Genomic DNA, 57,047 nt, shown 5'->3' with positions numbered 1-57,047 from the left:
GCCCTCCCGGCAGTGGTTGTCGATCAGCGGCCCGCCCACGATGATCGGCACGGTGGCGTTGTGCTGGCGGACGAAGCGGATGATCTCGATCACCGGCGCGGGCATCATGTAGAACGTCGTGGTGATCGCCACCGAGGCGGGGCCGTCGGCCAGCAGCTTGGCCAGCCGCTCCCGCTCGTAGGTGAAGCTGTTCACGAAGTCGGTGGGATGGCCGTGCTCCTCCAGGTAGTTGACCAGGTAGAGGGTGCCCAGGCTGGGCAGCTCGGCCACGGTGTAGCTGCCGGGCACCCCGGTCCGCTCGGTGCGGACCCGGCTGAGCGCGTCCAGGTAGGAGTGGTGGGTGCCGCCCAGGGTGATCTTGGTCCGCAGCATGCTGCGGATCGGGGCGGGCAGGTCGTCGCCGCCCTGCTCCAGGGCGAGGTCGAGTTCCTCCCCGGACATGTCGGTCTCGTGGTAGCCCACCACGACGCAGTGCTTCACAGCTGGCTCCTCACACCGTGCGGGAGGGTGACGGTCTTGGCGACGGTCATCTCGGCGATCGCGTAGCGGATGCCCTCCCGGCCCACGCCGCTGGCCTTGACCCCGCCGAAGGGGATGTGCGGGGAATCGAAGTGCGGTCCCTCGTCGAGGTTGACCGCGCCGACCCGCAGGGCCCCGGCCAGCTCCCAGAAGGCGGTGCCGTCCCGGGTGAGCACGCCGGCCTGCAGCCCGTAGGGGGTGCCGTTGGCGATCTCGACGGCCTCCGCCACCGAGCCGACCCGCAGGACGGGCGCCACCGGGCCGAAGGTCTCCTCGCGGACGAGTCCGGCGTCGGCGGGCACCCGGTCCAGGACGGTCGGACGCATCAGGGCGCCCTCCCGGTCACCGCCGACGAGCAGCCGGGCGCCCGCCGCGACGGCGTCGGCCACCCGGCGCTCGACCTCGGCGGCGGCGGCCTCGGTGACCAGCGGTCCGACCTCGGTGTCGGGCGAGCGGGGGTCGCCGCAGCGCTTGGCGGCGACCGCGTCGGCGAGCAGCCGGGTGAACTCGTCGGCGACCCGCTCCCAGACCAGGATCCGCTTGACGCCCCGGCAGGACTGGCCCGCGGTGGCGCAGGCGCCGTCCGCGGCGAGCCGGGCGGCCCGTTCCAGGTCGGCGTCCGGGAGGACGAACAGCGGGTCGTTGCCGCCGAGTTCGAGCAGCTGGCGCTTGCCCGCCGCGGCGGCGGCGACCAGGCGGCCGGTCGCCACGCTGCCGGTGAAGGTGACCAGGTCGACGGCCGGGTGGCCCGCGACGAGCGGGCCCAGTTCGCCGGGTTCGCCGGTGAGCACCGCCAGGGCGTCCTTCGGCAGCCCGGCGCCGATCAGCAGTTCGGCGAAGGCCAGCGCGGTCAGCGGGGTCTTCTCCGAGGGCTTCAGCAGCAGGGCGCAGCCCGCCGCGACGGCCGGGGCGGCCTTGACCACGACCTGGTTGAGCGGCCGGTTGAACGGGGTGATGCCCGCGACCAGGCCGACGGGCTCGGGCACGGTGAAGGCCAGCCGGGTGCCGTCCGGCAGCGGGATGGACTCCCCCCTGATCCGTTCGGCCTCGGCGGCCGCGACCCGGAGGTTGGCCGCCGCCCGGGCCACCTCGCGGACGGTCTCCCGCCGGCAGACCCCCGACTCGGCGGTGATCAGGCGGGAGAACTCCTCGGTGCGCGCCTCCAGGGCGTCGGCCGCGGCACGGAGCACCGCGGCCCGCTCCGCGGGGGGTTGCGGCCGACGGCGGGCGGTCAGTGCGGCGACCGCGGCCTCCACCTCCGCGGCCCCGTCCCGGGGAACCGCGCCAACGACCTCGCCGGTCCAGCGGTCCAGGACCTCCACGGTCCGGGCGGCGGACTGCAGTGCTCCGTCGATGAACATCCTCGGTCTCCCTCCGGTCAGTCCTGGCCGCGGACGAAGCGCTGCTCGAGCTCGGAGATGCGGCCGTACTCGAAGACCTCGAACAGCTCCGGGAAGGTCATCCCGAGGCCGTACTTGCCCCAGAAGCCCTGGGTGGTGCCGGTGTCGCGCAGCTCGGCGTAGAGCTTCTGCAGCACGGAGGCGGCGGCCATCCAGCCGGAGAGCGGGTAGATGGCGAGGTTGTAGCCGATCGCCTCCAGCTCCTTGGTGGTCAGCCAGGGGGTCTTGCCGCCCTCGACCATGTTGGCGAGCAGCGGGACGTCCAGTTCGTCGCGGACCCGCTTCATCTCGTCGACGGTGAGCATCGCCTCCAGGAAGATGCAGTCGGCCCCGGCCGCGACGTACTCGCGGGAGCGGCGCAGCGCCTCGTCCAGGCCGAACGACTCCCGGGCGTCGGTCCGGGCGATGACGGTGAAGTCCGGGTCGACCCGGGCCTCGACGGCGGCCTCGATCTTGCCGCACATCTCCTCGGTGCTGATCAGGGTCTTGCCCTCCAGGTGGCCGCAGCGCTTGGGGTTGACCTGGTCCTCCAGGTGGCAGCCGACGATGCCCGCCCGTTCGAACTCGCGGATCGCCCGCCAGGTGTTCATGGCGTTGCCGTAGCCCGCGTCGGCGTCCATGATCACCGGGCGGTCGACGGCGAGCACGATGTTCTTGGCGTTGGTGGCCTGCTCCGAGACGCTGGTGAAGCCCAGGTCCGGCAGGCCGAGCATGGAGGCGGAGGTGCCGGAGCCGGTCATGTGGACGGCGGCGAAGCCGGCCTGCTCGATGACCTTGGCCCCCAGTGCGTCGTACGCGCTCGGCACGGTGAGGATCTCGGGGGCGTTCATCAGCTCGCGGAAGGTGCGGGCCTTGGTGGTGGTCATGGTCCTTCTCTCCTTCTCGTGGGTCTCAGTCGGCGCGGATGCCCGACGGACTCGCCCCGGACGGAAGTTCCTCCGCCAGCCGGAGCAGTTGGTTGTACTTGACGAGCCGGTCACCCCGGCGCGGGCCGCCGATCTTGATCAGTTCGGCGCCCACCGCGACGGCCAGGTCGCACATCGCGGTGTCCTCGGTCTCGCCCGAGCGGTGCGAGACGGCCAGCAGCATCCCGGCGTCCCTGGCCGCCGCGGCGGCGGCCAGGGTGCCGGAGACGGTGCCGACCTGACTGGGCTTCAGCAGGACGCCGTCGGCGAGCGAGCGGTCGATCCGGGCCGCGTCGGTGGCGAACAGGTCGTCGCCGACCACCGCCGCGGACGCGGGCAGCCGGCCCCGCAGCCGCCGCCACCACGGCTGGTGGGCCGGGTCGAACGGGTCCTCCAGGAAGGTGATCCGGTGCCGTTCGACGAGCTCGGCCAGCAGCTCGGCGAACGCCCCGGGCTCGTACCGGCCGCCGTCGAAGCGGTACCGGCCGTCGTCCGCCAGCAGGTGCTCGGCCGCCACGTCGACGCCGACCGTGCACCGGTCCCCGCCGGGCGTGTCGGCCACCGCCTTCTCCAGCAGCTCCAGTTGGCCGACGGTGCCGACCGGCGCCAGCAGCCCGCTGGACGCCGAGAGCGCCACCGTCCCGAAGCGCTCGACGGCCAGTTCCTCGGCCCGCCGGTGCACCAGGGCGGCCACCCGGACGTCATCGGTGAGGCAGTCGCCGGCGGGCAGCAGCATCACCTGCTGGAACCCGTCGGCGGCCTCCCGGCGGTGGATGCCGCCGGAGAAGACGTTGACCATCAGCCGGGGCAGCGCGGGCCGGCTGCCCGCCTGGGCGGCGAGCGCCCGGTGCAGCGGTTCGCCGCGGGCGTCGGCCGCCGCCCGGGCGAACGCCAGCGAGACGGCCAGCGTGGTCGCCGCGCCCGCCGCGCCCTCGTCGTGGGCCGCGGTCAGCAGGGCGTCCAGGCCCGGCTGGTCGAGGTCGCGGGCCGCGGTCAGCCGGGCGGCCAGCGCGGGGGACGGGAAGCGGCCGATCCGGTCCGGGTCGCCGAGGCTGCGCTCCAGCCGCCCGGGGGCGATGGCCCGCGGCGCCGAGCCGCGGCCGCGGTGCCCGGAGGACAGCTCCAGTTCGGCCTCCACCGTCGGCTCGCCCCGGGAGTCGAGGATGCCGCGCAGCAGCAGGGCGGTGACCCTCACCCGCGCACCCCCCGCTCCGGCAGCAGGGCGGCCAGCAGCCGGTCGGCCCGGTCGGCGGGCAGCGCGCCGGAGGCCGCCGCGCGCTCGCCGAAGGCGGTGACCCCGTCCGCGGCCACCCCGGCGCCGTACGCCACCGCGGGCACCCGGTCGGGGCTGTGGATGCGCAGCTCGCACGGCGTGGAGTGGTCGCAGGTGACGACCAGCAGGTCGGCGGGGGTGAGCGCGGAGACCAGCGGCCGCAGGAAGTGCGCGTCGATCTCGGCGATCGCCCGGACCTTGTCGGCCGGCCGGCCGTCGTGGCCCGGCTCGTCGGGGCCCTTGAGGTGGACGAAGACCAGGTCGGCCGGGTCGCGGAGCAGTTGCGGCACCAGCTCCCGGTAGTAGTCGGGCTCCGACTGGCCCCGGGCCGGGCGGGAGTGGGTGAACCGGGCCCCGATCAGCCGGGCCAGGCCGCGTTCGGCCGGGACCTGCCCGTACATCGACAGGGTGCGTCCGGTCCGGCCGGTGAACGGGTCCAGCTTGGGCAGGCGGTCCCCGCCGTCCCGCACCAGCAGCAGGTTGGCCGGCCGGCGGCCCTCGGCCCGGCGCCGCGCGTTGACCTCGCTGCGCTCCATCACCCCGGCGCTGAGCGCCACGAAGCGGTCCACCAGGGCGGCGGTGGCGGCCGCCCCCGGGGTGCCGTCCAGCGGCGCGCAGCCCAGCGGGACCCCGGCGGGCCGGTCGACCGGCACCCCGAACGGCCCGCGCGCCTCGAAGCCCGGGTCGGTGTTGCCCACCCGCCCGGACAGCGCGAGCGTGCGGCTGGTGAAGGAGAGGATGCCGCGGTGGCGGCCGAAGCCGGTGAGCCGCAGTTCCAGGTCCTCGCCGAGGTCGACCCCGGCGAGGACCTCGGCGACCAGCTGCTCCTGGTCGTCCTCCGTGAGGTCGCGGGAGGTCCGCCGGTCCAGCCGCCCGGTTCCCGGGTCCCAGCTGGCGAAGTTCACCCGGAACGCGACCGAGAAGCCGTCGGTGCGCCAGAAGTCCATGCCGAGGCCCTCCAGCGGCCCGCGGCCGGTGTAGTGGACCAGCGGGTCGTACCCGAGCAGCGCCATCGCCCCCGAGTCGGACTCCGGCGGCACGTCCGGCGAGATCACCTCCAGCAGGCCGCTGCTGCCCGCCCGGGCCAGCGCGTCCAGCTGCGGCGTGTCGGCCGCCTCGAAGGGGGTCAGCCCGCCCAGCTCGGCGATCGGCCGGTCGCCGCCGCCGCACAGCACCACCAGCAGGACCCGGCCGGCCGGGTCCGGTTCAGCCGCGGATGCGCTCATCGATCCTCCGTTCCTTCACCACGCGGGCCACCCCCGGCGGCACCAGGGACTCCCAGTCGCCTCCGGCGGCCAGGGTGCGGCGCACCAGGCTGCCGCTGACGGGTTTCTCGGTCCGGCGCCACATCACCTCGGTCCGCAGGCCGAGGTCGTGGAAGCGCCGCAGCTTGGCGTCGCCCCAGGCGTCGTAGAGGGTGAGCAGGTAGACCGCCTCCCGCGGCGCGTAGTGCGCCAGGCGCTCGGGGAAGCTGTGCGGGAACGGCACGATCCGCAGGCGCTCCGGGGCCACCCCGGCCTCGGTGAGGGCGGCCTCGACCATCAGGTGGCGCTCGTAGTAGGTGCACGGGTTGGACTCGGGCCGGCCGCGCTCGGGGTCGCTGGGCTCGTCCGCGGTGGTCCACGGGTCGGGGTTGGTGATCCCGACCACGAGGGTCCGGCACCGGTCCGCCCCGGCCAGCAGGTACTCCAGGTGCCCCAGGTGCAGCATCTGGAAGCGGCCGTGGATCACGCCGATCGGGTGCGCGGGTCCGCCGGTCTGCGGCATCGGGATCAGCCCCCCACCGGCGAGGTGACGAACTCCCGGAACCTGCGGGCCACTTCGGCCGGCGTCACGGTCGGACGGCCGAGGCCGGGCAGCGCGCCCGGCGCGGTGCGCAGGTGGATGAGGGCGGGCCCGGGCCCGGGCGCGGCGAGCGCCTGCCGCAGCGCCCGCGCCAGCCCGTCCAGCGAGGAGCAGGCGTGGACCGCGGCGTAGCCGCAGGCGGCGGCCACCGCGGGCAGGTCGGTGGACGCGGACAGCGAGCGCTGGCCGCCGGTGGAGTCGTGGACCCCGTTGTCCAGGACCAGGTGCACCAGGGTGCCGGGCGCGTGGGCGCCCAGGGTGGCGAGGCTGCCCAGCCGCATCAGCAGGGCGCCGTCCCCGTCCACGACCACCACCGGCCGCTGGGTGTGGCGGGCCACGCCGAGGCCGACGGTGGCCGCCGACCCCATCGCGCCGACCAGGTAGAAGTGCTGCTCGCGGTCCTGGAGGGTGTACAGCTCCCGGCTGGTCATGCCGGTCGTGGAGACCACCGCCGCCGTCGCGGGGAGCTCCGCCAGCAGCCGTTCCAGGGCGCGGGCCCGGGTGGGCGGCGGGCCCGCCGCCGGCTCCCGGACCGGCTCGGCGCGGTGCGCGGCGGGCGGCAGCTCGTCGAGCGGTTCGGCGGCGACCGTGCCGTCCGGGATCACCAGCGCGTACGGCAGTTCGGACTTGCGCAGGGCCGCCTCGGCCTCGGCGAGCCGGCCGGCCAGCAGCCCGGGCTCGGGCCCGAGCACGGCGTGGCCGACCTCGCAGAGGTCCAGCAGGCCCCCGGTGATCCGGCCCATCAGCTCGTGCTGCGGTTCGTCCGGGCGGCCGGGGCGGCCGCGCCAGGTGACCAGCAGCAGGGCGGGGATGCGGGCCGGGTGCAGCAGCGAGGTCAGCGGATTGACCATGTTCCCCAGGCCGGAGTTCTGGCCGATCGCGCAGCCGAGTCCGCCGCCGAGCCAGGCGCCCGCCGCGATCGCCGCCGCCTCGCCCTCCTGGGTGACCGTCAGGTAGTCCACCGCGGGGTCGCTGATCACCCGGTTGATCACCGGGGTGAGGTACGAGCACGGGACGCCCGAGACGCTGGTGACGCCCAGCCCGCCCAGCCCCGTGACCAGGTCGTCCGCGGCGATCAACCGGCCACCGCCGCACCGCCGAGGGCACCGGTGTAGGCGGCCTCGTCGGCCTCCAGCGCCTCGTACTCCAGCAGGCCGAAGACCTCCTTGAGCGAGGCGACCTGGCCCTCGACCGCGGAGATGCCGCGGTTCGACCGGATCTGCTGGCAGACGTCGCGCATCGCGGCGAAGGACGCCCGCATGCTGTGGTTGGCCCAGATCACCCCGGAGACCCCGAGCCGGCCGAACTCGTCGACGGTGGGGGTGTGGAAGGTGGTGGGGGCGATCACCACCGGGAGCCGGCCGTCGTAGCGCTCCAGGAACCCGGCGATCTCCACCGGCGTGGGCTTGCGCGAGTGGATGAACAGCGCGTCGGCCCCGGCCTCGGCGTAGGCCTCGGCCCGTTCCAGCGCCTCCTCCACCGGGCGGCCCGCGATCAGGGTCTCGGTCCGCGCCACCACGAGGAAGCCGGGGTCGCGCTGGCCGTCCTTGCAGGCCCGGATCTTCCCGCAGAACTCCGGCACCGGGGCCAGCGCGTGGCCGTCGCCGAAGAAGGAGTTCATCTTGGGGAAGACCTTGTCCTCGAAGCAGACGCCGGCCGCGCCGATCCGCTCGGCCCGCGCGGCGAACCGCCGGGCGGTGTTGAAGTTGCCGTAGCCGGTGTCGCCGTCGATCAGGACGGGCACCCCGGGGGCGGCCTCGATCATGGTCGCCGCCAGGTCCAGCAGCTCGCTCCAGGTCGCCTCGTCGCTGTCCCGCACGCCGCGGGCCGTGGACATGCACAGCCCGGACGCCCAGAGCGCCGGGAACCCCTCGGCGGCGGCGATCCGCGCGCTGAGCCCGTCGTGGGCCCCCATCAGCTGGACCGGCTCGGTCTGCGCCAGCAGGTGTCGCAGCCGCTGCCCGGGGGTGGACGGGGCCGTGCCGCCGTCGGGCAGGGAAGTCGGACTGGTCACACGAACCTCCGGTTGTGCGGGCCCCCGGAGGGGGCGGGTACGGTCATCGATCAGGCCACCCGGCCCTCGGCGGGGGCGGTCCCGTCCAGCAGGACCGCGCGCACCCCGGCCGCGACTCTGCGGCGCAGGCTGAGTTCCGATTCGGTGGACAGGAACGCGCGGTGCGAACTCACGACCACGTCGTCGCGCTCCAGCAGCTTCCGCGTGTCGGGGGAACGGTTGGGGTCCTCGGGCGAGAAGACGTCCGAGGCGAATCCGGCCAGGCGGCCGGACTCCAGCGCGGCCAGCACCGCCGCCGGGTCCACCAGCGCGCCGCGCGCCGTGTTCACCAGCAGCTGGCCGGGGCGGGCGTGCTCCAGCAGGGCCCGGTCGACCATGCCGCGGGTCTCGTCGGTCAGCGCGGTGTGCAGCACCACCGCGTCCGCCTCGGCCAGCAGCCCGGGGAGGTCGGCGACGGCGCGCACGCCGTGCGCGGCCATCACGTCCGGGGGCACGTACGGGTCGTGCGCCAGCACCCGGCCGTAGCAGACCTGGAGCTTGCGGGCGGTGGCCCGGCCGATCCGGCCGAAGCCGACGATGCCGACCGTGGCCGCGGAGGTCCGCCGGGGCACGCCGCCGCGGTGGATGCCCCACCGGTCGGCGCGCACCAGCCGGTCCTGGACGCAGACGCCGCGCTCCAGGGCCAGCAGCAGCGCCAGGGTGTGCGTGCTCACCTCGTCGCCGCAGTAGTCGGGGACGTTGAACCCGATCAGGCCCTCGCGGGCCAGCAGCGGGCCGTTGAGGTTGTCCACGCCCACGCCGCTGCGCGCGACCACCCGGCAGGTCGGCCCGGCGGCGGCGAGCAGGGCCTCGTCCACCTGGCAGCGGTAGACCACCAGGGCGTCGGCGCCGCGGACGGCCTCCAGCAGGCGCGGTCCGCTGACGAGGTAGCCGTCCTCGAAGGGGCCGATCTCGACGTCGATGTCCGGGCCCAGCACCTCGCGCTCCAGGTCGGCGGCGGCCGGATCGGGCCGGCCGGAGGCGTCCAGGGCCCAGGCCGGGTCGGTGTAGACGACGCGCATCGCTTCGCTTCCTCTCAGTCCTCGTACCCCCAGCCGGCCAGGTCGTGGCGGCTGCGGCGCAGGGTGGCGGACGGTTCGTGGGTGTTGCCGAGTTCCAGCCAGTCCTGGGAGCCGGGGTGGGTGCCGGAGCCGAACTTCAGGACGCTGCCGCGGCCGCTCCAGCGGTGCGCGGTGAACGGCCCGACCCAGACCGAGTCGTCGGTGGCGCACTTCACCGACCGCGGGCCGCCCGGCTCGTCCCAGGAGAGGTTGAGCTCGCCCTCCAGCACGAGGTAGTGGCTCTGCCCGTGGTCCGCGAGCTCCGCTCCGGGGGCGTCGGCCTCGTGGTCGATCCGCAGGAAGGCGCCGGTGAGGTCGGGCAGGTGCGGGGCGCAGGCCATCGAGGCGACGGTGTAGGGGCCGAACCGGCGGATGCCGCGCCGGGCCTGGTCGAGCGTCGCCCAGGTCTTGCCGACCGGGTCGAGCCGCCGCTCGGGCGGCAGCAGCACCCGGTAGTCGAAGCCGAGCGCGCGGCCGAGCATGCGCAGCACCGCCGGGGCCTGCGGGGAGTCCGGCTCCTCCACCGCCTCGGCGAGCCGGCGCTCCGTCAGCCCGGCGGCCCGGGCGGCCGTCGCGCGGGTGTGGAGCCGGCGGGTCAGCAGCAGGTCCAGCAGCGGACCGGGGGCCAGGCCGTCGACCTCCCGCACGGCCCGTTCGAAGGCTGCGGCCGGCCAGTCGTCGGCCTCGGCGAGCAGCCCGGCCAGCGGGGACTCGCCGGTGTAGGAGACGATCCGGGCCGGCCGCGTCCCGGCCAGCGAGTAGCTGTGCGGGCAGTAGGACGGCTCGACGTAGGAGTCGCCGGTGATCCACCGGTCGGGCCCGGTGTTGGCCCGGAGCACCTGCCAGGTGTCCGGGCCGAGTTCGGCCCCCCAGCGGCCGTTGATGTCGCCCGGGCCGAGGTTCACCGTGATGGCCGGCTCCAGGTGCCCGTTGTTCAGCGCCGGGATCCGCTCGGGCGGGCACAGGATGTCGAGCACCACCGGCGCGACCCGGCCCTCGGGCGCGGCCAGGCCGTAGTAGTTGTAGAAGTGGATGCCGTCCCGCTGGATCGGGCGCCGGGTGGCGTGCATCGCCTCCGCGCTCTGGTGGACGACCGCCAGGTCCCGGGCCCCGGTGGCGGCGAGCTGGCCGGGGTCCAGCCGGAGCGCCGCGGCGACCGCGGCCAACTCCGCCTCCCCGCCGGTCTCCTGGCGCTCCAGCAGGCCGCGCAGTGTGTCGGCGGGCAGTCCGGCCAGTTCGGCGGTCTGCGCGGGGGTGTACTTGCGGGCGTTCATCCAGTGGGCGAGCTTGAACGGATCTATCCGCACATCTCCTCCGTTGCGGATCGGTCGGCCAGCAGCCGGCTCAGCGAGTCGTGGCTCAGTCGTCGGGGGTTGTCGTGGCAACGCGGGTAGGACAGCGCGTCCGCCGCCACCTCCTCGGCGGAGACGGGCAGTTCGTCCAGGCGGGCCAGGCCGCTTCCGGCGAGGAAGCCCTCCACCCGGGCAGCGGCCTCGGCGGGGCTGCCGCCCAGCGGCGCGGCGAGGTCGGCGATCAGCCGCCGGACGTGGGCGGTGCCCCGCGGGTCGGCGCAGTCGGCCTCGGTGACGGCCGCGTTGTGGCGCAGCAGCGGTCCGAGCGCCACCCCGCAGGCGTGGCCGTGCGACAGGCCCAGGCGCAGGGTCAGCGCGTACGAGACGGCGTGGCACGAGGACGTCTGGGCGAGCGCGATGGCCTGGCCCGAGGCGTGGCCCGCCCGCTGGAGGGCCAGCCGTTCCGCCGCGCCGGGCGTCCCGGCGGCGGCCCGGTCCAGGGCGGGGGCCGCCTGGCCGAGGGCCCGCAGGCCCCAGGCCGTCGACTCCGGGCCGGAGCGGATCGACCAGGCCGCCTCGACGGCCTGGCAGAGCGTGTCCAGGACCCCGGCGGCCAGTGCGTTCCGGTCCAGCCCGGCCAGCAGGTCCGGGTCGAGCACCGCGGCCAGCGGCCGGACGCCGCTCCCGGCCAGCGAGAGCTTGCGCCCGCGGGCGAGGTCCCAGACGGTGGCGAACGGGGTGGCCTCCGCCCCGGTCCCGGCGGTGGTCGGGACGGCGATCACCGGGATGCCCGGCCCCGTGGCCGGGGTGCGGCCGAGGCAGCGGGCCACCACCAGGTCGGCGTCCGGCCGCTCGTGGGCGGCGAGCACCGCCGCGGCCTTGGCCGCGTCCAGCACGCTGCCCCCGCCCAGGGCGACGACCACCTCGGCCCGCTCCGCGCGCAGCCCGGCGGCGAGTTCGGCCACGCTCCGCGGGGTGGTCGTGCCCCGGTGGACCAGGACCGCGAGCCCCGCCGGGCGCAGCGCGGCCCGGACGCCCGGCGCCCAGTCGCGGGAGGCGAAGCCGCCGCCCACCACCAGGACGCCGCGCGGCCGGCGCCCGCGACGGGCCGGCAGGTCCGCGACGGCCGCGGCCACGGCCGCCACCGCCCCCGGTCCTTCGGCGAGCAGCCGGGTCGCGGTCACCGGGCCGGCTCCAGGGCGGCGCGCAGTGCCCAGGGCATGATCCCGCCGTGCCGGACGTACTCCGCCTCGGTCGCGGTGTCGACCCGGACCACCGCCTCGAATTCCACCGAACCGGCCCGGACGGTGACCTTCCCCGGCATTCCGCGGGCGAATTCGGCGATCCCTTCGATGTCGAACTCCTCGTGCCCGGTCAGCCCCAGGGAATCCGCGCTCTCGCCGTCCGGGAATTGCAGCGGGAGGATTCCCATGCCCACCAGGTTGGAGCGGTGGATGCGCTCGAAGGAACGGGCCAGCACCGCCCGGACGCCCATCAGCGCCGGGCCCTTGGCCGCCCAGTCCCGCGAGGAGCCCGTGCCGTACTCGGCCCCGGCGAGGACCACCAGCGGCACCCCGGCGGTCCGGTAGGCCGCCGCCGCCTCGTAGACGGTGGTGGTCCGGCCGGACAGCAGGTCCACGGTGTACCCGCCCTCGACCCCGGGCAGCAGCTGGTTGCGCAGCCGCGGGTTGGCGAACAGCCCCCGCAGCAGCACCTCGTGGTTGGTGCGCCGGGCGCCGTAGGAGTTGAACTCGGCGACCGGCACTCCGAGCGAGGCCAGGTAGGCCCCGGCCGGGGAGTCCGGGGGGATCGACCCGGCCGGGGAGATGTGGTCCGTGGTGACGGAGTCGCCGAGCTTGACCAGCACCCGGGCGCCGCGGACGTCCTGCGGCGCGGGCGCCGCGGCGGCGAGGCCGGCCAGGTACGGCGGGGGCTTGACGTACGTGGAGTCCGCCGACCACGGGAAGCGGTGCCCCCGCGCCGCGGGCAGCGCCCGCCACCGCTCGTCGCCCCCGAGCAGCGCGGCGTAGGTGTCCCGGTGCAGCTCGGGGCCGATGGCGCGGGCCGCGACCTCGGCGACCTCCTCGGGGGAGGGCCACAGGTCGGCCAGGTGGACGGGGCGCCCGTCCGGGTCGTGGCCGAGCGGTTCGGTGGTGAGGTCCAGCGCCATCGTCCCGGCCAGCGCGTAGGCCACCACCAGGGGAGGGGAGGCCAGGTAGTTCATCCGGACGTCGGGGCTGATCCGGCCCTCGAAGTTGCGGTTGCCCGACAGCACGGCGGCGGTGGCCAGCCCGCCCTCCCGGATCGCGGCGGCGACCGGTCCGGGCAGCGGCCCGGCGTTGCCGATGCAGGTCGTGCACCCGTAGGCCACCCGGTGGAAGCCGAGCCGCTCCAGGGGGGCGTCGAGGCCGGCGGCGGCCAGGTAGCCCGTCACCACGGCCGATCCCGGGGCCAGCGTGGTCTTCACCCAGGGCTTGCGGGTCAGGCCGCGTTCGACCGCCCGCTCGGCCAGCAGGCCGGCGGCGATCATCAGCGGGGCGTTGGAGGTGTTGGTGCACGAGGTGATGGCGGCCAGCACCACGGCCCCGTCGGAGAGCCGGTAGTCGGGGCCGTCGGGGTCGGCGACCGCGACGGAGCGCGGGCCGCCGTCGTGCGCGGCGGCGACCGCGGCGCGGCAGGACTCGGGCGCCGCGGCGAGCGCGACCCGGTCCTGCGGGCGGCGCGGGCCGGCCAGGGAGGGCACCACCGCGCCGAGGTCGAAGGCCAGTTCCTCGTCGCGCCGCGGCCGGTCCGCCGGGTCGTACCAGAGCCCCTGGGCCTTGGCGTACGCCTCGACCAGGCCGGTCTGCCGCTCGGAGCGGCCGGTGGTGCGCAGGTAGCGCAGGGTCTCCCCGTCGACCGGGAAGTAGGCGCAGGTGGAGCCGAACTCCGGGGCCATGTTGGCGATGGTGGCCCGGTCGGCGAGCGGCAGGGCCGCCATGCCGGGGCCGTGGAACTCCAGGAAGGCCCCGACCACGCCGTGCCGGCGCAGCCGCTCGGTCAGCGACAGCACCACGTCGGTGGCGGTCACCCCGGGCGCGGGGCGCCCGGTCAGCTCGCAGCCGATCACTCGGGGGACCCGCAGCGAGACCGGCCGTCCGAGCGCCGCGGCGAGCGCCTCGATGCCGCCGACGCCCCAGCCGAGGACGCCGAGGCCGTTCACCATCGGGGTGTGCGAGTCGGTGCCGACCACGGTGTCCGGGAGGAGCACGCCCCCGCGCTCGGTCACCACGGTCGCCAGCCGCTCCAGGTTGACCTGGTGCACGATGCCGGTGTTCGGCGGGATCACCGTCAGCCCCTCGACGGCCCCTTCGGCCCAGCGCAGCAGGCGGTAGCGCTCCTCGTTGCGCCGGTGGTCCAGTTCGGCGTTGAGCAGGAACGACGCGGGGGTGCCGAAGGTGTCGGCCATCACCGAGTGGTCGACCACCAGGTCGACCGGGATCCGCGGACCCAGCCGGGCGGGGTCGCCGCCGAGCCCGGCGGCGGCGTCGCGCATCGCGGCCAGGTCGACCAGGCAGGGGACGCCGCTGTAGTCCTGCATCAGGACCCGGGCCGGGTGGAACAGCACCTCGCGCGGCGGCCCGGCGGGAGTCCAGGACGCCAGCTCCCGGACGTCCCGGTCGGTGACCGCGCCACCGTCCCGGTGCCGCAGCAGGTTCTCCAGCAGGATGCGCAGGGTGTAGGGGAGGGTGTCGCTCCCGTCGATTCCGGCGATCGGGTGGTACTCGAACTCCTCGTCCCCGATCCGGATCTTTCCGCGGTCGAAACGGCCTTCCGTGCTGTGCCCCACGAACTCCCCTTAAGGATTCGGCAGTCGGCTTGGTTGGAATTCTTCGGCAGGAACCCCCGGCGGAACAGGGGCGCTCCTGTTCCGCTAGCGGTAATGACCGCTAGCGGAATCGGCCGCCGCGGCGGCCAGGGCGGCCACGGTCGGGGCCAGGAAGAGGGCGCGCACCCGCAGGGCGGAGCCGACCCGGGCGTTGACCGCGGCCACCACCCTGGTGGCGGTGAGCGAGTTGCCGCCCACCTCGAAGAAGTTGTCGTCGGGGCCCAGCGCCCCGCAGCCGAGCACCTCGTGCCACGCCTCGGCGACCTGCCGCTGCACCGGGTCGGCCGGCCCGGCGGTGTCCGTCCGCGGCCGGTCGGTGACCGGATCGGGCAGCGCCGCGCGGTCGAGTTTGCCGTTGACGGTCAGCGGCAGCCGGTCGAGCAGCCGGAAGGCCGCCGGGACCAGGTGCTCGGGCACCCGCTCCCGCAGGAAGGCCCGCAGCTCGCCCGGGGCCGGTACGGGCAGCCGCGGCTCCGGCACCAGGTAGCCCGCCAACTGCCGCGTCCCGGCGAGCTCCCGGACGTCGGCGGCGGCGGACCGGACCGCCGGGTGCGCCGCGAGGTGGGCCGCCACCTCGCCCAGCTCGATCCGGAACCCCCGGAGTTTGACCTGCTGGTCGCGCCGCCCCTGGAACTCCAGCTCGCCGTCCGGGGTCCACCGGACCAGGTCGCCGGTGCGGTAGAGCCGGCCGCCCGGGGTGCCGGAGTACGGGTCGGGGACGAAGGCGGTGGCGGTGCCGCCCGGCCGGCCCAGGTAGCCGCGGGCCAACCCCGTTCCGCCCAGGTGCAGTTCGCCGGTGCAGCCGAGCGGCACCGGGCGGCCCAGCGGGTCCAGCACGTGGACGGTGCGGCCGCCCAGCGGCCGGCCCAGCACCGGGGGGCGCTCCCCGGTGCAGGGGGCGCCGGTCGCCACGACCGAGCACTCGGTCGGGCCGTAGAGGTTCACCAGCAGCCGCCCGGCGCTCCACCGCCGGGCGGCCGGCCGGTCGATCGCCTCGCCGCCGGTGAACAGGCAGCGCAGGCCCGGGAGTTCGTCGGGGTCCAGGGTGCCCAGCACGGACGGCAGGAGGAGCGCGGCGTCGATCCGGCGGGTCCGCAGCAGCTCCGTCAGGTCGGCGCCGGGCGTCATGGCCCGGCGCGGCTCGTAGACGGCGGTGCCGCCGCTCTCCACGGCCACCAGCAGCTCCAGCACCGAGGCGTCGAAGCCCGGCGAGGCGAACTGCAGGACCCTGGTCCGCTCGTCCAGGCCGCCGAGCGCGACCAGGTCGCGGATCATCCCGTCCAGGCCCCCGTGCGGGACCAGGACGCCCTTGGGGCGGCCGGTGGAGCCCGAGGTGAAGATGACGTAGGCGAGCCGGTCCGGGTCCGCGTCCGGGTCCGCGTCCGGGGCCGGGCGCGCGTCCAGGTCCGGTGCCGGGTCGGGCTCCGGTCCGGGCTCCGGTCCGGGCTCCAGCACCAGGAGGTCCCGGTGCGCCCCGAAGCGTCCGGCCAGCGCGGGCTCGGTGACCAGCAGCGGCGCGTCGGCCTCGGCCAGCACCTGCTCCAGCCGGGCCTGCGGGTGCTCCGGGTCCAGGGGCAGCGCCGCGGCCCCGGCCTTGAGCACCGCGAACAGGGCCACCGCGCAGTCCACCCCGCGGTCCAGCACGATCGGGACGAGCTGCTCGCGGCCGACCCCCCGGGCCCGCAGCCGCTCGGCGAGGCGGTCGGAACGCCCGTCCAGCTCGCGGTAGGACAGGGCCCGCCACGGGTCCTCCACCGCCGTCCGGTCCGGGAAGCGCCGGGCGCTGTCCCGGAGCATCCGGTGGATCGGCCGGGCCGGTCCGGGAGCTCCGGCGGCGGCCGCGGTCCCGACGGCCGCGGTCCCGACGGCCGCGGTCCCGACGGCCGTGGTCCCGACGGCCGCGAACAGCTCCCGCTCCTCCTCGGTGAGCACCGGCAGGTCGCCGACGGCCCGGCCGGGATCGGCCAGCACCGCGTCCAGCAGCAGCTCCCACCGCCGCACCAGCCGGTCGACGGTCACCGGGTCGAACAGCGCGGTGCTGTACTCCAGGTAGCCGCGGTAGTCGGCGCCGTGCTCGGCCAGGCCGAGGGTCAGGTCGAACTTCGAGGTGCCGGGCCGGTGCCGCTCCCCGACCGGCCCCGGCCCGCCGTCCCGCTCCCGCTCCTGGTTCTGCTCCGGCTCCTGGTCCTGCTCCTGGTCCTGGTCCTGGTCCAGTGCGAACGCGACCTGGAACAGCGGGTTGCGGCCGAGGTCCCGGTCGACGGACAGCCGCTCCACCAGCCGGTCCAGCGGGACGTCCTGGTGCGCCAGCGCCGCCGTGGTGGAGGCCGTCACCCCGCGCAGCAGTTCGAGGTAGTCCGCGTCCGGGTCGAGCCGCACCCGCAGCGGCAGCGTGTTGGCGAAGAACCCGATCAGCCCGTGGAGTTCGGGCCGCTCCCGGTTGGCCACCGGGGTGCCGACGACCAGGTCCCGGTCGCCGCCCCAGCGGTGCAGCAGCGCGGCGAAGGCGGCGAGCAGCACGGCGAACGGGGTGGCCCCGGTCCGGCGGGCGAGGGCGCGCACGGCGTCGGCCGTCCCGGGCAGCACGAACTCCCGCCGGGCGCCCGCGAAGTCCGCCGCGGGCGGGTGCGGCCGGTCGTACGGGAGCCGGATGGCGGCGGGCGCGTCCCGCAACCGCCCCAGCCAGTGGGCGAGCAGCGCGTCCTGCCGTCCGGCGGCCAGCCGCTCTCCCTCCCAGTGGGCGAAGTCGCCGAACTGGACCGGGAGTTCGGCCAGGTCGGCGGGGCGTCCGGTGAGTTCGGAGTCGATCAGGGCGGTGAGGTCCGCGCGCAGCACGCCGGTCGACCAGCCGTCGAAGACGATGTGGTGGAAGACCAGGTGGACGGTGGTCCCCCGGTCGGTCCACAGCAGCAGGGCGCGCCAGAGCGGTCCGGCCGCCAGGTCGAAGGGCGGCCGCAGGGCGGCCGCGCGCAGCCGGTCCGCCTCCGCCGCCTGCCCGGCCGGGTCCGTGCCGCGCAGGTCGGCGACGGACAGGGCGGGCCGCAGCCCCGGGCGGACCCGTGCGGCCGGTTCGGCGCCGACCGTCGGGAAGTCGGTGCGCAGCACCTCGTGCCGCTCGGCCAACCCGGCCAGGGCGGCGCGCAGTTGCTCCTCGCCGACGTGGTCGGGGCGGGTCAGCTCCGCCGTGATGTGGTAGACCGGGCTGTCCGGCTGCAGCTGGTGGATGAACCAGAGCCGGCGCTGCCCGACGGACAGCGGTCCGGGCCCGCCGCCGGCCCGGCGGGGGAGCGGGGCGGCCGGGTCCGCGGTCCCGCGGCGCCGCGCGGAGGCGTTCAGCGCCCGCTCCAGCAGGGCCCGGCGCTCCGGGGTGAGTGCGCCGATCCGGCGCTCGTGGTCCGACATGGGGGAAGACCTTTCGACTCGCCGTACGGGAGTGGCAGAGGGCGGGGCGCCTCAGCCGAAGGCGCGGACCGCGACGGCCGCCGTCGACACCAGGCCCTCGCCGATGACCAGGCCGGACGCGACCGTGGTGAGCAGTTCGGTGCGCTCCGGCGCCCACCGGCCGACCGCCCGGGCCACCGCCCCGCCCAGGGCCATCACCAGGACGGTCGCGGGCGGGAGCAGCATGCCGAGGCCGAGCGAGGACGGCGACACCGGCGCGAAGGTCAGCGCGAAGCCGACCGGCAGGGAGAGCAGCAGCGGCGGTCCGGCGGCGCGGGCGCCCGCGCCGCCGCCGTCCGCGGAGTCCGCGACGAACTCGAAGGCGCGGGCCAGCGGCGCGGGGAACGCGTCCGTGCCGACCACGCCGGAACGCAGCAGCACCGCGATCAGCAGCAGGCCGAGCGTCACCCCGATGAGGCCGCCCACCGCCTGGCTGCCGAGCACCAGCCGGGTGCCGCGGCGCGGCGGCGCGGCGAGGTCCGTCCGGGCCATCCGCAGGGCGTAGGTGTAGTAGAGCGCCGAGATCCCGGCCCCGGCGACCGCCGCGCCCAGCACGGTGGCGTCCCCGGCGGACAGGCCCGCGATCCGCAGCAGGATGATGCCCAGGAAGATCACCGGGGAGAGCGGGGCGATCCCGGTCTCCGCCCCGACCTGGGCCAGGAACAGCGCGAACGCGACCACCATGACGCTGGTCAGCGCCCCGAGGAGCAGCCCGTGCGGCACGCCGTAGCGCGCGACCAGCAGCACCGTGCTCAGCGCGGCGAGCAGGCCCAGCCGCCGCAGGGGGCCGCCCAGGCCCTCCGCCGCCTCCGGCCCCGTGCGGGGCAGCCCGCCGCCCACCGTCCGGGCCAGTTTCAGCAGCACCGCGACCGAGTGCCCGACGATGATCCCGATGCCGACGGCGAGCACCCAGGGGTCGGACAGGTGCACCTCGTAGCCGCGGCCGCCGTCGCGGACCCCCCACAGGACGACGGAGTAGAGGGAGCCGACGAGCAGCCAGGCGGTGGCCCGGGCGCCGGCCAGGACGCCCACCCCGAGGAGCATCGGCGAGACGGCCAGGCCCAGGTAGGGCGGCAGGCCGGGCAGGTGCACCGTGGCGTCCCCGCCGAGCGGGAGCGCGGCCAGGGTGACGGCGGCGCCGGCCGCGCCGGAGACCAGCAGCGGCCGGGAGCTGGTGCGCCCGCTGCGGCTGACCGCCTCCATCAGCGCGATGGCCGGCCTGAGCGTCGGGTAGGCCGGATCGGTGCGGCCGAACAGGCGGCCCAGCGGGGCGCCCAGCACCAGGCCGAAGGCGGCCGCCAGCAGGGAGAGCAGCACCAGGGCGGGCCAGGGCGGGACGTGGCCGGTGTGCAGGTGGCGGGCGGCCACGCCGGAGTCGACGGCGGCCGCGGCCAGGTAGCCGCTGGAGGCCACCGAGAAGATCACGAACAGCCGGTGCCAGTTCAGTTCGGACCTGGCCCGCAGCCAGGTCGCCCCGAGCAGCACGACCAGCGCCGAACCGCCGAACGCCACCCCGGTCCGGAAGATCACCAGGATGTTGAAGACGCAGAGCAGCCCGCCGATGGCGAAGCTGCCGAGCGCCGTCCACCAGGTCAGCCCGGACGCCTCCCGGCTCACCGCCCGGGCTCCGGCGGTCCGTCGCCGTCCAGCAGGGCCGGGTCCTCGGCCAGCAGGGCCAGCTCCTCGTCCGACAGCCGTTCCAGCCGGTCCAGCAGCCGGGCGGTCTCCTCCTCCGCCTGGGCGGCCTGCGCGGCGGTGATCCGCAGCGCCAGCCCGGCGACGGTCGGCAGCTCGAAGACGGCGCTGAGCGGCAGGTCGACGCCGAAGGCCGTGCCGACCCTGGCCATCACCCGCGCGGCGAGCAGCGAGTGGCCGCCGAGCTCGAAGAAGCCGTCGTCCACCCCGATCCCGGTGACCCCGAGTTCGGCGGCCCAGATCGCGGCCAACTCCCGTTCCACCGGGGTGCGCGGGGCGGTGCGGCCGGGCGCGGGGGCCGCGCCGGGGCCCGGGTCGGGCAGCGCGGAGCGGTCGGTCTTGCCGCTCGGGGTGAGCGGGAAGCGCTCCAGCACGACCAGGGCGGCCGGGCGCATGTAGTCCGGCAGCCGGGCGGCGGCCAGCGCCCGCACCGACGCGGCCAGGGCGTCGTCGTCCCGCGCCGGGCCGGCCGCCGGGGCGAGGTAGGCCACCAGCCGGGGGTCGCCGCCCGCGCCCGGGCGCAGCACCGCCGCGGCGTCGGCCACCCCGGGGTGCTCGCGCAGGACCGCCTCGATCTCGCCGAGCTCGATCCGGTGCCCGCGCAGCTTCACCTGGTGGTCGGTCCGGCCCAGGTACTCCACCGCCCCGTCGGGCCGCCAGCGGCCCCGGTCGCCGGTGCGGTACATCCGGGCGCCGGGGGCTCCGTACGGGTCCGGCAGGAAGCTGCGGCCGGTCAGTCCGGGGCGGCCGTGGTAGCCGCGGGCCACCGGGACCCCGCCGATGTACAGCTCTCCCGGGACGCCCGGCGGCACCGGGTTGAGCAGCTCGTCCAGGACGTACAGCGCCGCGCCGTCGATCGGCGTGCCGATCGGCACGGTCGGGTCGCCCGGGCGGCAGTGCCAGTGCGAGACCTCGACGGCGGCCTCGGTCGGCCCGTACAGGTTGTGCAGCTCGACCCCGGGCAGTTCGGCGAACAGCCGGTCCCGCAGGGCGGGGGGCAGCGCCTCGCCGCTGCAGTACACCCGGCGCAGCGCGGTGCACCCGGCCGTCTCCGGCCGCTCCAGGAAGGCGGGCAGCATGGACGGCACGAAGTGCAGGTCGGTGACCCCGCGTTCGGCGACCAGGCGGGCCAGGTAGCGGGGGTCGCGGTGCCCGCCGGGCCGGGCCAGCACCACGGTGGCGCCCGAGGCCAGCGGCCAGAAGACCTCCCAGACCGAGATGTCGAAGTGCACGGGCGTCTTCTGCAGCACCACCGAGTCCGGTCCGAGGGGGAAGGCGCGCTGCCCCCAGCGGATCCGGTTGGCCGCCGCCGCGTGCTGGTTGAGCACGCCCTTGGGACGGCCGGTGGAGCCCGAGGTGTAGATCAGGTACGCGGCCTGGCGGGGGTCCACGGCGGGCAGCGGCCCGTCGGCCCCCGGGGGCAGCCGGTCCAGGAGGAGGGGGCGGACACCGGGCGGGACGGGGAGCGCCGCCAGGTGGCGCTCCAGGGTCAGCAGGTGCGCGGTGCCGCTGTCGGCGAGCAGGTACTCCAGCCGGTCGCGCGGGTTCTCCGGGTCCAGCGGCAGGTAGGCGGCGCCCGCCTTGAGGACGGCCAGCAGGGCGACGACCAGCTCCGCGGAGCGCTCGCAGGCGACCGCGACCACGTCCTCCGGGCCGACCCCGCCGGCCCGCAGCGCCCGGGCCGCGGCGTCGGAGCGGCGGTCGAGCGCGGCGTAGGTCAGGTGTTCCCCCGCGGCCTCCACCGCGACCGCGTCCGGGGTCCGGCGGGCCTGGGCCCGGACCATCTCGTGCAGGCAGACCGGTTCGGCGGCCGGGCCGCCCGGCCGCAGGAAGCGGGCCCGCTCCGGCCCGGTCCACAGCGGCAGGGCGGCGACCGGGGCGTCCGGGTCGTCCACCGCGCCGGACAGCAGGAGTTCCAGCTGCCGGCCCAGCCCGGCGATCCGCTCCGCGCCGAACAGGTCCGTGTCGAACTCCCACTCCCCGTGCAGGCCCCCGGCGGCGTGGCTGAGGTACAGCGTCAGGTCGAAGATCGAGCCGCCGGCGCCGGCCCGGGCGGGCTGCGCCGTCCAGGGCCCGCCGCCGGGCCCGGCCGGTGCGCGGTCCGGGGTGTTCTGCAGGACGAGCATCACCTGCACCAGCGGGCCGTGCGCGGCGCTGCGCGGCGGGGCGAGGGCCTCCACCAGCCGCCCGAAGGGCAGCTGCTGGTGGTCGAAGGCGTCCAGGACGCGTTCGCGGCTGCGCCGGAGCAGCTCGCGGAAGCTCGGCGTCCCGGAGAGGTCGCAGCGCAGCGGGAGGGTGTTGACACAGAAGCCGGCCATCTCCTCGGCCGCCGGATCGGTCCGGTTGGCCACCGGGGTGCCGACCACCAGGTCCGACTGCCCGGAGTGCCGGTGGAGCAGCGCGGAGAAACCGGCCAGCAGCGCCATGAACAGCGTGCCGTCCTCCTGCGCGGCGAGCGCGCCGAGCCGCTCGACCAGGCCGGCCGGCAGGTCCGTGCCGATCCGGTCGCCGCGGAAGCGCTGGACCGACGGGCGGGGGGCGTCGGTGGGCAGTTCCAGCAGCGGGGGGACGCCGGCCAGCTCCCGCCGCCACCAGGCGGCCGCCTCGGCGGCCCGCTCCCCGTGCGCCAGCCGCTGCTGCCGGGCCGCCCAGTCCCGGTAGCGGGGGGCGGGCGGGTGCTCGGCCGCGCCGCCGGCCAGGACGTCCCGGTAGCCGGTGTTGAGTTCGCGCAGCAGCAGGTCGTCCGACCAGGCGTCGGTGATGATGTGGTGGGCCGTCAGCAGCAGCTGGTGGTCGTCCTCGGCGAAGCTGACCAGGTGGGCGCGGAGCAGCGGGCCGGCGGCCAGGTCGAACGGCGTCCCGGCCTGCTCGGCGGCGAGCAGGTCGGCCCGCCGGGCGGCCTCCTGCGGCGGCAGCCCGCCGAAGTCGCTGCGGGGCAGGGCGGGCGGCGCGGCGGGCAGCACCCGGGCGACGGGGGCGCCGTCCCGCTCCGGGTAGAGGGTGCGCAGGGCCTCGTGCCGTTCCACCAGCCGGTGGAGGGCGAGTTCCAGTGCCACGGGGTCCAGCGGTTCGCGCAGTCGGAAGGCGAACGGGACGTTGTACGCGGTGCTGTCGGGGTGCAGGCGGGCGAGGAACCACAGCCGTTCCTGCTCCGGCGCCAGGCCGGACCCCGGCCCGTCGGCGGCCTCTCCCGGGTCGGCGGCCTTCCCCCCGGCGGCGTCCTCCTCCCCGTCGGCCAGCAGCGCGGCCAGCGCCGCCGGGGTCGGCGCCTCGAACAGGTTCCGCAGCGGCAGCTCCACCCGGAACTCGGCCCGGATCCGGGCCGCCGCCCGCGTCGCTCCGAGCGAACTCGCGCCCAGCAGGAAGACGTTGTCCTCGACGCCGAGCCCCGGGAGGTCCAGGACCTCGGCCCAGATCCGGGCGATCCGCTCGGCCCGCTCCGCGCGGGCGCTCACCGGGCCTCCCCGGCGGGCGGCGGTCCGGCGAGCCGGTCCCGCAGCCCGGCGGGCCGCAGGTCCTGCCACACCTGCTCGATCCTGGCCACGCACTGCTCCAGGTCGCCGACGGTGCCCTCGCCGGACCAGCCGGGGGGCAGCTCCCGCCACTGCGGCCAGACCGAGTACTGGGCCTCGTCGTTGACGACCACCGTCCACGTCACTGCCTCGCCGAACATCGTCCTCCCACCACGCCGTCGGATGGACCCATCCTGATCCGCCGGTCCTGGGCGAACCAGCGATCCGCCCTTCCAGCAACGGACATGACCTCTTGCGGTCCGGCCGACGGAGGGGTCGCGCACGGCAGAATCGATCGCGCCCCCGCACCCGACCGCCGGTCGTCCGGGAACTGCCGCAAGGAGTGGACGTGAAGGAACTGCTGTTGGTGGGAGTCGGGTCGATGGGCCGCCCCTACCTCGACGCCGCGTTGCGCATGGGCTGCTCGGTCCGGGCGGTGGAGAGCCGGGCCGGCGCCCCGAACCTGCCGGCCGGCACCCGCGCCGAGTTCCACCTCGTCGACCACGCGCTGGACGAGTCGTGGCTGCTCGGCGCCCTGCGGGCGGCGGGACGGGGCGCTCCCGACGGGGTGGTCGGCTTCGCCGAGACGCACGTCACCGCCGCGGCGCTGCTCCAGGACCGGTTCGGCCTGCCCGGGCCCTCCCTGCAGGCGGCGGTCATCTCGCGGAACAAGGGCCTGCAGCGGATGGTCTGCGCGGCGGCGGGCGTGGGCCAGCCCGGTTTCCTGCTGGCGCCCACGCTCGCCGACGCCCGCGAGTGGGCGGCCGAACACCTTCCGGTGGTGGTCAAACCGCTCACCCTGGGCGGCAGCCTGGGCGTCGAGCAGCTCTCCACCGCCGAGGCGCTGGAGGACGCGCTCGGGCGCCGCGGAGGCGACCGGCTGCTGGTCGAACAGGCGGTGGAGGGGCCCGAGTTCAGTTGGGAGGCGGTGGTCCGCGACGGCGCCGTGCTGTTCGAGAACACCACGGCGAAGGAGACCACCGCCCCGCCCTACTTCGTCGAACTGACCCACCGCTGCGGCCACCGCTTCGACGACCCGCGGACGGCGGACGCGGTGAGCGGGTTCACCCGCGGGGTGCTGGCGGCGATCGGGATGCGCACGGGGCTGGTGCACCTGGAGTTCCGGCTCGGTCCGCAGGGCCCGGCCCTCATGGAGGTGGCCGTTCGGACCCCGGGCGACTACCTCGCCGAGGCGATCTGCCTCAGCTACGGCTTCGACCTCTACGAGGCGGTTGTCCGGCTGGCCCTCGACCTGCCGCTGGACGGTCTGCTGCGGCCCGGGCCGTCCCGCTACGCGGCCGTGCACTACCCCCGGTGCCCGCCCGGCCGGATCACCGGGATCAGCGGTCTCGCCGAGATCGCGGCCCACCCCTTCGTGGTCCGGATCTCCGTGGACCGGGGGGTCGGCGACTCGGTGGCACCGATGCGCTCCTCGTCCCAACGGATCGGCCACGCCGTGGTCGTGGCGCCCACGGTCGAGGCCCGTGAGGAGACGCTGGAGTTCGTCCGTTCCCGGCTGAGGATCACCACGGCCGGCTGAGCGGTCGTCCTCCGCCCGCGCCGGACCGCGCGATCTAGCCCCAGGCCAGGTCGTCGTTCTGGACCACCGTGGTCGTCACGTCCTCGACGGCCGTCACGCCGGTGTCGCCGTCGGCCCGCGTCAGGCCGGTGGTGGACGCGGGTGCGGTGGCGCCGAGCGCCAGCACCACGACGGACGCGGCCAACCCGGCCGCTGCCCGGGGCTTGCTGAACAGGTCGGTCAACTTGTGGGAGAACTGCATGTGGCCTCCTCGTCGATGCCTGCGGCGGATCGTTTCGGGGGCTCCGCCGCACCGATTCGTTGAATCATCACGCATGGAGCGGGCGATGGCTCCGACTGGCCTCGTCCGCCACCGGCCATGACTCATGTAGGCCATGCCCCGCGGGGTTGGCCCGGCCCCGGCCGGAGTCGGCGGAAGGCGCCCTCCGGGGAGCGGTTTCCCGCCCGCCCGGAGGAATGGTTGTCAATAACTGGCTTGAAGCGACACCGAGCGGACAGGACCGATCACGTGGTGACCGTTTCGGCCGACCCGTCCCGTCGCGGTGGGAACCGTCCCCGGTCGACCGGTGGAGGGCCCGGAGATCCCGGCGGGCCCGACCGGCCCGTGGCCGTGGACCCGTCCGGCGGTCCGTCCGACGGTCCGTCAGGCCCCGGCGGGGACGCGTTCCTGGGCGGGGGCGCTGCTGGGGGCGGTGCCGGGGCGCCAGCCCTTGCTGACTTCCGCGAGGTACTCGGAGACCGAGTCCCGGTTGCGGATCAGGCAGTTGATGCGTTCGGTCATCCGGTCGCGCTCGCGGCGCAGGGTGTCGAGCATCTCGGGCGTGGCGTCGGGGAAGTGGATGGTTCGGGGCTTGTCCAGGCAGGGCAGAATCTGTTTGATGATCCTGATGGGCAGTCCGGCGTCGAGCAGGCCGCGGATCTGCATCACGCGGTCGACGAAGCGTTCGTCGTACTCCCGGTACCCGTTGGGCATCCGGGTGGAGACGATCAGCATCTGCTCCTCGTAGTAGCGGAGCAGGCGGCGGGAGGTGTTGGTCCGTTCGGACAGCTCCCCGATGCGCATGTGACCCACCTCACATCAGATCCGGTTGACCCTCACATATATGTGAGGGTTCAAACATAGCCGCCATGAGCACACAGTCGCCAGTGGACACCCCGACCGCACCCGACGACGGCGAGCAGGCGGAGAGCCGCAAACTCCCGATCCTGGCTCTGTTGGCCCTGACCACCGCCGTCTTCATCACCTCCCTGACCGAGACCCTCCCGGCGGGCGTGCTGCCCGCGATGAGCGCCGACCTGGGCGTCAGCGAGTCGGCGATGGGGCAGTCGGTGACGATCTACGCGATCGCCACCGCGCTCACCGCGATCCCGCTGACCGTGGCCACCGCGGCGTGGCACCGGAAGCGGCTGCTGCTGACGGCGATGGTGGCGTTCGTGGTGGCCAACACCGTCACCGCCCTCTCCTCCGACTACGTGCTGACCATGGCGGGCCGGTTCGTCGCGGGCGTGGCGGCCGGTCTGGCCTGGGCGCTGCTGGCCGGGTACGCCCGCCGGATGGCGCCGGTGCCGTTGCAGGGCAAGGCGATCGCGATCGTGATGACCGGCATCCCGGTCGCGCTGTCGCTCGGCGTGCCGGCGGGCACCTTCGTGGGCAAGGTGTTCGACTGGTGGGTCGCCTTCCTGGCGATGTCGGTGCTGGCGGTGGTCGTCATCGGGTGGATCGCGGCGACCGTCCCCGACTACCCGGGCCAGCGGCCCGAGGGCCGCACCCGGATCCTCGGCGCGCTCTCGGTGCCCGGCGTGACGCCGGTGCTGTTCGTGACGCTGGTCTTCGTGCTGGCCCACACCATCCTGTACGCGTACGTCGCGACCTTCCTCGACCACCTGGGCATGGGCCGCTCCACCGACCTGGTGCTGCTGGTCTTCGGCGTCACCTCGATGCTGAGCATCTGGATCGTCGGCGCCCGGATCCACCACCAGCTGCGGGCCCTGACGATCGGCAGCGCGCTGCTGGTCGCGGTCGCGGCGGCGGTGCTGGGGCTGCTGTCCGGCACCCACGCGCTGGTGTACGTCGCGGCGGCGCTCTGGGGCCTGGGCTGGGGCGGCGTGCCGACCCTGCTGCAGACCGCGGTGGGCGACGCGGGCGGCGAGCAGGCGGACGCCGCGCAGGCGATGCTGGTCACCCTGTGGAACGTGGCGATGGCGGCGGGCGGCGTCATCGGCGGCCTGCTGCTGGACGGGATCGGCGCCGAGTCCTTCCCGTGGACGGTGCTGATCCTGCTGGTCCCGGTGCTGGGCGTGGTGGTCTCCGCCCGGTCGCACGGCTTCCCGGCCCGGCGCGGGTGACCGTCCGTCAGGCGGCCCGGGGCGCGGGACGGTTGCCGTCCCGCGCCCGCGGGCCGCGCCGCGCCGTGGCCGGGCTGGGCTGTCCCCGGCGGACCGCCGCCGACCCGGACCGAATACCCCGCTGAACCGCCGCACACCGCACCAGGAGACAGTTCGCCGTGCCAGTGAAACAGATCCACCTCGCCGCGCAGTTCCCCAGCGTCCAGCACACCGTCATCTGGTCGGACCCGGCCGCCGGGAGCCAGATCGACTTCGACTCCTTCGCCCACCTCGCGCGGACCGCCGAGCGCGGCAAGTTCGACTTCTTCTTCCTCTCCGAGGGCCTGCGGCTGCGCGAGCACAAGGGCCGCGTCCTGGACCTCGACGTCGCGGGCCGCCCCGAGGCGCTGACCGTGCTCAGCGCGCTGTCCGCCGTCACCACGCACCTCGGACTGGCGGCGACGGTCAACTCGACCTTCAACGAGCCGTACGACGTGGCCCGGCGGCTGGCCACCCTGGACCACCTGAGCGGGGGCCGGGCCGCCTGGAACGTGGTGACCAGCCACGACGCGTTCACCGGCGAGAACTTCCGGCGCGGCAGCTTCCTGGACGAGGCGGACCGCTACACCCGGGCCGCCGAGTTCCTGCACACCGCCCGCGAGCTGTGGGACAGTTGGCGCCCCGGCGACTTCCGGCCGGATGCCGCCTCCGGCGAGTTCATCCGGCCCGGGGCGGGCCGGTTCGCCCACCGCGGCCGGCACTTCGACATATCCGGCCGGTTCAGCACCCCGCCGGGCCCGCAGGGCCATCCGGTGATCTTCCAGGCGGGGGACTCGCCCGAGGGGCGCGAGTTCGCGGCCGCCGACGCCGACGTGATCTTCAGCCGGCACGGTGACCTGGCGGGCGGGCAGGCCGCCTACCGGGACGTCAAGGCCCGGCTGGCCAAGTACGGCCGTTCCCCCGACGACCTGAAGATCATCCCGTCGGTGAGCTACGTGCTGGGCGACACCCCGGCGGAGGCCGCCGAGCGCGCCGAGGAGGTCGCCCGCGCCCAGGTGAGCCCGCAGACCGCGCTGATGCTGATGGAGGCGGCCTGGGGCCGCGACCTGTCCGGCTACGACCCGGACGGCCCGCTGCCGGACATCGACCCGGTGCCGGAGAGCGTCGTCACCAAGGGCCACAACCTGTACCGCAGCCGGGGCCGCGAGGAGACCGTCCGGCACTGGCGAAAGACCGCCGAGGAGCGCGGGCTGAGCATCCGGGAGCTGATCACCGAGGTCACCGCCCGGCCCACCTTCGTCGGCACGCCGCGCCAGGTCGCCGACGCGATGAACGAGTTCGTGCAGAGCGACGCCGCCGACGGCTTCGTCTTCTCCCCGAACGTGGTGCCCGGCGGGCTGGACGAACTGGTCGACCGGGTGGTGCCGCTGCTCCAGGAGATGGGCGTCCACCGCGCCGACTACACCGGCCCCACCCTCCGCGACCACCTCGGGCTGAAGCCCGCCCGCCGCCACTTCGAGGAGACCCCGTGACCCGCCTGCACCTCGCGGTCGCCCTGGACGGCACCGGCTGGCACCCCGCCGCCTGGCGCGAACCGGACGCCCGGCCCGCCGAGATCCTCACCGCCCGCTACTGGGCCGACCTGGTCCTGGAGGCCGAACGCGGCCTGCTCGACTTCGTCACCGTCGAGGACACCCTGGGCCTGCAGACCTCGGCCTTCCACCGGCCCGACGAGCGCACCGACCACGTCCGGGGCCGGCTGGACGCCGTCCTGCTGACGGCCGCGCTCGCCCCGCTGACCTCGCGCATCGGCCTGGTGCCGACCACCAACGTCACCCACACCGAGCCCTTCCACCTCGCCCTCGGCATCGCCTCGCTCGACCACGCCAGCCTGGGCCGGGCCGGCTGGCGCCCGCAGATCACCTCCCGTGCCGCCGACGCCGCCCACTTCGGCCGCCGCACCACCCCGCAGCTCACCGACGCCGACGTCCTCGACTCGGAGCTGATCGCCGCCCGGCTGCGCGGGCTCTTCGGCGAGGCCCACGAGGTGGTCGAGGCCGTCCGGCGGCTCTGGGACAGCTGGGAGGACGACGCGGTGATCCGCGACACCTCCACCGGGCGCTACCTGGACGGCGCCAAGGTGCACCACGTCGACTTCGAGGGCGAGCACTTCTCCGTCCGGGGCCCCTCCATCACCCCCCGCCCGCCGCAGGGCCAGCCGGTGGTGACCGTGCTCGCCCACGCCGGCACCCCGTACGAGCTGGCCGCCGCCGGGGCGGACGTCGTGTTCGTCACCCCGCAGTCCCGCGCGGACGCCGTGGCCAGGCTCGGCGGGTTCGAGCGGGCCAGGCAGCGCTTCCCGCGGCCCGCGGGGGAGCCGATCAGGACCTTCGCCGACCTGGTGGTCTTCCTGGACGACGAGCCGGGCCGGGCCGCCGAGCGCAAGCAGCGCCTCGACGAGGTGGACGGCGCCGTCTTCGGCTCGGACGCCCTGGTCTTCGCCGGCACCCCCGCCGAACTCGCCGACCTGCTGCTGGACTGGCGCACCACCGGCCTGGACGGCTTCCGGCTGCGGCCGGGCGCGCTGCCGCACGACCTCACGGCGATCACCCGCGGCCTGGTGCCGGAACTCCAGCGCCGCGGCGCGTTCCGCACCGGCTACGAGGCGGACACGCTGCGCGGCCTGCTCGGCCTGCCCCGTCCGGTCAGCCGCTACGCCCCGGTCGGCGCCGGGGGCTGACGGGCGCCGGGGAGGCGCAATACGGCGGGATTCAACTTCAAACATTTCCATTGAGACGGCTGGATGAATGATTCCGGGCGCGGTCCCCAGCGGGCCGCGCCCGGAATCATTGCTGCCGTGTGAAATCCGCAGGGGCCGTTCGGTCCGAACCGGTACCAATTTGGACAGATTCCCGTGGGAACCGGTCCTTCCGCCTCCGGCATTGCTTGCCCTCGGCGGCACGTGGTGTCAGGATATGGGCGAATCGCACTCGGAACGACGGAATTCCCACGGGTATCTCCCGTCACAGCAGCCCCGTCCGGTCCGGTGCCGGAACCCGTTGGAATCCTCAGGGGAGCAGGTCCGATGCAGAGCCGCCGCGAACGGGCCGCCGAGCCCACCGCGCGATGTCGCGCCGGTCGATGACCTGATCCCAGCCCCGTCGGCCGCCCGGACCATCCCTCCCGAGCGCGCCGGAACCCCTCCGCGCCGTTTTCGCCCGGGCCCGGACGGTCCGGGGCCGACGCGCCGTGATGCGACCGTTTATGGAGAGGACGAACGACGTGGTACGCGTGCTGTTGGTCGGGGAGCATTCCGCCGTGATCGAATCGGTCCTCTACCGCCTTTTGCGAAAGGGGTACGAGGCCAGGATCGCCGACACCGGCCGGGAGGCCCTGGAAATGATCGGCGACGTCGACCTGGTGCTGCTCGACCTCGATCTCCCCGACGTCGATGGGGTCGAAGCCTGCCGGCTGATGCGGGCGGCCGGGAGCACGCCCGTCATCGCCTTCGCGGCCAGCGGCCGGGAGCCGGACCGGGTGCGCGCCCTGCAGGCCGGTGCGGACGACTGCGTGACGAAGACCTGCCCCCCGCAGGAGATCGTGGCCCGCATCGAGGCGGTGATGCGCCGCACCCGGACGCCCGCCCCCGAGGACGCCGCCGCGCGGGACATCTCGCTGCGCCCGCTGCACATCAACGGCCGCACCCGCGAGGTGCGGGTGGACGGCCGGGTGGTGAACGTCACCGCGAAGGAGTTCGAGCTGCTCTACGTGCTGGCGTCCAACCCCGGCTCGGTGGTCTCCCGCAAGGAGCTGATGGCGAAGGTCTGGGAGAGCGACTGGACGGAGTCCAGCCGGACCATCGACACCCACGTCAGCAGCCTGCGCGGCAAGCTCGGCGCCAACAAGTGGATCATCACCGTGCGCGGGGTCGGCTACCGGATCGGCAGTGGTTGAGCTCCGGGTCCGGCCCGCGGAGGGGCGGCCGGACCCGGGCCGGGCCGGACCCGGCCGCTCTCAGGCCGCGACCGCCCGGCGCGCCAGCCGGCGCAGCAGCGGGTGGTCCTCCGGGCCGCCGGGGTCGGCCCCCGCCGCGCGCAGCGCCCACCAGACGCCGGCGAGGTTCGAGCTCAGCAGCACCCGGTCCGGGTCGGTGCCGAGTTCGGCGAGGGCGTCCAGGGTGAACATCCCGGTGCCGGTGAACAGCAGCGGGGAGTCCTCGGGCACCCGCTGCCGCCGCAGCTCGGCGAGCAGCCCCCCGGTGGTCACGGTGTACGGGTCGTACCGGCCGTCGGCGGACACCTGCACCACCCGCTCGACGGTGATGCCGGCCCGCTCCCAGTAGGAGCGGGAGAGCTCGGTCAGCCACGGCTCGTAGGGGGAGACCAGGGTCAGCGCGGTCAGGTCGAGGGCCCGGCAGGCGTCCAGGGTGGCCAGTGCCGAGGAGCGCACGGGGTAGCCGGTGCGGGCGGTGAGTCGGGCGCAGAACTCCAGGTCGCCGTCGGGCGCGTGCAGGTAGTGCGAGGCGCTGCAGGCCACCACCGCGGCGTCCAGCGGAAGCCGGCCGAACCCGGCCAGCACGTCCGGCAGCACCTCGTTGTAGGTGTCCAGCATTTCCCGCAGGGTGCTGTCGGGGGTGGTCGGGAAACGCGTCGTGTGGAATTTCGGGCCGCGGCCCAGGAGGTGGGTGTACTCCGGTTCGGCGTTGGGGTTCTCCGGAGGAACGACCAGCCCTATCCGGGGTGCGGAAGGAATGCCCATGGCGATGTCACCCGTCGGTCGGAGGTATTCCTCCCAGGCTATTGTCGGCCGACCGCGCGGACACTACGGGAAACCGTAGCAGCGGATGTTCAGGTGCTTTGTGCCGGAAGGGCTCCGGAACTTCCGAGACCGTTCAGCGCGGGGGCCAGCTGGGCCCTCCGGCGAATGTCGAGCTTCCGGTAGATCCGGGTCATCTGGAGTTCCACCGCGCGGGTCGAGACCGACAGCGAAGCGGCGATCGCCCGGTTCGTCATGCCCTCCACCGCCATCGCCGCGACCCGTTCCTCGTGCGGGGTCAGCGGCCCGGCCGGGGCGGCCGGGCGGGCGGCGGGGGCGGCCGGCGCGGGGAGCTCGCCGGTCGGCTGCCAGGCCCGCACCGCGAACCGGGTCACGGTGCGAAGTCGCAGGTAGGGGTCCTGGTCGAGGAGGCGCAGCACGGCCGCCCGGTCCGGGGCGCGGCACAGCAGCAGCTCCCCGGAACCGTCCTGCCAGGGGCCGCCGGCGATCAGCACGCCCTCCTCGGCGAGGCCGTCCCAGTAGGCCCGGTGCTCCCGCAGCCCGCGCGGCGCGCCGTCCGCGCCGTCGCGGAGGACCAGCTCGACAGCGAAGATCACCCGGTTCCCCCTCCCGTATTCCGGCGGGCCGCCCGCCGGACTACGGGAACGTTATCCCGGAATCCCGGCGGATTCTCCACCTCTGACATCCGTCTGACATTCGCCGAGGAACGTTGACAGAGCTCTGACACGGCGGATCTTGACCTCGGATCGGGGAAGCGGAGAGGCTTGGCACCGGCTTCACCGCACCGAGCGGCAAAGGTTCCGAACCATTCCTGACGTGAATGAGGAGTGAATGCAATGGCACCTCCGGAGAACGTCGAAGCACTTCCGGGAGAACTGCCCCGGATATCCGACGCCACCCTGCGCGACTCCGCCCACATGGCGGGCGTCGAGTTCGACGCGAAGGACGCCGCGACCATCGCCGACCTGCTGGTGCGGACCGGCGTGGAACTGGTCGAGGTCGGCATGGTCTCCGGCCCCGATTCGGGCGACGCGGACCTCGTCCTGTCCGTCCACGAGACCGTCGGGCCCGAGCGCTCCCTGACCCTGGTCATGGTCCGCGACCGCCGACAGGTGGTGACGGCGCTGGACGAGGCGCTGCGGCTGGGCGTGAAGTCCGTGATGTTCTCGATCCCCACCTCGGAGGAGCACGCCCGGCTGAAGCTGGCCTCGCCCAGCACCAAGTACCTGATCTCGCTGGCCCGCACCGCCATCGAGGAGGCCAAGGACCGGGGCTTCCACGTCACCTTCAGCGGCGAGGACGGCGCCCGCACGCCCAAGGAGCGCCTCGTCCCCTACGTCGCGGCCGGCTTCGAGGCGGGCGCCGACCGCTTCCGGCTCGCCGAGACCGTCGCCTGCCTGTCGCCCTGGCAGATGGAGTCGCTGATCGGGGAGATCACCGCGATCGACGGCTCCGAGATCGAGATCCACTCGCACAACATGCTGGGCATGGCGGTCGCCAACTCGCTGGCCGCCTACCGGGCGGGCGCGCGCTGGATCTCCGCCACGGCCGGCGGCATCGGCGAACGCGGCGGCAACGCCCCGCTCGCCGAACTGCTCACCTCGCTGCGGGTGGTGTACGGCGACACCCGCTTCGACCTCAGCCACCTCACCGAACTCACCAACGTCGCCCTGCGCGGCGCCCGGCTCGGCCACGCCTTCCAGTCCGGCCCGACCGCCGCGCACGCCTTCGCCTACGAACTGCCCGGCCAGCTGACCCACCCCGAGGCGTACGAGACCCTCCCGCCGGAGGTGGTGGGCAACACCCGGGGCCTGCGGGTGCGCACCAGGCTGAGCACCCCGCTCGTCCGCTGGGCGCTCGGCGACAGCGCGGGCGACCTCGACCTGGCGGCCTTCACCGCCTGGCTCACCGAACGCCAGGCGCACGGCGAGGACCTGCTCGACCGGGACGCGATCCGCGCCGCGGCCGACCGGTACGCCGCCGCCTGAGCCCTCCCGTCCCTTCTCCTGCCCTTCCTGCCTTCCCTGCCCCTGCCGGTCCACCGACCGACCTCGACCGATCGCGGAGAACACACCATGTCCGTAGCCACGCTCACCGGTTCGTGCCCCGAGTGCGAGACCGACCTCACCACCCCGCCGCTGGTGGAGGGCGAGACCATCGCCTGCCCCGAGTGCCTGCTGACCCTGCGGGTCGAGGACATCCAGGAGGGCCGGCTGAGCCTGCAGGCCGTCGAGGTCCAGCTGCGCGACTGGGGGCAGTGAGCCGATGACCCGAACCGTAGCCCTCGTCGCCGACCGGGTCGGCTGGGAAGAACGCCGCCTCATCGACGCCGCCGCCGGGATCGGCCTGCGCATCGAATGGGTCAACGACGAATCGCTGGCCCTGGGCGACCAGGACGCGGCCGCGCTGCGCGACCACGCCGCCGTCCTCGTCCGCAGCCGCAGCTACACCCGGGGCGGACTGATCGCCACCCTCACCGAGGCGGCCCGCATCCGGACCCTGAACACCGCCTCCGCCATCCACGCCTGCGAGAACAAGCTCACCCTGCGCGCCCGGTTGCGGGCCGCCGGGGTGCCGGTGCCCGACTTCCGGCTGGTGCTCTCCCGGCGCGACTTCGAGCGGGCACTGACCGAACTCCCGCCGCCCGTGGTGCTCAAGCCGGTCTTCGGCGGCATGGGCAAGCGGGTCACCCTGCTGCGCGACGCCGACAGCGCGCAGTCCGTCTACGACTACGTCGAGGACCTCGGGCACGGCTTCGAACAGGCCAGCCTGGTCGAGCCCTACCTGGCCTCCGGCACCTCGCTGCGCTGCTTCACGGTCGGCCGCGAGACGGTCGCCATCGCCGAGTTCCGCAGCGCCGGGACCGACTGGCGCAGCAACGCGGCGCTCGGCAACCGCAACCGGGCCGTCGACCCGGACCCGGAGGTCCGCAAGACCGTCGACGGGGTGCTGGACGTGCTCGGCCCCGGCATCTACGGGATCGACCTGTTCGCCACCCCCGACGGCTACGTCGTCAACGAGGTCAACCACGCCCCGGCCTTCCGGGCGGTCGCCTCGGCCACCGGGGTGGACATCGCCACCGCCGTCGCCCGCTACGTCCAGGAGGAGACCGGATGATCCGGGTCGGCATCGTCGGGGCCTCCGGCCTGGCCGGCGGCGAACTGATCAGACTGGTGCTCCAGCACCCCGAACTGGAACTCACCTTCCTCGGCGGCTCCTCCAGCGCCGGCCGGCGCCCGTCCGAGCTCCACCCCGGCCTGCGCCTCGACCTCGGCCTGACCATCGAGGCGCTCCCGGAGAGCCTCGCCGACCGCTGCGACGTGGTCTTCCTGGCCACGCCCGCCCCCGCCTCGGCGGCGCTCGCCGCGAAGCTGGCCGACCAGGTGCCCTGCGTGGTCGACCTCAGCGGCGCCTTCCGGATCCGCGACCCCGAACTGCACCGGCGCTGGTACCCCAAGGTGCAACGGGCGGACGGCCTGGCCGACCGCTTCGTCTACGGCGTCCCCGAGCTGGTCGGCGACCAGCTCGCCGGGGCCGCGCTGATCTCGCTGCCCGGCTGCTTCGCCACCGCGATCACCCTGGGGCTCGCCCCGCTGGTGCTCTCCCTCGGCCTCAACCTGAGGACCGTGGTGGTGGACGGCAAGACCGGCTCCAGCGGCGGCGGCCTCGAACTGCGCACCGCCAACCTGCACCCGCTGCGCAACGGCGCCATCGCGCCCTACGCCCCCTCCGGGCACCGGCACGCCGCCGAGGTCAAGGACTTCCTCGACCGGGGCAAGCCGGGCGGCGTCGAGTCGCTCAGCATGTCCGCGTACGGGGTCTCGCACGTGCGCGGGCTGATGGCCAGCAGCTACGTCTTCACCGACGACGAGGTGGACGCGCGCACCCTGCAGCGGGCCTACCTGCGGTTCTACAAGGACCACCCGTTCGTCCGGGTGCGCCGCTCCAACGAGACGCTGATCCCGGTGCCCGACCCGCAGGCCGTGCTCGGCTCCAACTACTGCGACGTGACCGCCCTGCACGACGAGGAGGGCGGGCGGATCGTGGTGCTCGCCGCCCTGGACAACATGGTCAAGGGCGCGGCCGGCCAGGCGCTGCAGGCGACCAACCTCCGATTCGGCCTGCCGGTGCAGACCGGCCTGACCATGCAGCCGGTGATGCCCGCATGAGCACGACGACACCCGAGACCGCCCCCACCGTGGTCAAGCTCGGCGGCAGCACCGTCGACGACCTGGCCGACGCCTGGTGGGACGACCTCGCCGCGTACGCCGGCCGGCGGCCGCTGGTGCTGGTGCACGGCTGGTCCAAGCCGCTGAAGAACCTCGGCGCCCGCTACCGCGACCCGTCCGCGATCCTGCGCGACCGGTACGGCAACCAGAGCCGCTGGACCACCCCCGAGGTGATCGAGGACATCAAGCAGGTCAGCGCCGAGCTCGCCGCGGACGTCCTGGCCCGCCTGGAGCGGCGCGGCGTCACCGGCGAGCGGCTGCTCGGCAGCGACGGGCTGGTCACCGCCGGCGAGGGCGAACGCTGGTGGTGGAAGGACAAGCAACTGGTCGAGCTGGAGAACCTGGTCGGCCCGATCACCGGCGTCGACCCGACCCCGCTCAAGGGCCTGCGGCCCGGCCACGTCCACCTGGTCACCCCGCTGGCCCGCGACACCGCGGGCCGGGAGGTCAACACCGACGCCGACCGGGCGGCGGCCGCCGTCGCCGGTGGCATCGGGGCCGGGCAGCTGGTCCTGGTCACCGACGTCGCCCACCTGCTGATCGACGACCGGCCGGTGCACCGGATCACCGCCGAGGCCGCCGCGAAGTTCCGCGACAAGGGCGCCACCGGCGGCATGCGCAAGAAGCTCCGGGCCGCCGGCGAGGCCCTGGAGGGCGGCGTGGAGCGCGTCGTCATCGGCAGCGCCCCCGTCACCGACCTGGTCGCCGAGCGCACCGGCACCGTCATCACCCGAACCTGAGCAGCGAGGAGCACCGCACGTGGCGAAATCCCGAGTGCTGGTCGTCAACAACGGGACGCTGTCCCTGAAACAGCTCCGCAGCCGCTTCGAGGAGTTCGGCTCGGAGACCGAGGTGGCCGCCGCCGACGCGCTGCCCGCCCGGCTGGACGGCCGCTACCAGGCCGTGGTGCTCAGCGGCACCAAGGTCCGCGCCTACGACGGAGAGTTCTACAAACCGCTGATCGACCTGGTCAACGAGGCCGACGTTCCCGTCTTCGGGATCTGCGGCGGCATGCAGGTCATCGCCGTCGCGGCCGGCGGCCGGCTCGCCGAGGGCCCGCAGCGGGTCGGCGGCCACCGGGCCCAGGTCGACCGGGAGGAACCGCTCTTCGCGTACGTCGGCCCGGAGGTGACGGTCTTCCACCGGCACACCCTCTACCTCCAGGAGGCGCCCGCGGGCTTCCGCTCGATCGGCCGCTCCGAGCACGCGCCGGTGGAGTTCATCCGCTCCGAGGACGGCCGGATCCTCGGCTCCCAGGCCCACCTGGAGTTCCGCAGCGACGGCCGGGAGATCCTGCGCGGTTTCGCCCGGCTCTACCAGCAGTGACCCGCCCCCCCCGAACCGTCTGTGCACCGGAGGACCCCGCAATGACTTCGACACGACCGCAGCCGCCCGCCTTCACCACCCACCTCAACGGCAGCGGCGGCGCCCTCAAGGGCTGGGTGGTCGTCGACTCCCTGGTCGACGGCCTGGCCATGGGCGGCACCCGGATGACCCCCGGCGTCACCGAGGAGGAGGTCGCCGGACTGGCCCGCGACATGACCGAGAAGTTCACCCTGGCCGGGCTGCGGATCGGCGGCGCCAAGGCCGGCATCGTCTCCGACGGCAGTGACCGCGAACAGACCTTCCGCACCTTCGGACGCACCGTCAAGCCGCTGCTGCACGGCGGCATCCACCTCGGCATCGACATGGGCGTCACCCCCGCCGACCGGGCGGTGTTCTTCGAGGAGGCCGGCTACGACCCGCGCTTCCGCCTCGGCGCCCCCGACATGCCGATCGACTGGCGCACCTACTACGAGCCGCTGATCGACTGCACCGGCCACGGCGTCGGCGTCGCCGCCGTCACCGCCCTGGAGGCGGGCGGGCGCACCGGCCCGGCCCGGGTCGTGGTGCAGGGCTTCGGCGCGGTGGGCCGCGCGGTCGCCCAGTTCCTGGAGGACCGCGGCCACTCGATCGTCGGCGTCGCCGACATCGGCGGCACCATCAGCGCCGACCGGCTGCCGGTCGCCGACCTGGTCGACATCACCGACGAGTTCGGCCGGATCGACCGCACCCGCCTCCCGCAGGGCGTCACCCTCTCCGGCGAGCCCGACGCCTGGCTCGACCTGGACGCCGACCTGCTGATCCTGGCCGCCCAGAAGTACGCGCTCAACGCCGAGAACGCCCACCGGCTGCGGGCCCGCCTGGTGGTCGAGGGCGCGAACCTCGCCTCCACCGACGAGGCCAAGGAGAAGATCGCCGCCGCGGGGTCCGTCCTCGTCCCCGGCGTGATCGCCAACATCGGCGGTGCCGGTTCGGCGGCCCTCGCCGTCACCCGGGCCGTCCCCTTCGAACTGCCCGCGGAGGCCCGCAAGCAGTGGGTCTTCGACTGGGTCGGCGGCCGCGTCCGGCAGAACACCCGCGACCTGCTGGAGATCGCCGCCGGACGGGCCGGGAACCCGCTGCCCGAGCTGCTGGACGTCCGCCGCAAGGAGCGCGGATGACCGCCGCCGCCGAGACCGAGACCGCGACCGGGACCGGGACCGTGACCGAGGGGGCCGCCGCCGGGGCCGCCGCTCCGAGCGCGCCCCCGTCCTCCGGCCCGTCCTCCGTGCCGTCCTTCGCCCCGTCCCCCGAGCGCGCCGCCGAGTACCTGCGGCGCGGCTGGTGGCGCCGGGAGACCTTCCTGGACGACCTGCGCCGGCAGGCCCGGCTGCGGCCGCGCAAGCTCGCCGTCGCCGCCCGGCGGATCGGGGAGTCGCGCACCGACACCCTCGACTACGCCGAACTCGCCCGGCTGACCGACCGGTTCGCCGTCGCCCTGCTCGAACTCGGCGTCCGGCGCGGCGACTTCGTCGCCGTCCAGCTCCCCAACCGGTGGGAGACGGTGCCGCTGCTGTTCGCCGCGATCCGGATCGGCGCCGTGACCTGCCCGATCGACCCGGTCTGCCAGGAGGAGGAGCTGCGCCACCGCCTCGAACTGACCGGCGCCCGGGTCTGCGTCACCGTCCCCGAGTGGAACGGCTACCCGCTGGCCGCGCACCTCACCGCGCTCAAGGCCGACCTGCCGCTGGAGCACGTGGTGGTGGTCGGCGGCCGGAGCCCCGGCACCCTCTCCTTCGAGGACCACTTCGTCGCCACCCCCTGGGAGGAGGGCCGCACCGGCGACCTGGACGGCCTCGAACTCACCCCCGACGAGCCGTTCGTGGTGCTGTTCACCTCCGGCACCACCGGCCTGCCCAAGGGCGTCCTGCACAGCCAGAACACCGTCCACGCGGCCGTCCGCGGCTACGCCGACACCTTCCTGCTCGACGACGGCCTGGTCGCGGCCGTCACCACCCCGCTGGTGCACTACTCCGGCTTCGGCCAGGGCGTGCTGACCGGCGTCATGGTCGGCGGCACCGTCGCCTTCCAGGACCTCCGGCGCAACGACGCCCTGCTCGACCTGGTCGAACGCTACGGCGCCACGCTGATCTACGGCCCGCCGACCACCATCGCCGACGTCGTCCGGGCCCAGCGCGCCGAACCCCGCGACGTCTCCACCCTGCGGCACGCCGTCACCGGCTCCGCGCCCGTCCTCCAGGACCTGGTGGACGACGTCCGCGACACGCTCGGCGCCCGCACCTACTCGGTGTGGGGGATGTCCGAGTTCGGGCCGGTCACCATCACCCGGCTCGACTACGACGCGAACCGGGCCGCGCACAGCAACGGCGGGCCGATCGACGCGATGGAACTGCGCGTCGACGACCCCGACGACCCGACCGTCCGGGCCGCCGTCGGCCGGCTGCGGGTGCGCGGCGCCGCCCAGTCCCTCGGCTACCACAAGCGCGAGGACGCCTTCGCCGCCGAACTCGACGCCGACGGCTGGTTCGACACCGGCGACCTCGCCCGCACCGACGGCCGGGGCGGCGTCCGCATCCTCGGCCGGGCCCGGGACGCCCTGCTGCGCGACGGCGCCGTCGTGCCGATGACGGAACTGGAGGCGATCGTCTCCCGACACCCCGACGTCGCCGAGACCGCACTGGTCGGCACCACCGGGCACCACGACGACCCGATCCTCGCCGTCGTCGTGCCGAGCGGGCCCGCCCGCCCCGACCTGGAGGGCATCCTCGCCCACCTGCGCGCGGCCGGGCAGGAGGAACGCTTCCTCCCCGAGCGCCTGGTCCTCGTCGACGCCCTGCCCAAGACGCTCACCGGCAAGGTCCGCAAGGCCGAACTGCGGCGGCGCCATGGCGGGCAGTGACCCCGGCCGACCCGCCGCCCGCACCGCCGCCCGCATCGCCGCCCGCACCGCCGTCCGACCCGAACCGATCCGTGGAGTCCGCCCATGACCGAGCCCGCCCAGGTGACCCTGTCGGCGACGCTGGCGGCCGACGAGGCACTCGCCCGTCGGCGCGCCGCGGGGGAGCAGGTCCTGATGATGGCCAGCGGGGAGATCGGGCTGCCCGTCCTCCCCGAACTGCGGGCCCGCCTCGCCGCCGCCGTCGGCGAGGCGTCCTACGGCCCGGTGGCGGGCAGCCCCGCGCTGCGCGCCGCCGCCGCCGGCTACTGGCGGCGGCGCGGCCTGGCCGCCGAACCCGACGCGGTGGTCGCCGGGCCGGGCAGCAAGTCCCTGCTGTTCGCGGCGGTCAAGGCGATCGGCGGCGACGTGGTGGTGCCCCGGCCCAGCTGGGTCAGCTACGCGGCGCAGGCCGCGCTGGCCGGGGCCGCCGTCGTGCGGGTGCCCGTCCGGCCCGGGCAGGGCGGCGTGCCGGACCCGGACGCGCTGCGGGAGGCCGTCCGGGCCGCCCGCGCCGCCGGACGGGACCCGCGGTCGGTCGTGGTCACCCTGCCGGACAATCCCACCGGGAACGTCGCCACACCCGACACCGTGCGACAACTAGCGCAAGTCGCACGGGAGTTGGACCTCACCATCATCTCCGACGAGATCTACACCGACCTGGTCCTCGACCCGGACACCCCGGCGCTCTCCCCGGCCCTGTTCGCCCCCGAACGCACCGTCGTCACCGGCGGCCTGACCAAGAACCTGGCGGTCGGCGGCTGGCGCACCGGCATCGCCCTGCTGCCGCAGGGACAGGCCGGACGGCGACTGCGCGAGCGGCTGGTCGCCGTCGCCAGCCAGATCTGGTCCAGCCCCCCGGCCCCCGTCCAGGCCGCCGCCGCCTACGCGCTGGACGAACCGCCGGAGGTCACCGCCCGGGTGGCCGCCGCCACCCGGCTGCACGGACGCGTCGTCCGGGCCGTCGCCGAGCGGTTCACCGCCGCCGGGGCCCTGCTCGACCCCGTCCGCGCGACCTGCTACCTCTACCCGGACTTCGAACCGCTGCGCGACCGGCTCGCCGCCCGCGACGTGCGCACCGGCACCGCGCTGGCCCGGCTGCTCACCGACCGCTACGGCGTCGGGGTGCTGGCCGCCGAGGAGTTCGGCGAGGACCCCGGGCCGCTGCGGCTGCGCGCCGCCACCAGCCGGCTCTACGGCGACACCGCCGAACGGCAGGAGGCCGCGCTGGCCGCCGACGACCCGCTCGGCCTGCCCTGGATCCGGGCGTCCGTCGACCGGATCGAGGAGGTCCTGGCCGACCTCACTGTCGCACCCGCCACCACCCGCTCCACCACCCGCCCCGCCGTTCGGCCCGCTCCGGGCCCGACGCACCGACCAGCACAGGAGGAACCGGAGATGACCGTACTCTTCGAATGCGAGTACCAGGGCGAGCGGTACGCGGGCTTCGAGAAGCCCGTACCCGGCGCCCCGATCACCCTCTACCGGGTCGACGACGGCCGGCTGCAGGCCGAGTTCGTCGCCGCCGAGCGCCCCGAGGACGTCGTCGCCGCGATCAAGGCCGAGGCCGAGCAGGTCGTCGTGGAGGGCGGCGAGGAGCAGATCCGCTACCTGCCCCCGCTGCTGCCCGAGGCCACCGGCAACGCCCTGCTCAGCGGCTTCATGCGGACCCACCGCTCGAAGTTCGAGAAGGAGCCGGTCGAGGGCGAGGAGTTCGTGGCACCGAACTGGTTCTTCAAGGGCTTCGGCTCCTGGCTGCGCCTGCCCGGCGACCCGCTGGTCGCGCCCAAGCGCTCCGTCGCGCTGATCGAGGAGCCCGAGGTGGCCCTGGTCTACGTCAACGACGACGCGGGCAACCCCCGGTACGCCGGGTACACCTTCGGCAACGACCTCTGCGACATCGGCCTGCACATCCAGAACCCCGGCTGGAACCCGTACTGCAAGCTGGTCGACACCTCCATCGCGCCCTGGCTCTTCCTCGGCGAGCCGCCCACCTCGGTCACCGGCCGGGTCACCATCGAACGGGACGGCGCCACCGCCTGGGAGGGCCCGTTCGACTGCGGCGAGGACGCGCTGTACTTCAAGGTGCAGGCCATGGTGGACCACCTCTTCGAGTACCCGGCGCTGCGCCGGCCCGGTCTGGTCCACTACCTCCTGCTCGGCGCCGACCAGGCCAGCTACCACGACGGGTTCCGGATCGCGGACGGCGACCGCATCACCATCGACGTGAGCAGCCACGGCGTGGTGCTGTCCAACCAGGTGGTCTTCGGCCTGCCGGACACCGCCTCCTGACACCCGCCCGCCCCCGACGCCCCGGCCCGCCCCACCGGGCCGGGGCGCTCCCCCGCGCTCCGGCGCCGAGGACCGGGCCGGTCAGAGCTTGTACATCGTGGCGTAGGGCTGGGTGATGCGTTCGCGTCGCGACCCGAAGTCGACGAGCACCGCGATGTCGCTGTCGCCTTCGACCCCGATGGCCCGGCCGAGGCCGTACGTGTCGTGGGTGACGCGGTCGCCGACGGCGAAGTGCTTGCGCGGCGGTTCGATCCGGGCCTTGAAGGGGCTGGTGGGCAGGGGGCGGCGGACTGCTACAGGTCTTGTCATTTCCTGCAGTATGCGCCGAAAGTCGCGGGAGCGGGTCCTTTCCGGCGCACTCGATTTCCGGGAGGCGTCAGGAATTCCGCGCGCGCCGTCCGAAACGATCAAGGGCGGCGCCAACGATCAAGGACGGCGCCGGTGGGCGCGGTGCGGGCCGGAGTCTGCTACAGTGGTCCTAGTTGCAGTAGTGGTTCCCATGAACTTTGTGTGCGCCTGCTGGTGTTCCGCAGGCGCATTTTTGTTTCCCGGATCTTTCCCGGGTGGGTACTCATAGCGGAACATCAACGCCAACGGCTTCCGCGAGCTGCTCGAGGGCCAGAAGGTCGAGTTCGACGTCACGCAGGGCCAGAAGGGCCCGCAGGCCGAGAACATTCGTCCGCTGTAGTTTCCGCCACGGCACCCGCCTGGTAGCGAGGGGCCCGCACCGCGTACACGATGCCCGGTGCGGGCCCTTCGGCATTGCGCCACGACGCACATCCCGGCCGTTCAGGCCCTCTGGCTCCGCCACCGGCAGCCGTCCGCACGCGAGACGCTCGGCGTCGCGTCCGGATCGGCGCCCCGCCGTGACATCCACGGTTCGAGGTTCTCCGCTCCCGCCCTCCGCGGTGAGCGCGGACCTGAGGTGACGTGCCGCACGGTTCCACCGTCCACGCCCCGCTCCACACTTTCGGCCCGTTCCCCGGGACCTCCTGCCGGCGCCCCGCGCTGCGGAGCCGCCTCGCGACGCGCCGCCCCAGGAAGGTTTCCCATGAACCGCTCCAGCCGTTCCCCGTACCAGAACGCCAACTCCCGCTCCTCGGCCTCCGCGCGCTCGGGCAGCTCCTACGGATCCCGCTCCGGCGGCGGTTCCTCCTCCGGCCACCGGCCCGCCGGTGGCCGCCCCGCCCGCCGGGGCCCCTCCGCGCAGGGCGAGTTCGCGATGCCGGTGAGCACCACCCCGGCGCTGCCGGCCGTCGAGACCTTCGGCGAGCTGGACATGCCGAAGGCGCTGCTGGCGACGCTGACCCGCCAGGGCGTCACCTCGCCGTTCCCGATCCAGGCCGCGACGCTGCCGAACTCGCTGGCCGGCCGCGACGTGCTGGGCCGGGGCCGCACCGGCTCCGGCAAGACCATCGCGTTCGGCCTCGCCGTGCTGGCCCGCATCACCGGCCGGACGGCCGAGCCCCGCCGACCGCTGGCGCTCGTCCTGGTGCCCACCCGCGAGCTGGCCCAGCAGGTCACCGACGCCCTCACCCCGTACGCCCACGCGGTGCGCCTGCGGATGGCCACCGTGGTCGGCGGGATGTCGATCAGCCGCCAGGCCCAGGCGCTGAACCGCGGCGCCGAGGTCGTGGTGGCCACCCCCGGGCGGCTCAAGGACCTGATCCAGCGCGGTGACTGCCGGCTGGACGAGGCCGGCATCACGGTGCTGGACGAGGCCGACCAGATGGCCGACCTGGGCTTCCTGCCGCAGGTCACCGAACTCCTCGAGCAGGTCGCCGAGGGCGGCCAGACGATGCTGTTCTCCGCCACCCTGGACCGCAACGTCGACCGCCTGGTGCGGCGCTTCCTGAAGGACCCGGTCACGCACTCGGTGGACCCGTCCGCGGGCGCGGTCAGCACCATGGAGCACCACGTGCTGCACGTGCAGAACACCGACAAGGCCGCCACGATCGCGCACATCGCCTCCCGCGAGGGCGGCGTGATCATGTTCACCGACACCAGGCACGGGGCCGACCGCCTGGTGCTCGACCTGCTCGCGAGCGGGGTGAAGGCCGCGGCCCTGCACGGCGGCAAGTCCCAGCCGCAGCGCACCCGCACGCTGGAGCAGTTCCGCGCCGGCCGGGTCACCGCGCTGATCGCCACCAACGTCGCCGCCCGGGGCATCCACGTCGACGGCCTCGACCTGGTCGTCAACCTGGACCCGCCCACCGACCACAAGGACTACCTGCACCGCGGCGGCCGCACCGCCCGGGCCGGCGAGTCCGGCACCGTCGTCACCCTGGTCCTGCCCAACCAGCGCCGCGAGATGGCCCGGATGATGACCACCGCCGCCATCACCCCCGTCACCACCGCGGTCCGGGCCGGCGACGAGGAGCTCACCCGGATCACCGGCGCCCGCGTCCCCACCGGCATCCCCGCCGTGATCGCCGACCCGGTCGTCGAACGCCCGCGCCGCAGCACCTCCGCGAACCGCAACCGGCGCCGCCGGGCACCGCGCCGCGTCGCCCTCGCCGCCTGACGCGGCACCAGCCCGCACGCGCGGCCGGGACCGCCGCCGGTCGTCCCGCCCCGTCAGCGCCCTGCCCACCGCCGGCCCCGGCGGTGGATACGCGAAGGAGTCCGCCCATGACCGTCACCCTCGACCGCCCCGCGACCGCCACCACGGTCGGCGACCTCATGAAACGCCCGGAACTGCAGATCAGCGACGACGTCACCGCCGACACCGCGATGGACATCCTGCACAGCTCCGGCGCGGACCACGTCCTGGTCCGCGGCGACGACGGCCGCTGCGCCGGGCTGCTGACCCGCCTCCACCTCGCGCCGTTCCAGGCCCGGTCCTGGTACACCGAACGCACCCCGGTCCGCGACATCGTCCTCGACCGCGCCCCGTTCGCCACCGTCGACATGCCCGCCGCCGCCGCGGCCGCCGCGATGCGCGTGCGCGGCCTGGACACGTGGCCGGTGGTGGACCACGACGGCCACGCCGTCGGCCTGCTCAGCTTCTAGCACCCCGGGCCCGGGGGAGCGGCGGGTTGGATCGGGCGGCATGTTCGCCGCGAGCCGGGGCAGGCGGCCTCCCGTCAGCGGAACGAGGCACGACGACGAGGAGGCAGTGATGACCGAGGGACTGTGGGACTACGAGGGTGCCGAGGGCTACGCCGCGGGCTCGGACCTGACGGGCTACCGGGTCGAGGCGACGGACGGTCACATCGGCAAGGTCGACAAGCACACCGCGGACGTGGGCGCCGGCTACATCGTGGTCGACACCGGCCCGTGGATCTTCGGCCGCGAGGTGCTGCTCCCGGCGGGCACCGTCACCCGGGTCGACGACGCGGAGAAGACGGTGTGGGTCAACCGGACCCAGGACGAGGTGAAGAACGTCCTCGGACGCGGGGCCCCTGCCGTCGTGGCGGGTCTTCGCCCGCCGGCCCGGCCGGGCGGTGGGGAGCGCCGTCAGGAGCCGGCCTTGCGCTTGTTGTAGACGTCGAAGCCGACCGCGGCGAGCAGCACCAGGCCCTTGATCACCTGCTGGTAGTCGGTGCCGATGCCGACCAGCGACATGCCGTTGTTGAGGACGCCGAGCACCAGGCCGCCGATGATCGCGCCGAGCACGGTGCCGACGCCGCCGGAGGCCGAGGCGCCGCCGATGAACGCGGCGGCGATCGCCTCCAGTTCGAAGTTGATGCCGGCCTGCGGGGTCCCGGCGTTGAGGCGGGCGGCGAAGACCAGCCCGGCCAGGGCGGCCAGCACGCCCATGGTGACGAAGGCGAGGAAGACCACCCGCTTGCTCTTCACTCCGGACAGCTTGGCCGCCGCCTCGTTGCCGCCGATGGCGTAGGTGTGCCGTCCGATGATCGAGTTGCGCATCAGGTAGCCGAAGCCGAACAGCAGCACCGCCAGGATCAGCAGCACGATCGGGAAGCCGTGGTAGCTGGCCAGCAGCAGCGTGAAGACCGCCACCGCGGCGGTCACGGCCGCCAGCTTCGCCAGGAAGAAGCCCGTCGGCAGGAGTTCCAGGCCGTACGAGGCGGCCTGGCGGCGGCCGCGGACCTCCTGGAGGATCGCGACGGCGAGCACGGCGGCACCGAGCAGCAGGGTCAGGTTGTGGTAGTCGGTGCGCGGGCCGACCTCGGGCAGGAAACCGCTGCCGATCTTCTGGAAGCCCCTGGGGAACGGGGCGATCGACTGGCCCTGCAGCATGATCTGGGTGCCGCCGCGGAAGACCAGCATGCCCGCCAGCGTCACGATGAACGACGGGATGCCGACGTAGGAGATCCAGAAGCCCTGCCAGGCGCCGGCCGCCGCGCCGATCAGCAGGCAGGCGACCAGGGCCACCGGCCAGGGCAGGTGGTGCTTGACCATCATGACGGCCGCCGCCGCGCCGGTGAAGGCGGCCAGCGAGCCGACCGACAGGTCGATGTGCCCGGCGATGATGACGATCATCATGCCGATGGCCAGGATCAGGATGTAACTGTTCTGCTGGATCAGGTTGGTGACGTTCAGCGGCTGGAGCAGGATGCCGTCCGTCCAGATCTGGAACAGCACCACGATCAGCGCGAGGGCGACCAGCATGCCGTACTGGCGGACGTTGCCGCGCAGCGCCCTGGCGAGGGCGTCCTGGAGGGACGGCCGTCCGACCGCCTCGGGGTCGGCCTTCCTGGTCTGGGGGGTGGTCCCGGTCTGGGCCATGCGTCACACCTGCTCGTTCTGGATCGCGGCGCTCACGGTCATGAGGCGCATCAGGGATTCCTGGGTGGCGTCCGCCCGTTCCACCTCACCGGTCAGCCGTCCCTCGGCCATGGTGTAGATGCGGTCGCACAGGCCCAGCAGTTCGGGGAGTTCGGAGGAGATGACCAGCACCGCCTTGCCCTGGGCGGCCAGGTCGGCGATCACGGTGTAGATCTCCGCCTTGGCGCCGACGTCGATGCCGCGGGTCGGCTCGTCGAGGATCAGCACCTCGGGCTCGGCGAAGATCCACTTGCTGAGGACGACCTTCTGCTGGTTGCCGCCGCTGAGCTTCCCGGTCTCCGTGAACACCGAGGGGGCCTTGATGTTCATGGACGCGCGGTAGCGCTCGGCGACCCGGGTCTCCTCGTGCTCGTTGATCCAGCCGCGGCGGGAGACCTTGCCGAGCGCGCCCAGCGAGATGTTGCGGCTGATGCCGTCCGCGAGGTTGAGGCCGAACTGCTTGCGGTCCTCGGTGACGTACGCGATGCCATGGCCGACCGCCTCGGAGACGGTGCGGGTGCGGATCTCCTCGCCGTGCATCAGCACCCGGCCGCCGGTCCACCGCCCGTAGGAGCGGCCGAAGACGCTCATCGCGAGTTCGGTGCGGCCGGCGCCCATCAGCCCGGCGATGCCGACGATCTCGCCGCGCCGCACGTGCAGCGAGACGCCGTCGACGACGTTGCGGTGGTGGTCGATCGGGTGCTGGACCGTCCAGTCCTCGACGGCCAGCGCGACCTCGCCGATCTCCGGGGTGCGCTCGGGGTAGCGGTGCTCCAGGTCGCGGCCGACCATGCCGCGGATGATCCGGTCCTCGGAGACGCCCCCGGCGCCGACGGCGAGGGTCTCGATGGTCCGCCCGTCGCGCAGGATGGTGACGGAGTCGGCGACCTTGGCGATCTCGTTCAGCTTGTGCGAGATGAGGATGCAGGCGATGCCCTGCGCCTTGAGCTCCAGGATCAGCTCCAGCAGCTTGCGGCTGTCCTCGTCGTTCAGCGCGGCGGTCGGCTCGTCCAGGATGAGGAGTTCGACCTCCTTGGCGAGCGCCTTGGCGATCTCGACCAGCTGCTGCTTGCCGACGCCGAGGTCGGCGACCCGGGTCTGCGGGTGCTCGTGCAGGCCGACGCGGCGCAGCAGTTCGCCGGCGTGGGTGAGCGTCCGGTTCCAGCTGATGACGCCCCGGCGGGCGTGCTCGTTGCCGAGGAAGACGTTCTCCGCGATCGACAGGTACGGGACCAGGGCGAGTTCCTGGTGGATGATGACGATCCCGCGCCGCTCGCTGGCGCGGATGTCCTTGAACCGGCAGGGCTCGCCCTTGAACAGGATCTCGCCCTCGTAGGAGCCGTGCGGGTACACCCCGCTGAGCACCTTCATCAGGGTGGACTTGCCGGCGCCGTTCTCGCCGCAGATCGCGTGGACCTCGCCGGCGGCGACGGTGAGGTTGACGTCGGACAGCGCTCTGACCCCGGGGAAGGTCTTGGTGATCGCGCGCATTTCGAGGACGGGTCCGGCCATGGGGAATCCGTTTCGGCTGTTTCGACTGGGGGCGGCACGGGCGCGGCGGGCCTGTCAGGGCGCTCGCCGCGCCCGCGCCGCCCGGCTGGTGCGGGCGGTGCGGAGTACCGGCCGGACTACTTGAGCTGGTCCGCGGTGTACTGACCGCCGTCGACGAGCACCTTCTGGTAGTTGTCCTTGTCCACGCTGACCGGCTGGAGCAGGTAGGCGGGGACGACCTTGGCGCCGTTGTCGTACTGGGTGGTGTCGTTGGTCTCGGGCTTGCCGCCGGTGAGCAGGGCGTCGCCCATCTGCACGGCGACCTTGGCGAGTTGGCGGGTGTCCTTGTAGACGGTCTGGGTCTGCTCGCCGGCGATGACGGACTTCACCGAGGCCAGCTCGGCGTCCTGGCCGGTGACGATCGGCAGCGGCTTGCCCGCGCCGCCGTAGCCGACGCCCTTGAGCGAGGACAGGATGCCGATGGAGATGCCGTCGTAGGGGGAGAGCACGGCGTCCACCCGGGCGGAGGTGTAGGACTTGCTCAGCAGGTTGTCCATCCGGGACTGCGCGAGCCCGCCGTCCCACCGCAGGGTGGCCACCTGGTTGAACGCGGTCTGTCCGCTCTGTACGACCAGCTTCTTGTCGTCGAGGTACGGCTTGAGGACGCTCATCGCGCCGTCGAAGAAGAAGTTGGCGTTGTTGTCGTCCGGGGAGCCGGCGAACAGCTCGACGTTGAACGGGCCCTTGCCGTCCTTGAGGCCCAGCTTCTCGGCGATGTAGGTGCCCTGGAGGACGCCGACCTTGAAGTTGTCGAACGTCGCGTAGTAGTCGACGTTCTTGGTGCCGCGGATCAGCCGGTCGTAGGAGATGACCGGGATGTGCGCGTCGGCGGCCTTCTGCAGCACGTCGGTGAGGGAGGAACCGTCGATCGCGGCGACCACCAGCAGCTTGGCCCCCTTGGTGATCATGTTCTCGATCTGCGAGACCTGGTTCTCCACGACGTTGTCGCCGTACTGGAGGTCGGTCTTGTAGCCCTTGGCCTGGAACTCCTTGACCATGTTGCTGCCGTCGTTGATCCAGCGCTCGGACGACTTGGTCGGCATGGCGATGCCGACGAGTCCGCCCTTGGCGTCGCCCTTGGCCGCACCGTCGCCGACGCCGTTCGCACTCTGGCCGCACCCGGCCAGGGTCAGCGCCAGGGCGCCTGCGGCGAGGGCCGTCGAAAGCTTCCGCACAATTCCTCCATGGGGGCGCCCGGGCCGGCCCGGCCCCGGTGGCGGCGGGGCCGGGCACGGCGGACGAGCGGGTGGGCAGGGTCGGGGTGGAGCCGGGCGGCGGCCGGACCGGGGCGCGCCCCTCCCGTGGAAGGGAAGGGGTCGTCAGCCCGGTGCGGTGAAGGCCCGGGCCTGGTGCGCGTGGTCCGTCGTAGCCCGGCGCCATCCGAGTGTTAGCGTTCACAGAAGCAGCGTCAAGGGGCCGCGCAACACTGTCGCGTGCGGTTCTCCGCTGCGGTGGAGGCTTTGCGCAGAAGGCTTGACGAAGCTGTTGTTAGCGCTAACAATTTGGTGAACCCGCAGCGCCCCGAGACATCCGCGCCCCGGTGGACCGACCCGGCGGGCAGGCCTGCCCGGGAGCGGGCGCGAGGTGGTTCAGCGCGCCCGGGACCGCCGGGCGCAGCGTCACCTCGTTCTCCTCGCTCGGCCCGTGCGCGGGGCGATCGGGGAGTCCGCCGACCGGGAGTCCGCCGGAGCGCCGGGGCCTGCGTTGGGAGACGTAGCAGTTCAGCCGCGTTCTACGGGCGCGGGCGCCGGGGCCGGCGATCCTGCCGCCGCCTTCGCGCGCGTCTCGAACCGCCCGCCGGTGTCACGCCCGGTGCCCGCGTCAGGTCAGGACCAGCCACTGTCGGCCGTCGAGGAGTTCCCGCGCCGCGTCGAGGTGGCCCGCGTGGCAGGCGGTCTCGGTGATGACGTGCAGCAGGACGTCCCGGAGGGTGTGCAGGTGCGGCTCGCCGAAGAGGTGGCGGGGCCACCAGGCGAGGGGGGCGTCCGCGGCGGTGGCGCTGATGACGGTGTCCGCGAGGGCGCCCTCCGCGCGGTACCGGTCGAGGACCTCGGCCGCCCGGACTCCCGGCCCCACCTGCCACGCGTCGCCGCCGTCCGCCAGGGATCCGATGACGTCCTCGTCGCCGAGCACCACCGCGCGGAACCAGAACCGCTCGACGTCGAGGGCGAGGTGCTGGACGAGGCCGAGGCAGTTCCAGCCCGACGGCAGCACGGGCCGGCGCAGGGCGTCCGCGTCGAGGCCGTCGAGTGCGCCGAGAACGTGACGGCGCTGTCCGTGCAGGAACGACAGGAGCGTTCGGATCTCGGGGTCCGGCGACGCGGTCACGCGGCGGCTCCCAGGTGGAACCGCCGCGTGGTGTCCGGCCCCTCGGCGGAGGGGGTGGTCGAACCGGTGCCCGGAGGCGGGGAGGAGGCGCTGGCCGTGTCCGTCATGACTACGGAGGATCCACCAGCGGGAGGGCCGTGTACAGGGGGCGGGGCGGGCGACCGGCCCGTGCTCAGCGGGCGGCCAGCACGAGGGCGAGCGCGACCAGGGCCGGAACGGTCTGGACGAAGACGATCCTCCGGCTGGCCGTGGCGGCACCGTACGCACCCGCCACGGCGACACACACCAGGAAGAACACCTCCGCCTGGAAGCCCACCGGATCGGCGGCGACGGCGCCCCACACCAGGCCCGCGGCGAGGAAGCCGTTGTACAGCCCCTGGTTGGCGGCGAGCGCCTTCGTCGCGGTGGCGAACTCGACGGTGGTCCCGAAAGCGGCCCGCGCCTTCGGGCCGGTCCACAGGAACATCTCCAGGACCAGGATGTACACGTGCAGGGCGGCGATGAGCAGGACCGCGACGGTGGCGATGATCGACATGGGGCTCAGGTTCGCACGGCCGGGCCCCGGTCCGCATCGTCCGCATCGTCCGGCCGTCCGGTCGAAGGGCGCCGCTACATGCCGCCGCAGGTGTGGTGGGCGCCGCCGGGGCCGCCGACCGCGTCGGCCAGCCCCCAGCCCGTGACCAGCAGGAGGATCCCGGCCAGCGCGGTGACCAGGGAGGCCGCGACCAGCACGGCCGTGCCCGACCGCGCGGTGGGCCGCAGCAGCAGGACGGCGCCCGCGCCCGCCGCGATCTCCAGCAGCGGCCCCGCGCCCAGCGCGACCCAGGCCGCGGCCGGCACCGGGGCGGCGTCCAGGCAGCGGTTCAACCGCCGCGCGACCGCGTCGAGGTAGGCGTCGTGGCCGTACTTGGCGCAGGCCCAGCCGAGCAACCCCAGTACCGCTGCCGCGGCGAGCCACCGGCCCGCCCGCGTTGCGCTCGTCGTCATGTTCGTGGCCCTCAGTACCAGTCGGGTTCGACCCGGACGTAGCGGATCTTCTGCCGGCCCTCGGACTGCGCCTCGTGGCCGGACCGCCCGTCCAGGCTGACGTTCTTCCGCGAGTCGTTGTGCTGGCTGTACCGGATGTCGCCGTCCGGGGTGACCGCGGTGACGATGGCGGTGTGGTGGATGTTGCCGGGCTTCAGGTCGGGGTTCTGGTCGTTGTCGTCCTCCAGGAAGACCAGGTCGCCCGGCTTGACCTCACCGGGCGGGACCTCGCGGCCGCCGTTGCCCACCATGAAGTCGTGCAGGTTCTGCGCGCCGCCCCAGGCGTGGCTGTGCTGCTGGCCGACGATGCCGAGGCCGAGCCAGCCCGGGTCCCGGCCGCGGTTCCAGGCGTCGTCCTCGACGGTCCAGTCGCCCTTCATGCGGACGCCGGACTGGAACAGCGCCTCGGAGGCGAAGTTGGTGCAGTTGTTCTCGTCGTCGAAGTCGCCGGACTCGTCGTTCCAGTGGGCCAGGACCCACTCGACCATCTTCACCCGGTCCCACTTGCGCCCCGGGCCGCCGCGCAGGTCCTCCTTGACCGCGTCCGGGATGCCGGGGAGGCCGGCGAGCTTCACCGGCTCCGCCAGCTCCAGCTGCTTCTGCTGCTCGGGGGTGAGCGAGGCCCACCACCGGGACACCGACGCTGGGTCCCCGCCGTCCGGTACGTCGCCGGCGAGCATGTCGAGTTCGACCTGCGAGGCCCCGCCCTGGAGTTGGTCGAGGGCCTTCCCGGGGTCGGTCTCGCAGGTGGCGGCGCCCAGCTTCCGCAGCTCGGCGGCGGCCCGGTCGTCGGCCTGGCGGGCCTCCCGGAGGGCCTCCTCGACGAGGCCCGACACCTCGTTCACGCGGGTGAGGCTCTCGCCGGTGACCTCGCCCGTGGTGGAGACGGTGCCGTCCCCGTCCACCTCCAGCCGGTACGCCGAGGCGAGTTCCAGCGCCCGGGTCAGCACCTGCTGGGCGTACTCCAGCGAGGAGGCCAGCCCGTCGACGACCATCGCCACGCCGCGCGTGGTGTCGGCGGCGGACTCCAGGATGTCGGCCTGCTCGGCCAGCTTCTTGCCGGCGGCCCGGCCGACCCGGTCCTGCCAGTCCTCCTCGAGCGGGCCGATCCCGTTGTCGTGCAGGTCGTTGACGGCCTGCCAGGACTCCTTCGACAGCTCCACCCAGCCGTCGGCGGCGCGGTGCAGGGCGGCGGGGTCGGCCCGGCGGAGGGCGGCGAAGTCGACCACGCTCAGGCACCCCCGCCCAGGTCGCCGAGGGCGAGGTCCAGCCGGCGCACCGACTCCTGCTCGGCGGTGTCGTACGAGTGCGAGGACTGCCGCAGCTGGTCGGCGTAGGTGTCCAACTGCTGGGCGACGGCGCGCATGTGGGTCTGCCAGGCGTCGGCGCACTCGCGCAGCGCGGGGCCGGAGGCGAAGCCGGAGTGGGCGGCGGCGGCGGTCAGGCTGTCGTCCAGCCAGTGGCCGGTGCGCGCGTCCAGCCGGGTGGAAGCCCCGCCGACGGCGTCGGCCGCGGTGTGCAGCCCCGCCGGGCGGATGTGGATGTCGAACACGGGTCCCCCGTTCCTGCCGTGTGATCGGCAACGGGGGGGACGGCATCGCGGCGCGTCCGGTTCCCGGCGGGCAGGTGGCTGGGTGGCGGTCATCGTGCTGGTCGTGTGGCTGGTGGGCTTCGTCGCCCGCAGCACCAACGCCACCGGCGGCCGCGGCCGCTGGTACCGCTGGTAACGGTCGACCACGGAACCCCGAGCGGGCCCGCGCCGAGGCGCGGGCCCGCTCGCGTGCGCCCGCCCACCCGCGGCGACCGGCAGCCGGACCGGCCGCCGGATCAGTCGGGGTCGCGGGTCAGCCAGGCGCCGACGGTCGGCAGGGCTTCGGGGCCGCTGTCGGTGGTCACGGTGGCGGCGAGGTCGGCGATGGTGACGGCGGCCAGGGAGGCGCGCCAGGCGGCGTCGGCGGCGCCCATCACCCGGGCGATGGGGCACGGCCCGGCGCACTGCTCGGGCGGGGTGCCCAGCGGGCCGCGCTGGCGGATCTCGGTGCAGGTGAAGGCGGGGTTCGCCCCGTCGACGGCCTGGACCACGTCCAGCACGGATATCTCGGCGGGCTCCCTGGTGAGGACGTAGCCGCCGGTCTTGCCCTGCACCGAGTGCACCAGACCGGCACGGGACAGCGCCTGCAACTGCTTGGCCAGGTAGCTGGGCGAGACGTCGTGCAGGGTGGCCAGTCGGGCGGCCGGGACCGGATCCGCGGCCGCGGTCAGCACCACGCAGCAGTGCAGCGCCCACTCGACGCCACCCGACAGTTTCATACCGCCTCCATTTGACTCGGATAGAGGATATCCGAGTAATATCTCGGATAGAAGTTGTCCGAGTTCGGGTCGCGCGTCCGCGCCCGGCCCGCGAAGGAGGCACCCCATGAAGATCACCGTCATCGGCACCGGCCTGATCGGATCCCAGCTCGCCGGCGAGCTCACCGCCCGCGGCCACGAGGTGACGACCGCCTCGCTCTCCTCCGGCGTCGACCTGCTGACCGGAGCCGGCCTCGACCAGGCGCTGGAGGGCGCGGAGGTGGCCGTCAACGTCACCAACTCGCCCACCTTCGACGAGCAGTCGATCGCGTTCTTCCGCACCACGGTCGGCAACCTGCTGGCCGCGGGCGAGCGGGCGGGCGTGCGCCACCAGGTCGCGCTCTCCATCGTCGGCGTCGACCTCGTCCCCGGGCTCGACTACTACCGCGCCAAGACGCTCCAGGAGGAACTGCTGCGCGGCGGCCCGACGCCCCACTCGATCGTGCGCGCCACCCAGTTCTTCGAGTTCATGGAGCCGACCATGTCCTGGACCTCGGACGAGGAGGCCGTGCGCCTGCCCGCCACGCCGATCCAGCCGATCGCCAGCGCCGACGTCGTCGCCGCCCTCGCCGACGTGGCCACCGGCGCCCCGCTCGACGGGATCCTGGACGTCGCCGGCCCCGACCGGTTCACGCTCGACGAGATCGGCCGCCTCACCCTGGCCGCCCGCGGGGACCGCCGCCCCGTCCTGGTCGACGACCGGGCCGGCCTGTTCGCCGCCGTCCCCGGCGACGTCCTCACCCCCGGCCCCGGCGCCCGCCTGGCCCCCACCCGCTACCGGGACTGGCTCGCGGCGTCCCGCTGACCGCCGGCCGCCCCCGGCGGTGGTCAGACGAGGCGGTCGCGCTTGGCGGCCGCGGTCTCGCGGACGAGCTGGGCGAAGCGGGCGAGGCTGCGCCGCTGGTGCTCCTCGGCCTGCTGGTCGTTCCAGCCCTCGGGGTCGCCGAGGTCCTCGTCCTCGTCGGACTCGTCGCACTCGCTGTGCAGGAGCCAGCAGCCGTGGATGCCGGTGAGGAGGTCTTCGAGGAGGTCGCGGGCGGGGCGCTTGGGGTCGAGCGGGGTCAGGCGGACGGCGATGTTCTCCAGGTCGGGGTCGTCCTCGCCGGTGTACTCGGCGACGGTCTCCTCCAGGTCCTCGAGCTGGTCGCGCAGGGCGACCGGGTCCGGGAGGAGGCCGTCGGTGATGTGCATGGCGTGGCGGACGAGCTTGGTGACGGCCTCGTGCGGGGTGGCGCCGTCCTGGATGAGGCCGAGGACCAGGGTGGGGGTCTCGTGGGGGAGGGCCTCGATGTTGTCGGCCTCGAGGACGACGTGGGCGGGGTCCTGGCCGGAGGATCCGGCGGCGACGTCGGCCGCGGCGGCGAGCCAGTGGGCGGCGGCGACGGCGGCGGCGGTGGGGTCGACGGTGGAGAACAGGGCGGCGGGGCCGAAGGGGTCCTGCTGGAGGAGTTGGTCGGCGGCGGCGACCTGGACGGGGGAGGCGTCCTCGCGGCTGAGGAGGACGGCCTGCTGGGCGCGGCCGGTGAGGTCGCCGAGTTCGGCGCTCTCCACCGCGGTGAGTTCGAGGGCGGCCTCGGCGAGGACGGCTTTCGTCAGGGCCTGGTCGCCCGGGTCACCCGGGTCACCCGGGTCGCCGAGGCCGCGGAGGTCGTGGAGGGCGCGTCCGACGCGGTGGGCGGATTCGACCAGGCGGCTGTAGGAGATGATCATGGTGCCGCCGCTGGGCAGGTGGGGCTCGGTGATCGCGCCGGAGACTTCCTCGAAGGCCTCGCGCTCCTGCTCGCGGCGCCAGCCCTCGCTGTCGGGCTCCAAGGAGTCGGCGGCGCTGGCGGGGTGGGTGTAGGTGCGCCACGCGGAGTCGGAGAGCTGGGTGAGCGAGCGGGCCAGGGCCAGCAGCGCGGAGGTCTCCGCACCGCCCGGCAGGGCGGCGACGCGGGTGGAGAGGTCGCCCTCCCCGGTGCCCCACGAGGCGATCAGTTCACGCTGGTCAAGGTCGACGCTGTAGCGCGTCATGGCCGCACCTCCGGTTCCCGCTGCTGCGTGCCCCACGGCACCGGGCAATTCTGACGCACCGGCAGGCGGCCGGCCGCGAGCTCCCCCGGAGCGGGACGGCGCGCTGGTGGCGGCGGCGGTCCCGGCGGCCCGGGTTCCGACCGCGCGGCAGCACGGGAACGGCACCGTCAGCCCGACTCGTCCTCGTCCCCGACGATCAGCGCCGTCACCGCGTCCGGGTACTCGTCGTCGACCGGCGGCACGGTCCAGCCGTGCCGCGGGCGTGCGCGACGAACGCCAGGTCGGGTTCGACGTGGTAGCGGTCCACGTAGTGGGCCAGGTCGGGGAACCACAGCCGGTGCCCGTCGGTGAGGAGGTGCGGGGCGGCGACGGACGCACCGGCCCCGCCCGGTGCGTCGGGCGCGGGTGCGGGATCGCGGACCACGGCCTCGCCGGCGCGGGTGCCTCGTCGAAGATCACCCGACCGGGACCAGAGCACCCCTCCGGGGGGCGGAGTGCGGAGCGCGTGCGCGGCGGACCCGCCGGTGCGCGGCTCCTCGGTCCCCGGCTGTCAGGGAACCGTAAGGACGTCGGCCGCGCGTCGGACGCCCGTCCCTCCTAGGGTCGGGCCATGACCCTTGTTCCCGGCCGCGGGCATCCGATCGGCCGTCACTCCCTTCCGGACGCCGAACTCGGCGTCATCGGCGGGTCGGGCCTGTACGCCCTGCTCGACGACGTCACCGAGGTGCGTGTCGAGACCCCGTACGGGCCGCCGTCCGACGC

At 74.4% G+C, this 57,047-nt stretch carries 50 protein-coding genes and 3 pseudogenes (1 of these 53 running past the window's edge); 21 read left to right on the top strand and 32 right to left on the bottom strand.

Annotated elements, in window-relative coordinates; translation table 11 throughout:
• The 16 genes from OO48_RS08040 to OO48_RS07965 all read right to left on the bottom strand — a co-directional run.
• On the bottom strand, window positions 1-480 hold the beginning of the coding sequence (locus OO48_RS08040; RefSeq protein ID WP_033213693.1) for a PhpK family radical SAM P-methyltransferase. It extends 1,161 nt beyond the left edge of the window; the window shows 480 of its 1,641 coding nt (coding positions 1-480); the start codon lies at window positions 478-480; its stop codon lies off the left edge, out of view.
• The gene (locus OO48_RS08035; RefSeq protein WP_033213692.1) at window positions 477-1,880 is read right to left on the bottom strand and encodes an aldehyde dehydrogenase family protein; all 1,404 of its coding nucleotides are present in this window, start codon (window positions 1,878-1,880) and stop codon (window positions 477-479) included. Before OO48_RS08035 ends, OO48_RS08040 begins: the two co-directional genes overlap by 4 nt.
• 17 nt (window positions 1,881-1,897) lie before the next feature.
• A complete protein-coding gene (bcpA, locus tag OO48_RS08030) occupies window positions 1,898-2,785 on the bottom strand; it encodes a carboxyvinyl-carboxyphosphonate phosphorylmutase (protein ID WP_033213691.1) in 888 nt (295 codons plus the stop codon).
• 25 nt (window positions 2,786-2,810) lie between these two features.
• Window positions 2,811-4,019: an enolase-like domain-containing protein gene (locus OO48_RS08025; RefSeq protein WP_033213690.1), complete on the bottom strand. Its 1,209-nt coding sequence runs from the start codon at window positions 4,017-4,019 to the stop codon at window positions 2,811-2,813.
• Window positions 4,016-5,323 (bottom strand): CMP-5'-phosphonoformate--3-phosphoglycerate phosphonoformyl transferase, encoded by a 1,308-nt coding sequence (locus OO48_RS08020; RefSeq protein ID WP_051731875.1) that lies wholly within the window; start codon window positions 5,321-5,323, stop codon window positions 4,016-4,018. Before OO48_RS08020 ends, OO48_RS08025 begins: the two co-directional genes overlap by 4 nt.
• Complete coding sequence (locus OO48_RS08015; RefSeq protein ID WP_033213689.1) at window positions 5,304-5,864, bottom strand: nucleotidyl transferase family protein; 561 nt, start codon at window positions 5,862-5,864, stop codon at window positions 5,304-5,306. Before OO48_RS08015 ends, OO48_RS08020 begins: the two co-directional genes overlap by 20 nt.
• Before the next feature lie 5 nt (window positions 5,865-5,869).
• Window positions 5,870-7,021, bottom strand: coding sequence for a phosphonopyruvate decarboxylase (gene aepY, locus OO48_RS08010; RefSeq protein WP_051731874.1), 1,152 nt, complete (start codon window positions 7,019-7,021; stop codon window positions 5,870-5,872).
• Window positions 7,018-7,956, bottom strand: a complete 939-nt coding sequence (aepX, locus tag OO48_RS08005) for a phosphoenolpyruvate mutase (RefSeq protein ID WP_051731873.1) — start codon at window positions 7,954-7,956, stop codon at window positions 7,018-7,020. The genes aepY and aepX overlap by 4 nt, the downstream gene beginning before the upstream one ends.
• 50 nt (window positions 7,957-8,006) lie before the next feature.
• Window positions 8,007-9,017, bottom strand: a complete 1,011-nt coding sequence (locus tag OO48_RS08000) for a C-terminal binding protein (protein ID WP_033213688.1) — start codon at window positions 9,015-9,017, stop codon at window positions 8,007-8,009.
• A 14-nt stretch (window positions 9,018-9,031) separates the two neighbouring features.
• Window positions 9,032-10,363: a cupin domain-containing protein gene (locus OO48_RS07995; protein ID WP_033213687.1), complete on the bottom strand. Its 1,332-nt coding sequence runs from the start codon at window positions 10,361-10,363 to the stop codon at window positions 9,032-9,034.
• Window positions 10,354-11,532 carry an iron-containing alcohol dehydrogenase gene (locus tag OO48_RS07990; protein WP_033213686.1) on the bottom strand — a complete coding sequence of 393 codons (1,179 nt, stop codon included), beginning with the start codon at window positions 11,530-11,532 and terminating at the stop codon, window positions 10,354-10,356. Before OO48_RS07990 ends, OO48_RS07995 begins: the two co-directional genes overlap by 10 nt.
• Window positions 11,529-14,177, bottom strand: a complete 2,649-nt coding sequence (gene acnA, locus OO48_RS07985) for an aconitate hydratase AcnA (RefSeq protein WP_033213685.1) — start codon at window positions 14,175-14,177, stop codon at window positions 11,529-11,531. The genes OO48_RS07990 and acnA overlap by 4 nt, the downstream gene beginning before the upstream one ends.
• Before the next feature lie 84 nt (window positions 14,178-14,261).
• Window positions 14,262-17,618, bottom strand: a complete 3,357-nt coding sequence (locus tag OO48_RS07980; RefSeq protein WP_051731872.1) for a non-ribosomal peptide synthetase — start codon at window positions 17,616-17,618, stop codon at window positions 14,262-14,264.
• 51 nt (window positions 17,619-17,669) lie between these two features.
• Entirely contained in the window at window positions 17,670-19,274 is a 1,605-nt protein-coding gene (locus tag OO48_RS07975; RefSeq protein WP_033213684.1) for a hypothetical protein, read from the bottom strand.
• Entirely contained in the window at window positions 19,271-22,807 is a 3,537-nt protein-coding gene (locus OO48_RS07970) for a non-ribosomal peptide synthetase (protein WP_051731871.1), read from the bottom strand. The genes OO48_RS07975 and OO48_RS07970 overlap by 4 nt, the downstream gene beginning before the upstream one ends.
• Entirely contained in the window at window positions 22,804-23,025 is a 222-nt protein-coding gene (locus OO48_RS07965) for an MbtH family protein (protein WP_033213683.1), read from the bottom strand. The genes OO48_RS07970 and OO48_RS07965 overlap by 4 nt, the downstream gene beginning before the upstream one ends.
• A 188-nt stretch (window positions 23,026-23,213) precedes the next feature.
• Between OO48_RS07965 and OO48_RS07960 the strand changes: the two genes are divergently transcribed.
• Entirely contained in the window at window positions 23,214-24,404 is a 1,191-nt protein-coding gene (locus tag OO48_RS07960; protein WP_245194553.1) for an ATP-grasp domain-containing protein, read from the top strand.
• Between the two features lie 34 nt (window positions 24,405-24,438).
• On the opposite strand, the gene OO48_RS07955 is transcribed toward OO48_RS07960, so the two are convergent.
• Window positions 24,439-24,645 carry a hypothetical protein gene (locus OO48_RS07955; protein WP_033213681.1) on the bottom strand — a complete coding sequence of 69 codons (207 nt, stop codon included), beginning with the start codon at window positions 24,643-24,645 and terminating at the stop codon, window positions 24,439-24,441.
• A 402-nt stretch (window positions 24,646-25,047) separates the two neighbouring features.
• The gene (locus tag OO48_RS07950; RefSeq protein WP_033213680.1) at window positions 25,048-25,467 is read right to left on the bottom strand and encodes a MerR family transcriptional regulator; all 420 of its coding nucleotides are present in this window, start codon (window positions 25,465-25,467) and stop codon (window positions 25,048-25,050) included.
• 65 nt (window positions 25,468-25,532) lie between these two features.
• Between OO48_RS07950 and OO48_RS07945 the strand changes: the two genes are divergently transcribed.
• The 4 genes from OO48_RS07945 to OO48_RS07930 all read left to right on the top strand — a co-directional run bounded on the left by OO48_RS07945 (window position 25,533) and on the right by OO48_RS07930 (window position 30,683).
• Window positions 25,533-26,750 carry an MFS transporter gene (locus OO48_RS07945; RefSeq protein ID WP_033213679.1) on the top strand — a complete coding sequence of 406 codons (1,218 nt, stop codon included), beginning with the start codon at window positions 25,533-25,535 and terminating at the stop codon, window positions 26,748-26,750.
• A 164-nt stretch (window positions 26,751-26,914) separates the two neighbouring features.
• Window positions 26,915-28,261, top strand: a complete 1,347-nt coding sequence (locus OO48_RS07940; protein WP_209439452.1) for an NtaA/DmoA family FMN-dependent monooxygenase — start codon at window positions 26,915-26,917, stop codon at window positions 28,259-28,261.
• Window positions 28,258-29,469, top strand: a complete 1,212-nt coding sequence (locus OO48_RS07935; RefSeq protein WP_033213677.1) for an LLM class flavin-dependent oxidoreductase — start codon at window positions 28,258-28,260, stop codon at window positions 29,467-29,469. The genes OO48_RS07940 and OO48_RS07935 overlap by 4 nt, the downstream gene beginning before the upstream one ends.
• 512 nt (window positions 29,470-29,981) lie before the next feature.
• Window positions 29,982-30,683 carry a response regulator transcription factor gene (locus OO48_RS07930; protein ID WP_342449632.1) on the top strand — a complete coding sequence of 234 codons (702 nt, stop codon included), beginning with the start codon at window positions 29,982-29,984 and terminating at the stop codon, window positions 30,681-30,683.
• A gap of 60 nt (window positions 30,684-30,743) precedes the next feature.
• Here OO48_RS07930 and OO48_RS07925 read toward each other — a convergent pair whose 3' ends face one another.
• A complete protein-coding gene (locus tag OO48_RS07925) occupies window positions 30,744-31,487 on the bottom strand; it encodes a maleate cis-trans isomerase family protein (protein WP_033213675.1) in 744 nt (247 codons plus the stop codon).
• Between the two features lie 89 nt (window positions 31,488-31,576).
• Window positions 31,577-32,101: a LuxR C-terminal-related transcriptional regulator gene (locus OO48_RS07920; RefSeq protein ID WP_033213674.1), complete on the bottom strand. Its 525-nt coding sequence runs from the start codon at window positions 32,099-32,101 to the stop codon at window positions 31,577-31,579.
• A 240-nt stretch (window positions 32,102-32,341) separates the two neighbouring features.
• Here OO48_RS07920 and OO48_RS07915 point away from each other — a divergent pair, with 240 nt between their 5' ends.
• From OO48_RS07915 to OO48_RS40960, 9 genes are all read left to right on the top strand, one after another.
• The gene (locus tag OO48_RS07915; protein ID WP_081951983.1) at window positions 32,342-33,493 is read left to right on the top strand and encodes a LeuA family protein; all 1,152 of its coding nucleotides are present in this window, start codon (window positions 32,342-32,344) and stop codon (window positions 33,491-33,493) included.
• An 87-nt stretch (window positions 33,494-33,580) separates the two neighbouring features.
• A complete protein-coding gene (locus OO48_RS07910) occupies window positions 33,581-33,766 on the top strand; it encodes a lysine biosynthesis protein LysW (protein ID WP_033213673.1) in 186 nt (61 codons plus the stop codon).
• Window positions 33,767-33,770: 4 nt separating this feature from the next.
• Window positions 33,771-34,622, top strand: coding sequence for an ATP-grasp domain-containing protein (locus OO48_RS07905; RefSeq protein WP_033213672.1), 852 nt, complete (start codon window positions 33,771-33,773; stop codon window positions 34,620-34,622).
• Window positions 34,619-35,674, top strand: coding sequence for an N-acetyl-gamma-glutamyl-phosphate reductase (gene argC / locus OO48_RS07900; RefSeq protein WP_033213671.1), 1,056 nt, complete (start codon window positions 34,619-34,621; stop codon window positions 35,672-35,674). Before OO48_RS07905 ends, argC begins: the two co-directional genes overlap by 4 nt.
• Window positions 35,671-36,474, top strand: coding sequence for an amino acid kinase family protein (locus tag OO48_RS07895; protein WP_033213670.1), 804 nt, complete (start codon window positions 35,671-35,673; stop codon window positions 36,472-36,474). Before argC ends, OO48_RS07895 begins: the two co-directional genes overlap by 4 nt.
• 19 nt (window positions 36,475-36,493) lie before the next feature.
• Window positions 36,494-37,060: a type 1 glutamine amidotransferase gene (locus OO48_RS07890; RefSeq protein WP_033213669.1), complete on the top strand. Its 567-nt coding sequence runs from the start codon at window positions 36,494-36,496 to the stop codon at window positions 37,058-37,060.
• A 41-nt stretch (window positions 37,061-37,101) separates the two neighbouring features.
• Entirely contained in the window at window positions 37,102-38,217 is a 1,116-nt protein-coding gene (locus OO48_RS07885; protein ID WP_033213668.1) for a Glu/Leu/Phe/Val dehydrogenase dimerization domain-containing protein, read from the top strand.
• On the top strand, window positions 38,214-39,956 hold the full coding sequence (locus OO48_RS07880; protein WP_081951982.1) for an AMP-binding protein: 1,743 nt from the start codon (window positions 38,214-38,216) through the stop codon (window positions 39,954-39,956). The genes OO48_RS07885 and OO48_RS07880 overlap by 4 nt, the downstream gene beginning before the upstream one ends.
• A gap of 84 nt (window positions 39,957-40,040) precedes the next feature.
• On the top strand, window positions 40,041-42,284 hold the full coding sequence (locus OO48_RS40960; protein ID WP_342449630.1) for an aminotransferase class I/II-fold pyridoxal phosphate-dependent enzyme: 2,244 nt from the start codon (window positions 40,041-40,043) through the stop codon (window positions 42,282-42,284).
• Window positions 42,285-42,365: 81 nt separating this feature from the next.
• Here the strand turns inward: OO48_RS40960 and OO48_RS07870 are convergent, their stop codons facing one another.
• A complete protein-coding gene (locus tag OO48_RS07870; protein ID WP_033213667.1) occupies window positions 42,366-42,593 on the bottom strand; it encodes a hypothetical protein in 228 nt (75 codons plus the stop codon).
• Between the two features lie 271 nt (window positions 42,594-42,864).
• Here OO48_RS07870 and OO48_RS36010 point away from each other — a divergent pair.
• From OO48_RS36010 to OO48_RS07855, 4 genes and pseudogenes are all read left to right on the top strand, one after another.
• Window positions 42,865-42,972 (top strand): annotated as a pseudogene (locus tag OO48_RS36010) (cold shock domain-containing protein); the annotation flags it as partial.
• A gap of 363 nt (window positions 42,973-43,335) precedes the next feature.
• Window positions 43,336-44,808: a DEAD/DEAH box helicase gene (locus OO48_RS07865; protein WP_033213666.1), complete on the top strand. Its 1,473-nt coding sequence runs from the start codon at window positions 43,336-43,338 to the stop codon at window positions 44,806-44,808.
• 107 nt (window positions 44,809-44,915) lie between these two features.
• Window positions 44,916-45,296, top strand: coding sequence for a CBS domain-containing protein (locus tag OO48_RS07860; RefSeq protein ID WP_033213665.1), 381 nt, complete (start codon window positions 44,916-44,918; stop codon window positions 45,294-45,296).
• Window positions 45,297-45,405: 109 nt separating this feature from the next.
• Window positions 45,406-45,771, top strand: a complete 366-nt coding sequence (locus OO48_RS07855; RefSeq protein WP_245194552.1) for a PRC-barrel domain-containing protein — start codon at window positions 45,406-45,408, stop codon at window positions 45,769-45,771.
• On the opposite strand, the gene mmsB is transcribed toward OO48_RS07855, so the two are convergent.
• From mmsB to OO48_RS07815, 8 genes are all read right to left on the bottom strand, one after another.
• Window positions 45,744-46,979: a multiple monosaccharide ABC transporter permease gene (mmsB, locus tag OO48_RS07850; protein WP_033213664.1), complete on the bottom strand. Its 1,236-nt coding sequence runs from the start codon at window positions 46,977-46,979 to the stop codon at window positions 45,744-45,746. The two genes, OO48_RS07855 and mmsB, sit on opposite strands and share 28 nt — an antisense overlap.
• A 3-nt stretch (window positions 46,980-46,982) precedes the next feature.
• Window positions 46,983-48,530 (bottom strand): multiple monosaccharide ABC transporter ATP-binding protein, encoded by a 1,548-nt coding sequence (gene mmsA / locus OO48_RS07845; RefSeq protein ID WP_033213663.1) that lies wholly within the window; start codon window positions 48,528-48,530, stop codon window positions 46,983-46,985.
• Window positions 48,531-48,646: 116 nt separating this feature from the next.
• A complete protein-coding gene (gene chvE / locus OO48_RS07840) occupies window positions 48,647-49,744 on the bottom strand; it encodes a multiple monosaccharide ABC transporter substrate-binding protein (RefSeq protein ID WP_033213662.1) in 1,098 nt (365 codons plus the stop codon).
• A gap of 646 nt (window positions 49,745-50,390) precedes the next feature.
• The gene (locus OO48_RS07835; RefSeq protein ID WP_033213661.1) at window positions 50,391-50,897 is read right to left on the bottom strand and encodes a DinB family protein; all 507 of its coding nucleotides are present in this window, start codon (window positions 50,895-50,897) and stop codon (window positions 50,391-50,393) included.
• Between the two features lie 172 nt (window positions 50,898-51,069).
• The gene (locus tag OO48_RS07830; RefSeq protein ID WP_033213660.1) at window positions 51,070-51,432 is read right to left on the bottom strand and encodes a DUF1304 domain-containing protein; all 363 of its coding nucleotides are present in this window, start codon (window positions 51,430-51,432) and stop codon (window positions 51,070-51,072) included.
• A gap of 74 nt (window positions 51,433-51,506) precedes the next feature.
• Window positions 51,507-51,884, bottom strand: a complete 378-nt coding sequence (locus tag OO48_RS07825) for a hypothetical protein (RefSeq protein ID WP_157845397.1) — start codon at window positions 51,882-51,884, stop codon at window positions 51,507-51,509.
• An 11-nt stretch (window positions 51,885-51,895) separates the two neighbouring features.
• Window positions 51,896-53,152, bottom strand: coding sequence for an amidase domain-containing protein (locus OO48_RS07820; protein ID WP_033213658.1), 1,257 nt, complete (start codon window positions 53,150-53,152; stop codon window positions 51,896-51,898).
• A 2-nt stretch (window positions 53,153-53,154) separates the two neighbouring features.
• On the bottom strand, window positions 53,155-53,475 hold the full coding sequence (locus tag OO48_RS07815; protein WP_033213657.1) for a type VII secretion target: 321 nt from the start codon (window positions 53,473-53,475) through the stop codon (window positions 53,155-53,157).
• Window positions 53,476-53,554: 79 nt separating this feature from the next.
• Between OO48_RS07815 and OO48_RS41140 the strand changes: the two are divergent.
• Window positions 53,555-53,650: pseudogene (locus OO48_RS41140) on the top strand (hydrophobic protein); the annotation flags it as partial.
• 100 nt (window positions 53,651-53,750) lie between these two features.
• Here OO48_RS41140 and OO48_RS07805 read toward each other — a convergent pair.
• Window positions 53,751-54,233 carry an RrF2 family transcriptional regulator gene (locus tag OO48_RS07805; protein ID WP_033213656.1) on the bottom strand — a complete coding sequence of 161 codons (483 nt, stop codon included), beginning with the start codon at window positions 54,231-54,233 and terminating at the stop codon, window positions 53,751-53,753.
• Window positions 54,234-54,339: 106 nt separating this feature from the next.
• Here OO48_RS07805 and OO48_RS07800 point away from each other — a divergent pair, with 106 nt between their 5' ends.
• Window positions 54,340-55,077 (top strand): SDR family oxidoreductase, encoded by a 738-nt coding sequence (locus tag OO48_RS07800; RefSeq protein ID WP_033213655.1) that lies wholly within the window; start codon window positions 54,340-54,342, stop codon window positions 55,075-55,077.
• A gap of 23 nt (window positions 55,078-55,100) precedes the next feature.
• On the opposite strand, the gene OO48_RS38125 is transcribed toward OO48_RS07800, so the two are convergent.
• Both OO48_RS38125 and OO48_RS34340 read right to left on the bottom strand, forming a co-directional pair.
• Window positions 55,101-56,285, bottom strand: a complete 1,185-nt coding sequence (locus OO48_RS38125) for a hypothetical protein (RefSeq protein ID WP_033213654.1) — start codon at window positions 56,283-56,285, stop codon at window positions 55,101-55,103.
• Window positions 56,286-56,490: 205 nt separating this feature from the next.
• Window positions 56,491-56,709, bottom strand: a complete 219-nt coding sequence (locus OO48_RS34340) for a hypothetical protein (RefSeq protein ID WP_051731868.1) — start codon at window positions 56,707-56,709, stop codon at window positions 56,491-56,493.
• Window positions 56,710-56,895: 186 nt separating this feature from the next.
• Here OO48_RS34340 and OO48_RS37245 point away from each other — a divergent pair.
• Window positions 56,896-57,047 (top strand): annotated as a pseudogene (locus tag OO48_RS37245) (5'-methylthioadenosine phosphorylase); the annotation flags it as partial.

Origin of the sequence: Kitasatospora phosalacinea (genome assembly GCF_000716545.1) — a bacterium.
GTDB lineage: Bacteria > Actinomycetota > Actinomycetes > Streptomycetales > Streptomycetaceae > Kitasatospora > Kitasatospora phosalacinea.
The sequence above is the reverse complement of the archived record's forward strand: the minus strand, read 5'-3'. Positions and strand labels throughout refer to the sequence as shown.

Coding starts and splice junctions, on each gene's coding strand:
- OO48_RS08035 (WP_033213692.1), bottom strand. CDS start 1,880: ATGTTCATCGACGGAGCACTGCAGTCCGCCGCCCGGACCGTGGAGGTC.
- bcpA (WP_033213691.1), bottom strand. CDS start 2,785: ATGACCACCACCAAGGCCCGCACCTTCCGCGAGCTGATGAACGCCCCC.
- OO48_RS08020 (WP_051731875.1), bottom strand. CDS start 5,323: ATGAGCGCATCCGCGGCTGAACCGGACCCGGCCGGCCGGGTCCTGCTG.
- OO48_RS08015 (WP_033213689.1), bottom strand. CDS start 5,864: ATGCCGCAGACCGGCGGACCCGCGCACCCGATCGGCGTGATCCACGGC.
- OO48_RS08000 (WP_033213688.1), bottom strand. CDS start 9,017: ATGCGCGTCGTCTACACCGACCCGGCCTGGGCCCTGGACGCCTCCGGC.
- OO48_RS07980 (WP_051731872.1), bottom strand. CDS start 17,618: ATGTCGGACCACGAGCGCCGGATCGGCGCACTCACCCCGGAGCGCCGG.
- OO48_RS07965 (WP_033213683.1), bottom strand. CDS start 23,025: ATGTTCGGCGAGGCAGTGACGTGGACGGTGGTCGTCAACGACGAGGCC.
- OO48_RS07955 (WP_033213681.1), bottom strand. CDS start 24,645: ATGCAGTTCTCCCACAAGTTGACCGACCTGTTCAGCAAGCCCCGGGCA.
- OO48_RS07950 (WP_033213680.1), bottom strand. CDS start 25,467: ATGCGCATCGGGGAGCTGTCCGAACGGACCAACACCTCCCGCCGCCTG.
- OO48_RS07945 (WP_033213679.1), top strand. CDS start 25,533: ATGAGCACACAGTCGCCAGTGGACACCCCGACCGCACCCGACGACGGC.
- OO48_RS07930 (WP_342449632.1), top strand. CDS start 29,982: ATGCGACCGTTTATGGAGAGGACGAACGACGTGGTACGCGTGCTGTTG.
- OO48_RS07925 (WP_033213675.1), bottom strand. CDS start 31,487: ATGGGCATTCCTTCCGCACCCCGGATAGGGCTGGTCGTTCCTCCGGAG.
- OO48_RS07915 (WP_081951983.1), top strand. CDS start 32,342: ATGGCACCTCCGGAGAACGTCGAAGCACTTCCGGGAGAACTGCCCCGG.
- OO48_RS07910 (WP_033213673.1), top strand. CDS start 33,581: ATGTCCGTAGCCACGCTCACCGGTTCGTGCCCCGAGTGCGAGACCGAC.
- OO48_RS07905 (WP_033213672.1), top strand. CDS start 33,771: ATGACCCGAACCGTAGCCCTCGTCGCCGACCGGGTCGGCTGGGAAGAA.
- argC (WP_033213671.1), top strand. CDS start 34,619: ATGATCCGGGTCGGCATCGTCGGGGCCTCCGGCCTGGCCGGCGGCGAA.
- OO48_RS07895 (WP_033213670.1), top strand. CDS start 35,671: ATGAGCACGACGACACCCGAGACCGCCCCCACCGTGGTCAAGCTCGGC.
- OO48_RS07885 (WP_033213668.1), top strand. CDS start 37,102: ATGACTTCGACACGACCGCAGCCGCCCGCCTTCACCACCCACCTCAAC.
- OO48_RS07880 (WP_081951982.1), top strand. CDS start 38,214: ATGACCGCCGCCGCCGAGACCGAGACCGCGACCGGGACCGGGACCGTG.
- OO48_RS40960 (WP_342449630.1), top strand. CDS start 40,041: ATGACCGAGCCCGCCCAGGTGACCCTGTCGGCGACGCTGGCGGCCGAC.
- OO48_RS07870 (WP_033213667.1), bottom strand. CDS start 42,593: ATGACAAGACCTGTAGCAGTCCGCCGCCCCCTGCCCACCAGCCCCTTC.
- OO48_RS07865 (WP_033213666.1), top strand. CDS start 43,336: ATGAACCGCTCCAGCCGTTCCCCGTACCAGAACGCCAACTCCCGCTCC.
- OO48_RS07860 (WP_033213665.1), top strand. CDS start 44,916: ATGACCGTCACCCTCGACCGCCCCGCGACCGCCACCACGGTCGGCGAC.
- OO48_RS07855 (WP_245194552.1), top strand. CDS start 45,406: ATGACCGAGGGACTGTGGGACTACGAGGGTGCCGAGGGCTACGCCGCG.
- mmsB (WP_033213664.1), bottom strand. CDS start 46,979: ATGGCCCAGACCGGGACCACCCCCCAGACCAGGAAGGCCGACCCCGAG.
- mmsA (WP_033213663.1), bottom strand. CDS start 48,530: ATGGCCGGACCCGTCCTCGAAATGCGCGCGATCACCAAGACCTTCCCC.
- OO48_RS07830 (WP_033213660.1), bottom strand. CDS start 51,432: ATGTCGATCATCGCCACCGTCGCGGTCCTGCTCATCGCCGCCCTGCAC.
- OO48_RS07825 (WP_157845397.1), bottom strand. CDS start 51,884: ATGACGACGAGCGCAACGCGGGCGGGCCGGTGGCTCGCCGCGGCAGCG.
- OO48_RS07805 (WP_033213656.1), bottom strand. CDS start 54,233: ATGAAACTGTCGGGTGGCGTCGAGTGGGCGCTGCACTGCTGCGTGGTG.
- OO48_RS07800 (WP_033213655.1), top strand. CDS start 54,340: ATGAAGATCACCGTCATCGGCACCGGCCTGATCGGATCCCAGCTCGCC.
- OO48_RS38125 (WP_033213654.1), bottom strand. CDS start 56,285: ATGACGCGCTACAGCGTCGACCTTGACCAGCGTGAACTGATCGCCTCG.